Source organism: Mucilaginibacter gossypiicola, from assembly GCF_900110105.1.
Lineage (GTDB): Bacteria > Bacteroidota > Bacteroidia > Sphingobacteriales > Sphingobacteriaceae > Mucilaginibacter > Mucilaginibacter gossypiicola.
Genome location: NZ_FOCL01000003.1, coordinates 115343 through 171759, shown reverse-complemented (window position 1 = coordinate 171759; position 56417 = coordinate 115343). Strand labels below are relative to the sequence as shown.

Annotated in this window: 61 protein-coding genes (2 of these 61 running past the window's edge); 30 read left to right on the top strand and 31 right to left on the bottom strand. The window is 41.3% G+C overall.

Annotated features, from left to right (window positions below; all coding sequences use genetic code 11):
- From BMX50_RS10520 to BMX50_RS10505, 4 genes are all read right to left on the bottom strand, one after another.
- On the bottom strand, positions 1-127 hold the beginning of the coding sequence (locus BMX50_RS10520; RefSeq protein ID WP_091210485.1) for an Atu2307/SP_0267 family LLM class monooxygenase. Its footprint begins 911 nt before the window's first position; only the first 127 of its 1038 coding nucleotides appear in the window; it begins with the start codon at positions 125-127; the stop codon falls past the left edge of the window.
- A gap of 3 nt (positions 128-130) precedes the next feature.
- Positions 131-2458, bottom strand: coding sequence for a family 20 glycosylhydrolase (locus tag BMX50_RS10515; RefSeq protein ID WP_167667863.1), 2328 nt, complete (start codon positions 2456-2458; stop codon positions 131-133).
- An 89-nt stretch (positions 2459-2547) separates the two neighbouring features.
- Positions 2548-4458 (bottom strand): AAA domain-containing protein, encoded by a 1911-nt coding sequence (locus tag BMX50_RS10510; RefSeq protein ID WP_091211085.1) that lies wholly within the window; start codon positions 4456-4458, stop codon positions 2548-2550.
- A 98-nt stretch (positions 4459-4556) separates the two neighbouring features.
- The gene (locus BMX50_RS10505) at positions 4557-5195 is read right to left on the bottom strand and encodes a response regulator (protein ID WP_091210484.1); all 639 of its coding nucleotides are present in this window, start codon (positions 5193-5195) and stop codon (positions 4557-4559) included.
- 429 nt (positions 5196-5624) lie between these two features.
- On the opposite strand from BMX50_RS10505, the gene BMX50_RS10500 reads away from it, so the two are divergent.
- Entirely contained in the window at positions 5625-6158 is a 534-nt protein-coding gene (locus BMX50_RS10500; protein WP_091210483.1) for a DUF4142 domain-containing protein, read from the top strand.
- Here the strand turns inward: BMX50_RS10500 and BMX50_RS10495 are convergent.
- Together BMX50_RS10495 and BMX50_RS10490 are read right to left on the bottom strand one after the other, a co-directional pair.
- The gene (locus tag BMX50_RS10495) at positions 6150-7352 is read right to left on the bottom strand and encodes a DUF763 domain-containing protein (protein WP_091210482.1); all 1203 of its coding nucleotides are present in this window, start codon (positions 7350-7352) and stop codon (positions 6150-6152) included. The genes BMX50_RS10500 and BMX50_RS10495 overlap by 9 nt on opposite strands.
- A gap of 155 nt (positions 7353-7507) precedes the next feature.
- Positions 7508-9418 carry an AMP-dependent synthetase/ligase gene (locus tag BMX50_RS10490; RefSeq protein WP_091210481.1) on the bottom strand — a complete coding sequence of 637 codons (1911 nt, stop codon included), beginning with the start codon at positions 9416-9418 and terminating at the stop codon, positions 7508-7510.
- A 147-nt stretch (positions 9419-9565) separates the two neighbouring features.
- On the opposite strand from BMX50_RS10490, the gene BMX50_RS10485 reads away from it, so the two are divergent.
- Both BMX50_RS10485 and BMX50_RS10480 read left to right on the top strand, forming a co-directional pair.
- Positions 9566-10162 (top strand): short chain dehydrogenase, encoded by a 597-nt coding sequence (locus tag BMX50_RS10485; protein ID WP_091210480.1) that lies wholly within the window; start codon positions 9566-9568, stop codon positions 10160-10162.
- A gap of 270 nt (positions 10163-10432) precedes the next feature.
- Positions 10433-11263, top strand: a complete 831-nt coding sequence (locus BMX50_RS10480; RefSeq protein WP_091210479.1) for a nuclear transport factor 2 family protein — start codon at positions 10433-10435, stop codon at positions 11261-11263.
- Between the two features lie 123 nt (positions 11264-11386).
- Here the strand turns inward: BMX50_RS10480 and BMX50_RS10475 are convergent, their stop codons facing one another.
- From BMX50_RS10475 to BMX50_RS10465, 3 genes are all read right to left on the bottom strand, one after another.
- Positions 11387-11713 carry a HesB/IscA family protein gene (locus BMX50_RS10475; protein ID WP_090526181.1) on the bottom strand — a complete coding sequence of 109 codons (327 nt, stop codon included), beginning with the start codon at positions 11711-11713 and terminating at the stop codon, positions 11387-11389.
- Positions 11714-11845: 132 nt separating this feature from the next.
- Positions 11846-12259, bottom strand: coding sequence for a Fe-S cluster assembly scaffold IscU (gene iscU / locus BMX50_RS10470; protein ID WP_076378185.1), 414 nt, complete (start codon positions 12257-12259; stop codon positions 11846-11848).
- Positions 12260-12368: 109 nt separating this feature from the next.
- Positions 12369-13580 (bottom strand): IscS subfamily cysteine desulfurase, encoded by a 1212-nt coding sequence (locus tag BMX50_RS10465; RefSeq protein ID WP_091210478.1) that lies wholly within the window; start codon positions 13578-13580, stop codon positions 12369-12371.
- Between the two features lie 110 nt (positions 13581-13690).
- Between BMX50_RS10465 and mce the strand changes: the two genes are divergently transcribed.
- The 6 genes from mce to prmA all read left to right on the top strand — a co-directional run bounded on the left by mce (position 13691) and on the right by prmA (position 18252).
- A complete protein-coding gene (mce, locus tag BMX50_RS10460) occupies positions 13691-14095 on the top strand; it encodes a methylmalonyl-CoA epimerase (RefSeq protein ID WP_091210477.1) in 405 nt (134 codons plus the stop codon).
- Positions 14096-14371: 276 nt separating this feature from the next.
- Positions 14372-14620: a type B 50S ribosomal protein L31 gene (locus BMX50_RS10455; protein WP_090524811.1), complete on the top strand. Its 249-nt coding sequence runs from the start codon at positions 14372-14374 to the stop codon at positions 14618-14620.
- A gap of 64 nt (positions 14621-14684) precedes the next feature.
- Positions 14685-15869, top strand: coding sequence for a GlmU family protein (locus BMX50_RS10450; protein ID WP_091210476.1), 1185 nt, complete (start codon positions 14685-14687; stop codon positions 15867-15869).
- 122 nt (positions 15870-15991) lie between these two features.
- Positions 15992-16756, top strand: coding sequence for a triose-phosphate isomerase (gene tpiA, locus BMX50_RS10445; RefSeq protein WP_091210475.1), 765 nt, complete (start codon positions 15992-15994; stop codon positions 16754-16756).
- A gap of 133 nt (positions 16757-16889) precedes the next feature.
- Entirely contained in the window at positions 16890-17360 is a 471-nt protein-coding gene (locus tag BMX50_RS10440) for a hypothetical protein (protein ID WP_091210474.1), read from the top strand.
- A 55-nt stretch (positions 17361-17415) separates the two neighbouring features.
- The gene (gene prmA, locus BMX50_RS10435) at positions 17416-18252 is read left to right on the top strand and encodes a 50S ribosomal protein L11 methyltransferase (RefSeq protein WP_091211084.1); all 837 of its coding nucleotides are present in this window, start codon (positions 17416-17418) and stop codon (positions 18250-18252) included.
- A gap of 114 nt (positions 18253-18366) precedes the next feature.
- Here prmA and BMX50_RS10430 read toward each other — a convergent pair whose 3' ends face one another.
- Together BMX50_RS10430 and BMX50_RS10425 are read right to left on the bottom strand one after the other, a co-directional pair.
- On the bottom strand, positions 18367-19008 hold the full coding sequence (locus BMX50_RS10430) for an NAD(P)-dependent oxidoreductase (protein ID WP_091210473.1): 642 nt from the start codon (positions 19006-19008) through the stop codon (positions 18367-18369).
- A gap of 55 nt (positions 19009-19063) precedes the next feature.
- Positions 19064-19471: an Rrf2 family transcriptional regulator gene (locus tag BMX50_RS10425; RefSeq protein ID WP_091210472.1), complete on the bottom strand. Its 408-nt coding sequence runs from the start codon at positions 19469-19471 to the stop codon at positions 19064-19066.
- A 309-nt stretch (positions 19472-19780) separates the two neighbouring features.
- Here BMX50_RS10425 and BMX50_RS10420 point away from each other — a divergent pair, with 309 nt between their 5' ends.
- Positions 19781-20122, top strand: coding sequence for a helix-turn-helix domain-containing protein (locus tag BMX50_RS10420; protein WP_090524822.1), 342 nt, complete (start codon positions 19781-19783; stop codon positions 20120-20122).
- Positions 20123-20147: 25 nt separating this feature from the next.
- Here the strand turns inward: BMX50_RS10420 and BMX50_RS10415 are convergent, their stop codons facing one another.
- From BMX50_RS10415 to BMX50_RS10390, 6 genes are all read right to left on the bottom strand, one after another.
- On the bottom strand, positions 20148-21269 hold the full coding sequence (locus BMX50_RS10415) for an N-acetyltransferase (RefSeq protein WP_091210471.1): 1122 nt from the start codon (positions 21267-21269) through the stop codon (positions 20148-20150).
- An 81-nt stretch (positions 21270-21350) separates the two neighbouring features.
- Entirely contained in the window at positions 21351-21545 is a 195-nt protein-coding gene (locus BMX50_RS10410; RefSeq protein WP_091210470.1) for a hypothetical protein, read from the bottom strand.
- Positions 21546-21688: 143 nt separating this feature from the next.
- On the bottom strand, positions 21689-22240 hold the full coding sequence (scpB, locus tag BMX50_RS10405; protein WP_091210469.1) for an SMC-Scp complex subunit ScpB: 552 nt from the start codon (positions 22238-22240) through the stop codon (positions 21689-21691).
- A gap of 74 nt (positions 22241-22314) precedes the next feature.
- Positions 22315-23439 (bottom strand): cyclic dehypoxanthinyl futalosine synthase, encoded by a 1125-nt coding sequence (gene mqnC / locus BMX50_RS10400; protein WP_091210468.1) that lies wholly within the window; start codon positions 23437-23439, stop codon positions 22315-22317.
- 165 nt (positions 23440-23604) lie between these two features.
- Positions 23605-25107, bottom strand: a complete 1503-nt coding sequence (locus BMX50_RS10395; protein ID WP_091210467.1) for an ATP-binding cassette domain-containing protein — start codon at positions 25105-25107, stop codon at positions 23605-23607.
- A 90-nt stretch (positions 25108-25197) separates the two neighbouring features.
- The gene (locus BMX50_RS10390) at positions 25198-25422 is read right to left on the bottom strand and encodes a hypothetical protein (protein ID WP_091210466.1); all 225 of its coding nucleotides are present in this window, start codon (positions 25420-25422) and stop codon (positions 25198-25200) included.
- 409 nt (positions 25423-25831) lie between these two features.
- Between BMX50_RS10390 and BMX50_RS10385 the strand changes: the two genes are divergently transcribed.
- The gene (locus BMX50_RS10385) at positions 25832-25999 is read left to right on the top strand and encodes a phosphatidate cytidylyltransferase (protein WP_091210465.1); all 168 of its coding nucleotides are present in this window, start codon (positions 25832-25834) and stop codon (positions 25997-25999) included.
- 82 nt (positions 26000-26081) lie between these two features.
- Positions 26082-26537 carry a PA2169 family four-helix-bundle protein gene (locus BMX50_RS10380; RefSeq protein WP_091210464.1) on the top strand — a complete coding sequence of 152 codons (456 nt, stop codon included), beginning with the start codon at positions 26082-26084 and terminating at the stop codon, positions 26535-26537.
- 70 nt (positions 26538-26607) lie between these two features.
- On the opposite strand, the gene BMX50_RS10375 is transcribed toward BMX50_RS10380, so the two are convergent.
- From BMX50_RS10375 to BMX50_RS10365, 3 genes are all read right to left on the bottom strand, one after another.
- Positions 26608-27057: a hypothetical protein gene (locus tag BMX50_RS10375; RefSeq protein ID WP_091210463.1), complete on the bottom strand. Its 450-nt coding sequence runs from the start codon at positions 27055-27057 to the stop codon at positions 26608-26610.
- Between the two features lie 109 nt (positions 27058-27166).
- Complete coding sequence (locus tag BMX50_RS10370) at positions 27167-27376, bottom strand: hypothetical protein (protein ID WP_091211083.1); 210 nt, start codon at positions 27374-27376, stop codon at positions 27167-27169.
- A 178-nt stretch (positions 27377-27554) separates the two neighbouring features.
- Positions 27555-27761 (bottom strand): hypothetical protein, encoded by a 207-nt coding sequence (locus BMX50_RS10365; RefSeq protein WP_091210462.1) that lies wholly within the window; start codon positions 27759-27761, stop codon positions 27555-27557.
- A gap of 331 nt (positions 27762-28092) precedes the next feature.
- On the opposite strand from BMX50_RS10365, the gene BMX50_RS10360 reads away from it, so the two are divergent.
- Positions 28093-28662: an RNA polymerase sigma factor gene (locus tag BMX50_RS10360; RefSeq protein WP_091210461.1), complete on the top strand. Its 570-nt coding sequence runs from the start codon at positions 28093-28095 to the stop codon at positions 28660-28662.
- 13 nt (positions 28663-28675) lie between these two features.
- On the top strand, positions 28676-29776 hold the full coding sequence (locus tag BMX50_RS10355) for a S1C family serine protease (RefSeq protein WP_091210460.1): 1101 nt from the start codon (positions 28676-28678) through the stop codon (positions 29774-29776).
- 169 nt (positions 29777-29945) lie between these two features.
- On the opposite strand, the gene BMX50_RS10350 is transcribed toward BMX50_RS10355, so the two are convergent.
- From BMX50_RS10350 to pdxH, 4 genes are all read right to left on the bottom strand, one after another.
- Positions 29946-31142: an NADH-quinone oxidoreductase subunit D gene (locus tag BMX50_RS10350; RefSeq protein ID WP_394332308.1), complete on the bottom strand. Its 1197-nt coding sequence runs from the start codon at positions 31140-31142 to the stop codon at positions 29946-29948.
- A 131-nt stretch (positions 31143-31273) separates the two neighbouring features.
- Entirely contained in the window at positions 31274-32122 is an 849-nt protein-coding gene (locus BMX50_RS10345) for a cupin-like domain-containing protein (RefSeq protein ID WP_091210459.1), read from the bottom strand.
- Positions 32123-32245: 123 nt separating this feature from the next.
- Positions 32246-32743: an NADH-quinone oxidoreductase subunit C gene (locus BMX50_RS10340; RefSeq protein ID WP_091210458.1), complete on the bottom strand. Its 498-nt coding sequence runs from the start codon at positions 32741-32743 to the stop codon at positions 32246-32248.
- On the bottom strand, positions 32740-33387 hold the full coding sequence (pdxH, locus tag BMX50_RS10335; protein ID WP_091210457.1) for a pyridoxamine 5'-phosphate oxidase: 648 nt from the start codon (positions 33385-33387) through the stop codon (positions 32740-32742). Before pdxH ends, BMX50_RS10340 begins: the two co-directional genes overlap by 4 nt.
- Before the next feature lie 108 nt (positions 33388-33495).
- Between pdxH and BMX50_RS10330 the strand changes: the two genes are divergently transcribed.
- Complete coding sequence (locus tag BMX50_RS10330; RefSeq protein ID WP_091210456.1) at positions 33496-34059, top strand: YqgE/AlgH family protein; 564 nt, start codon at positions 33496-33498, stop codon at positions 34057-34059.
- 133 nt (positions 34060-34192) lie between these two features.
- Here BMX50_RS10330 and purE read toward each other — a convergent pair whose 3' ends face one another.
- The 3 genes from purE to BMX50_RS10315 form a co-directional block, all read right to left on the bottom strand.
- On the bottom strand, positions 34193-34690 hold the full coding sequence (gene purE, locus BMX50_RS10325) for a 5-(carboxyamino)imidazole ribonucleotide mutase (RefSeq protein ID WP_091210455.1): 498 nt from the start codon (positions 34688-34690) through the stop codon (positions 34193-34195).
- A gap of 114 nt (positions 34691-34804) precedes the next feature.
- On the bottom strand, positions 34805-35944 hold the full coding sequence (locus BMX50_RS10320; RefSeq protein ID WP_091210454.1) for a 5-(carboxyamino)imidazole ribonucleotide synthase: 1140 nt from the start codon (positions 35942-35944) through the stop codon (positions 34805-34807).
- A gap of 66 nt (positions 35945-36010) precedes the next feature.
- Positions 36011-36400 (bottom strand): hypothetical protein, encoded by a 390-nt coding sequence (locus BMX50_RS10315; protein WP_091210453.1) that lies wholly within the window; start codon positions 36398-36400, stop codon positions 36011-36013.
- A 197-nt stretch (positions 36401-36597) separates the two neighbouring features.
- Between BMX50_RS10315 and BMX50_RS10310 the strand changes: the two genes are divergently transcribed.
- Positions 36598-37479: a glycosyltransferase family protein gene (locus tag BMX50_RS10310; RefSeq protein WP_091210452.1), complete on the top strand. Its 882-nt coding sequence runs from the start codon at positions 36598-36600 to the stop codon at positions 37477-37479.
- 713 nt (positions 37480-38192) lie between these two features.
- Here BMX50_RS10310 and BMX50_RS10305 read toward each other — a convergent pair.
- Positions 38193-39407, bottom strand: coding sequence for a BaiN/RdsA family NAD(P)/FAD-dependent oxidoreductase (locus tag BMX50_RS10305; RefSeq protein WP_091210451.1), 1215 nt, complete (start codon positions 39405-39407; stop codon positions 38193-38195).
- Between BMX50_RS10305 and BMX50_RS10300 the strand changes: the two genes are divergently transcribed.
- Genes BMX50_RS10300 through BMX50_RS10280 form a run of 5 tightly spaced genes read left to right on the top strand, consistent with a single transcriptional unit; the run spans position 39406 to position 42223 of the window.
- Positions 39406-40017 (top strand): NADH-quinone oxidoreductase subunit A, encoded by a 612-nt coding sequence (locus tag BMX50_RS10300; RefSeq protein WP_091210450.1) that lies wholly within the window; start codon positions 39406-39408, stop codon positions 40015-40017. The genes BMX50_RS10305 and BMX50_RS10300 overlap by 2 nt on opposite strands.
- A complete protein-coding gene (locus tag BMX50_RS10295; RefSeq protein WP_091210449.1) occupies positions 40010-40492 on the top strand; it encodes an NADH-quinone oxidoreductase subunit B in 483 nt (160 codons plus the stop codon). The genes BMX50_RS10300 and BMX50_RS10295 overlap by 8 nt, the downstream gene beginning before the upstream one ends.
- A gap of 10 nt (positions 40493-40502) precedes the next feature.
- Positions 40503-40778, top strand: a complete 276-nt coding sequence (locus BMX50_RS10290; RefSeq protein WP_091210448.1) for a MafI family immunity protein — start codon at positions 40503-40505, stop codon at positions 40776-40778.
- Positions 40779-40814: 36 nt separating this feature from the next.
- Positions 40815-41267 (top strand): DoxX family protein, encoded by a 453-nt coding sequence (locus BMX50_RS10285; RefSeq protein ID WP_091210447.1) that lies wholly within the window; start codon positions 40815-40817, stop codon positions 41265-41267.
- Between the two features lie 47 nt (positions 41268-41314).
- On the top strand, positions 41315-42223 hold the full coding sequence (locus BMX50_RS10280; protein WP_091210446.1) for an alpha/beta hydrolase: 909 nt from the start codon (positions 41315-41317) through the stop codon (positions 42221-42223).
- Here the strand turns inward: BMX50_RS10280 and BMX50_RS10275 are convergent.
- Entirely contained in the window at positions 42196-42834 is a 639-nt protein-coding gene (locus BMX50_RS10275) for a hypothetical protein (protein ID WP_091210445.1), read from the bottom strand. The genes BMX50_RS10280 and BMX50_RS10275 overlap by 28 nt on opposite strands.
- A 100-nt stretch (positions 42835-42934) precedes the next feature.
- Here BMX50_RS10275 and BMX50_RS10270 point away from each other — a divergent pair, with 100 nt between their 5' ends.
- Together BMX50_RS10270 and BMX50_RS10265 are read left to right on the top strand one after the other, a co-directional pair.
- Positions 42935-43420, top strand: coding sequence for a hypothetical protein (locus tag BMX50_RS10270; RefSeq protein ID WP_091210444.1), 486 nt, complete (start codon positions 42935-42937; stop codon positions 43418-43420).
- A 2-nt stretch (positions 43421-43422) separates the two neighbouring features.
- Positions 43423-43971, top strand: coding sequence for a GNAT family N-acetyltransferase (locus BMX50_RS10265; RefSeq protein ID WP_091210443.1), 549 nt, complete (start codon positions 43423-43425; stop codon positions 43969-43971).
- A gap of 65 nt (positions 43972-44036) precedes the next feature.
- On the opposite strand, the gene BMX50_RS10260 is transcribed toward BMX50_RS10265, so the two are convergent.
- Positions 44037-44621 (bottom strand): fasciclin domain-containing protein, encoded by a 585-nt coding sequence (locus BMX50_RS10260; protein WP_167667860.1) that lies wholly within the window; start codon positions 44619-44621, stop codon positions 44037-44039.
- Positions 44622-44974: 353 nt separating this feature from the next.
- Positions 44975-45658, bottom strand: a complete 684-nt coding sequence (locus tag BMX50_RS10255) for a hypothetical protein (protein ID WP_091210441.1) — start codon at positions 45656-45658, stop codon at positions 44975-44977.
- A gap of 49 nt (positions 45659-45707) precedes the next feature.
- Here BMX50_RS10255 and BMX50_RS10250 point away from each other — a divergent pair, with 49 nt between their 5' ends.
- From BMX50_RS10250 to BMX50_RS10220, 7 genes are all read left to right on the top strand, one after another.
- Positions 45708-46721 carry a threonine aldolase family protein gene (locus BMX50_RS10250; RefSeq protein ID WP_091210440.1) on the top strand — a complete coding sequence of 338 codons (1014 nt, stop codon included), beginning with the start codon at positions 45708-45710 and terminating at the stop codon, positions 46719-46721.
- 111 nt (positions 46722-46832) lie between these two features.
- A complete protein-coding gene (locus BMX50_RS10245) occupies positions 46833-47384 on the top strand; it encodes a pyridoxamine 5'-phosphate oxidase family protein (RefSeq protein WP_091210439.1) in 552 nt (183 codons plus the stop codon).
- 173 nt (positions 47385-47557) lie between these two features.
- Entirely contained in the window at positions 47558-48160 is a 603-nt protein-coding gene (locus BMX50_RS10240) for an RNA polymerase sigma factor (RefSeq protein ID WP_091210438.1), read from the top strand.
- 92 nt (positions 48161-48252) lie between these two features.
- On the top strand, positions 48253-49443 hold the full coding sequence (locus BMX50_RS10235; protein ID WP_091210437.1) for a FecR family protein: 1191 nt from the start codon (positions 48253-48255) through the stop codon (positions 49441-49443).
- Positions 49444-49720: 277 nt separating this feature from the next.
- Entirely contained in the window at positions 49721-53122 is a 3402-nt protein-coding gene (locus tag BMX50_RS10230; protein ID WP_091210436.1) for a TonB-dependent receptor, read from the top strand.
- A gap of 25 nt (positions 53123-53147) precedes the next feature.
- On the top strand, positions 53148-54650 hold the full coding sequence (locus BMX50_RS10225; RefSeq protein ID WP_091211081.1) for a RagB/SusD family nutrient uptake outer membrane protein: 1503 nt from the start codon (positions 53148-53150) through the stop codon (positions 54648-54650).
- A gap of 102 nt (positions 54651-54752) precedes the next feature.
- Positions 54753-56417 carry the 5' portion of a GH92 family glycosyl hydrolase gene (locus tag BMX50_RS10220; RefSeq protein WP_091210435.1) on the top strand. Its footprint extends 618 nt past the window's final position, so only the first 1665 of its 2283 coding nucleotides appear in the window; it begins with the start codon at positions 54753-54755; its stop codon lies beyond the right edge, outside the window.

The window sequence follows — 56417 nt, the reverse complement described above, 5'->3', positions numbered from 1 at the left end:
CCAGGCCTACCTCATCGGCCAGTTTTACTTCTTCCAATAATTCCTGAACCCGTTTGTGGGCATTTACAGCGTTGCCGCTCTTGCCATCGGGATGCACCTCGCCAAAAGTGCTTATACCTAACTCCATGTATTAATAATAAAGGTCGGCTGCAGCAAGCTCTTTCTTTTCAAAATTTCCGGGTGCGGTAACATAAACTTTAAGCGGTGCTACACGTGGCCTGTACCTGCCGGTAGGGGGCGGAGGTGCGTTATATATGTACTTTACCTTTATCTGATGAAAACCTTTTGCCAGCGGCAGCGCATATTCAGCTTCTGTTAATTGTACGCCATCAATAAATAACTGACTGGCGACATAATTTGCAAGGGTAAAGTTATAAGTACCATCGGCTAATATATTCACGTAACCGTCATAAACCACGCCAAAATTAGGGTTGTCCTTTTTCAAAGCTTCTGCATCCAGTTTATTGCTGATGGCCGAATCTTGCGGTGCAGCGTAGCTAAGCTGATCGGGTGATGTGAATGTGTTTTTTGCCCACTTGTATTTAAGCCCCTGCTGATTGGCGGTGTAGTTTACAGCCGGGATGAGTGCTTTGTTATACATCAGGGTACGTGTTGCAATACTTCTGCGACCAGATGGTGTGATTACCCTTGTCCTTAGTTCCCTTTTTTCGTTTTGCGGGATGGAAAAAGTGATTGGTCCGTCATACTGAAGGTCAGTATCCAATGGGTCGCGACCGTTGAGCGTATAATAGATTTTAGCACCCGGTACAACCGATTTTAAGGTATATACAAAATGAGGGCCAACAACCATTGTATCAATTGTGGTTAATGCAGTTGGTACACGGTAGTTATAGTTCATGGCATCTAATCTTGCAAAATGCTTAGCCAACCGTACTTCAGAAAAATTGGTGTAGTCTTTATTGGCGGGTTGGGTCCATGCCACTTCCGATAAAGCGAAGACTCTCGGCATGATCTGGTATTGCAATTTTGCAACGGTCGGTACATATTCCGTCCAAAGGTTACCCTGGGTGCCTATTATATATTTCTGTTCGTCGGGAGTCAATTGCTTTGAAACCGGATCGTAATTGTAAGTTTCCTCTAAAGTGGCGTAACGGCCAAATGATACCGGCTCTTGTGGTGAGCTGCTTTGGTAATGATCAAAGTAATTGCCGGTAGTTTGAGGCGTCATGATCACGTTATGCTTTTGATGGGCAGCGTTAATACCACCTTCCTCGCCCTGCCAGCTCATCACCGTAGCGTTAGGAGCAAGGCCGCCTTCCAGGATTTCATCCCAGCCTATAATGCTGCGGCCTTTCGAATTGATGAATTTCTCTATCCTCGAGATAAAATAGCTTTGCAGTTCTTTTTCATCTTTCAGTCCCTTTTCCTTCATTAAAGCCTGGCAAAATGCCGATTGCTTCCATGGTTCTTTACCTGCTTCATCACCACCAATGTGAATATACTTGCTCGGGAACAAATCCATTACTTCAATAAGCACATCCTGTAAAAAGGTAAAAGTTTGCTCGGTAGGGCAGTACAGGTTATTGATATCCCGTGGTGCTTTTTGACCAGCAACGGTATCGCATTTAAATTCGGGATAGGCACGCAATGCAGCTTCGGAATGGGCAGGCATTTCGATTTCGGGGATTACGTTAATATACCTGTCTGCCGCAAATTTTACTACATCTTTAATTTGTTCCTGGGTGTAAAAACCACCATAACTAAGCGAATCGGGCCAATCACGATTGCTGCCAAACATGGTTTGCTGGCGGAAAGCACCCACCTGGGTAAGCTTAGGATACTTTTTGATCTCGATACGCCACCCCTGGCCGTCAACCAAATGCCAGTGAAAGGTATTCAGTTTATAAGACGCGATAAGCTCTATAACTTTTTTTACCTGCGGAATGGTAAAGAAATGGCGGGAAACATCCAGCATCATCCCCCTATACCCAAAGCGGGGCGAATCCTCAATTACCGCGCATGGTAATTTGTAAGTGGCTGTATTTTCAACCGGGAAAAGTTGTAGTAAAGTTTGAATGCCGTAAAACAGGCCTGCATCTTTGCCAACAATAATGATATTGCGTGGCGTGATGGTGAGTTTATAGCCTTCATTCGGTAATTTATTCGCCCCTTTTGAAGTCAGGATCAGGCCTTTGCTTTTTGCCGCCTTGAGTTTTGAATTATATTTGGCTATTTTAATATTCAGGTGCCGGTTCTCCTGCAGATATTCTTTCAGCCATAAAACAGCTTTATCTTTTGGGTTGTCTGCTTTAATGGATGTAAGCGGAGTAAAAGTAAACGTACCGCTGCCTTTGGTAATTGAGGCTGGAGCGGGAATAATTCCCAAATGCGGGTCGTCGGTATTGGTTTGGGCCGATGCTTTGCCGGTTTGGGTTAAAGAAATAAAGAAGCTTATGAAAGCAATGAGCTTGGTTAGCTGATACGGTTTAAAAATCATGGCAGCGCTGGTTATAAGGCTAAAAGATAAATTTAACCATTATCCCAAGCTGTAATAATATTAAAGCTTATGTAACAAACAATTGACGTTTAATCGTATCCTGCGTAATCCCATGCGCTTTGATAACCGTTTAGTTGTTCGGTATAACTGATCATATCTGCATAAAAAGGAGCATACGCAAGTGTTGAACTGTCACCAATCATCACCAGCTTTTTGCGGGCGCGGGTCATGGCTACGTTCATGCGGCGAATATCATTGAGGAAGCCAATTTCTCCTTCAGTATTGCTTCGGGTTAAACTAATGTAAACAACATCGCGTTCCTGCCCCTGGAAGCTATCAATAGTGTTAACGGCAATTTTATCAGCATACACCATCAACTCAGGCGAATCCGACAATAACTGGTTTAAAATCCTGATCTGTTCTTTATAAGGAGATATGACAGCTATAGTTGGGAAGTTTTCAGCTGAATAATGTTCTTTAAGTTCACCAACCAGTTTGTGAAGGTGTTTGAAGAGGAATGCCGCTTCTTCAGGGTTTGCCGTACTTGTACCTTCCTGTTTTTCGTCAAAGCCACAACCTGCCGTGTCTACAAAGCTAAGCGGAATATCTCCCGGAAATAATAGCCGGTTCGCTACCGATTCATTAGCCTTCAACCTGTTGTCATAAAACTCTTTTGATGAAAAGTCCATAATAGCCTCATTCATCCGGTATTGTTCCTCGAGCAAAACAACTGCTTCGGGATACAAGGCAGCGCATTTTTCAAGCAGTGTAGTGCTCAGTCCGTCCTTTGCCGCCTGTTGTGATTTAATGGTAGGGGGGAGCTGCAAGTGGTCGCCTGCAAGGATTACTTTTTTTGCTTTCGATATTGGGATCCAACAAGCAGGTTCAAGGGCCTGCCCGGCTTCGTCAATAACTACGGTATGAAACTTTAAGTCGCGGATGGTGTAATGATTTGCTCCTACAAGTGTAGCTGTGATGATCTGCGCCTTGCCGATCAGGTCTTCAGCAATAAATTGCTCGGTTTTATCTACTTCTTTAATAAGCTGATGTGCTGCATCAAAAAGCGCCTTACGCTGGTCGCGCTCAGCTTTGCCAAAATTGCGCTTGTATTTGTGCGCCATATTTTTGTATTCAGAAGCCTGCTTTTTAAGCTTTTTGATCTCCTTCATATCATTATGGGCACTTATCCTGCTATCTAAAGTTAAAGCCATTAACTTTTCAGATACCCTTGCCGGGTTACCTATACGCAGCACATTTAAGCCTTCGTTATTCAGCTTTTCACTCAGTAGGTCGACGGCTGTATTGCTTGGCGCCACTACCAGGATCTGTTGCTTATTTTGCTTTATGAGTGTTTTAATAGCTTGTACAAGTGTAGTTGTTTTGCCTGTACCCGGAGGGCCGTGTACTATGGCCAGTTCCTGCGCTTCTATTATTTTTTGAACAGCTTGGCGTTGTGAATCATTTAAGCCTTGAAGCGGATAATGAATTGTTTCGGGAATGAAAGCAGGCGCACTTTGGCCGGTTAGTACACGGGTAAGGTGACCGTCTTTATTATCGTCGATAAGTTTAGCAGCCAGTTTGAGCGCCTTCTGCATTTCATCATAGCTATTATCATCAAACAGCAGGTCGATGCCGAGTTTCCCATTCCGGCTCCAATCGGGCAATTCTTCGGTGTTCAACGTTAATTTTAGCCGGTTACCACCCTGGTAGGATACCGTACCATTTATACGATCGGTTTTAGGATCATGATTTGAAAACAATGCTGCCGAAGCCCCAAACCTGAATTGGTGACTAAGGTCCTGGTGCGAAGGTCGTTCAATTTCAACAGTTAAATAATCGCCCCGGCCTATTTCTGTACCTTTTATGGCTATAGGGTACCAGGTTAGGCCTGCTGCCCGGCGTTCGGCAGTTGATGATGTTTCGGTTAGTTTGAGGTATGCCCGACGGTCTTCATCCTGCTCAATTTGTAACAGGTTGAGCAGTTTTTTAAAATAGTCCATTTGGCAAAGGTAAAGTTTCATCATGGCTTTTTCAGACCAGACAAAACACAAAAGGAAGCCCGAAGGCTTCCTTATATCTTAGCTGCTAAATTTAATTGCTACCAGTTTGATGCCGGTTTTAGTTCAAGGCCGGTTGCATTCTTTGAAACTTCTTCGTTGATCTTGCTTAAAAAGTGCCTGGTTAATGGTTTTGAAATAAAGCTTTTAACAAAAGGGTATGCTTTAATTCGTTTATGATCAGATGGGTCAACAGAGTTTGAGATAATATAAATAGAGACCGACTTTGCAAGCGAACGATGAATGTTATTGAACAAATCTAAAAACTCCCAACCATCCATTAGCGGCATATCCAAATCAAGGAAAATAATATTAGGTATTTCCGAATGTTTATTGCGGTTGCTGTATAACTTATTATATACCGGTTCAGGGTTCATATAAAAGCTTGCGTTTAACCAATTATCTTTTAAAATGATTTTAACTGTTTCGTGAAAAATGATATCATCATCAATAATAGCTACCGAATGCTGTTGATCGTCTTTAATAAGATTGAGGATATCTTTTTTTATTTCTATAAGTAATGGAGATAAAAGTTCTGCACCGCATTCAATACAATTTAATGTACGCGACAATGCTACTTCAAGAGGCACTTGTATTGATAAACAGGTGGTATCGTTATATATAGAGGCAGCACAATCTTTATTGAAGCAATAACATGTGATTTTTTCGGCGTTTACCATAGTGCAAAGGTTTCGTTTAGTTTGTTCATTTTAATTTGCCTCAACATTGATGCCCTTTTGTTTGTTTGTAAGAAAATATTTACAAAATTTTGTATTTATCTAAAAGTTCAACATGTTTTATTGATGTTAACTTTTTGTTTATCAGTTTTTTAAGTTTACTGACGAGGGAGGAGCCAAATATTAAATTTAGCAAAGCATATTTGTTCTATGCGGCAATTTTAAATTTAATGAAAAATCATTAAAGATACAAGTGTGGGTTTTACACTTCAGGTGTATGTTTAAAATAACAATTAGGTTTTTTTATGAGATTAAGGCGAAAAGGTGTTATTAATCAGTTGTTTGTGGGGTTGCGGATTTTGAGCGTTTTGAAAATAGATATGAAAACTATTGTTGCTTTTTTTTGTTAAATTAGATCATTAAACTATTAGCATGAGCCGATTAACAAGCGTTTTATTTTGCATGTTTTTTTTATCGATGTTACAGGCCTGCCAAAGTAACCGGCAAGCTAATAATTACAATAAAGCGCAGATAGATGATAATGGTCTGCTGTTTCTGAAAAGCGGCGAAGAATCAACCCTTGCATCGGTAAAGGCTTCTGGTTTGGCCATAGCAAATTCAAAAAATCAGCGGGTTATTCAGTTTGCCAAACTAATGATTGATGACCACACCATGTTGGCTGATGACTTCAAGAAACTCAAAACTGATAACCTGATTGCAGATTCGGCTATAATAAGTCCCATCCATCAGCAAATGATCAGCGATTTGGACGTGAAGAAAGCAGGAGCGTTTGATAAGGCATATATACAAATGGTTATCAATGACCATACCGATCAGATAGCTTTGTATAAAATAGTAGGGCAAGATAAGAAAAACACCTCCCTGGCCGATTTTGCGAATAAAATGTTGCCCGGTTTGCAGGCGCATTTAGATACTGCAAAGTTCATTAGTACTACTTTAAAATAATTTAAGCTGTTGCTCACCAGGCGGCTTTGCTCTGCCAAAAACTGTACGGCCCGCGTATTTCCACGAGTCGTTACGCTCCTTTTCAATAACTTTATCGAAGTTGGCATTGGGCGTAAAGTCTTTTTCGGCGTTTTCGGCTATTTGGGAGAGGCGTTTGATAGCCTCGTTTTTATCACTGTTGCCCATTTTTGCCTTATAAATAGCCGTTTGAAGGGTGCTTAAAGTTTCATCATAAACTTTGGTTGGAACGGGGAACGGAGCGCCATCCTTGCCGCCATGTGCAAAGGAAAACCTGGCCGGGTCCTTAAACCGTGAAGGGGTGCCATGGATTACTTCGCTTACTAAGGCCAGCGACTGTAAAGTGCGGGGCCCTAAGCCTTGCAATAGCAACAGGTCTTCAAAATCTTTTGGTTGTTTTTCATGAGCCAGCCAAAGTACCGCGCCAAGTCGTTTCAGATCTACATCTTTCGCATATACCTCATGATGATTGGGCATCACCAGTTTGCTGATCTCGTTGATCATGATACCTGGATTTTCGGAAGCTATCTGCATAACGCCGTTGCGTGAGCCATCTGCTTCCTTATCTGTCATGTTAAGGATATAACCGTTGTTTTTTCCGTAGATAAACGTATGTGGATCATCCACAAAAGAACTTAGCTGCTCCGAATGCCAGTGGTAACGACGGGCGGTGCTGCTGGCATCGCTCATGCCTTGTTGCACTACAGCCCATTTGCCGGTATCGCTCAAAATAAAATTATGGGTATAAAGCTGGAAGCCATCCTGAATAGCAGTATTATCAACCTTAGCGCTTAGTTTACTGCATTTTACCAGGTAATTACCATCGAGCCCGGTGGCCTCGCCTACTTTTAAAAGCTCGGCCGGGGTTTGTTTGGAGTGTTTGCCTTTTCCCCCGCAAATGTAAATACCTAATTCACGGCTGTGTGGGTTAATAGATTTTTTCAAAGCGCCCATTACGGAGGTTGTTATGCCTGAGGAGTGCCAATCCATCCCCATAACAGCGCCCAGGCTCTGAAACCAAAAGGGATCGCTTAACCGGCGAAGTACTTCATCCTTACCATAATCCATCACAATGGTTTCTACTACCGCAAGACCAAGCTTAGCCATTCGTTCGGCAAGCCATTGTGGTACATAGCCGTAATGTAAAGGTAAGTCAGCACTGCCGGATCGCTTCATGCTAACAAAGTTAGTAAAAAAAACAGAACCTTGATGCGCTTGATTAAAGGATTTCCAGATGATATGAATTTGAACCTGGATTAATAAATTACCTGATGAACTGACTTTATCTATCAAGAAATCATTGAATCCTAAAAATCATGGTTCTGTTCTGTTTAGTCTTCCTCCGTTTCCCCGGCATACAACTCATCAATATCGGTGGCGTATTTTTTCTCGATGACTTTGCGTTTGGCTTTCATGGTAGGGGTGATCTCGCCGTCATCCATGCTGAAAGGGTTACGTTTTACCTTAAATGATTTGATACGTTCAAACTTGGCCAGTTCATTGCTGTATTTGCGGATGTCGGCACCAATCCAGTCAACTATTTCTTTATCATCAATGAATACTTCGGGGCGTTCAAAGAAATCATTTTGAAGGTTAAATGTTTCCTGCAGGGTTTCGCGGGCGGGCACTATGATAGCTGCAATGTATTCACGCTTATCGCCCACTAAAAATACCTGCTCAATTTTAGGGCTTTTGAGGTAAGTATTCTCAACCGGGGTTGGGTAAATGTTTTTACCGTAAGCGTTTACCAGCATATTCTTCAGGCGATCTGTAATCTGGAGGTTGCCGCGGAAGAAACGACCGATATCGCCGGTATGAAACCAGCCATGTGAATCAATAACGGTGGCTGTTTCTTCGGGCTTGTTCCAGTAGCCTTTCATTACACAATGCCCGCGAACAATGATCTCACCTTCTTCAGTAAGGGTATCTTCTTTAAAGTTATCGTGTGTTTGTATACTGTAGATATGTTTGGTATCCACATTTTGGATAGCCACTTCAATACCGGGAATGATACGGCCAACGGTACCATAAATTACCCTGTGACGTTCTGTAACGGCCATTACCGGCGATGTTTCGGTTAAGCCAAAGCCTTCTAAAATTACAATGCCGAGGTCACCAAAAAATTCGCCGATATTTTTAGGTAGCGCACCACCGCCAGATACCATAAATTTAAGTTGTCCGCCAGTTTTTTCCTTTATTTTGCTGAATACCAGTTTTTCGGCAATACCGTGCTGCGCTTTTAAAACAACATTTGGAGACTTACCGGCTTCCTGTACGAGGCGCACCTTTTTGCCAATTTCAAAAGCCCACAAAAATATTTTGGTTTTAAGTCCGCCTGCCGATGTGCCGCTTTTGATAGCCCTGTCATGGATGCGTTCAAGTAACCGGGGTACACAGCATAGTATAGTAGGCTTAACCTCGGCCATGTTTTTGGCCAGCAGTTCAAGGCTTTGGGCAAAGGCTATTTGTGATCCCTGGTAAATGGCTATATGGTAAATGGTGCGTTCAAATACATGCGATAGCGGCAGGAACGACAAAAAACGGTCTGTTTTTTCAACAAACGGGATTTGGATTAAACTATTGATGGTGTTCTGTGTAAGGTTATGATGTGTTAACACAACCCCTTTAGGTACACCGGTAGTACCCGAAGTGTAAATGAGGCATGAAGTATCAGTTGTTAAGATGGCTTCACGGGCAGCGTTAATAGCATGACTATATTGCTCGACTAACTTACGCCCCTCGGCTATTACCTGGTCAAAGCCAATTACACCTGCATTTAAACTTACCTTATCACTGAATTTTTCAAAATCATCAAACGCAGGTATGAGGCGGATCAGTTCCGGGCAGTTGTTTGCTACTTTTAAAACTTTTCTGAACAGGAAAGGGTTACCGCAAATGATGGTACGTGCCCCTGAATCATTCAGGATATATTCGATTTCGTTTTCTGTAAGGGTTGGATATATGGAAGTATTAACCGCACCAATCTGTTGCAGGGCCTGATCGTAATAAACGTAGTTTGGGCCGTTTTCTATGATAAGGGAAAGCCTGTCGCCTTTCCTGATACCTATGTGCAGAAACCAGGCTGAGATAGCATCTATTTTCTCTAAGGCTTCACCATAGCTTATCTCCACCCAGGTATCTTTAACTTTATGAAGGAGAAAGGTATGTTCTAAAGGATGGATTTTGGCAACGGTATTGCGAATGAAACTCGGAACAGTTGAAAGCTCGGTATTTTTACTCATTTATATAATTGGATATTGGAAACAAATCTAAATCTATTTTTATAAAATCAAGCATTGACACAGGTATTTGACAAACTGAGCGTGTTTTACTTTTTGATGATACCGATTTACATTAACACTTGTTAACTTGTACAAAAAACATATACTATGAAGATAATTATCATTGGCGCTTCGGGTACTATTGGCAAAAAGGTTACTGAAGTGCTTCAAGGCAAGCACGAAATTATTACTGCGGGTTCAAAAAGTGGTGATTTTCAATTGGACATCACTTCGCCCGAATCAATTGAGGCGTTTTATGAAAAGGTTGGGGCGTTTGACGCGTTAGTAAGCACTACCGGTTCCGGGCATTTTGGCCCGCTTGCAAGTACAACGCCTGCCGATTTTAAAAAAGGAATTGAAAGCAAACTGCTTGGACAGGTAAACTTAGTGCTGATAGGCCAGCACCATATTAATCCTAAAGGTTCATTTACGCTTACGTCGGGTATTCTTTCTGAGGATCCCGTTGTAAACGGAGTAAATCTTGGAGCCATTAACGGCGGATTAAACTCATTTGTAATAAGTGCAGCCATTGAACTGGAAAATGGCGTACGGATCAACGCGGTAAGCCCGGGTGTTGTTGAAGATTCGCCGGGTTTCTTTGAGTATTTTCCTGGCCATGAGCCTGTTGCTATGGATAAAGTAGCCAATGCTTACGTTAAAAGTGTGCTTGGAGCAATTACAGGGCAGGTGATTAAGGTGTTTTGACAGAACCCAACCACATGTCATTGCGAGGAACGAAGCAATCGCACGGAAGTATAACCGCTCTGTATAGCATGCGATTGCCACGCTGCGCTCGCAATGACATTTTTCTTTTTTCCAAACTTTCCCTATCTTCACTTCATAATTATTATATCCACATATAAAACAAGGGTCGCCTAAGGCCCGGCCTGTTGATACGGGTTCGGTAACACACTGCTTTTGCGGTAGTGTTTTGTATTGTCCGAAAATTTCTAATTAAATTTTATTTAACAAGTAATGAAAATTACTCCAATATTGGCATTGGGCGTATGTTGCATTTTAATATGCAATGCCCTGGTCGCAAAATCGCATACTTATATGGATACCATAACTAACAAGCAAAAAGTGCTTTCATTTTATAAACAAATAGTGGGACAACGTAAAACCGAGCTGATCCCCGAATTTATAATTGAAGATTATAGGCAGCATAACCCTACGGTTAAACAGGGGAGGGCAGGTATAACCGAGATGGTCAATTACCTGAAGACTTTACCGCTACCATCCGAAGGTGCAAAATCGCCGATCATTAGAGCGATACAAGAAGGCGACTTCGTAGTAACCCATCTTGATATTCAGTTTATGGGCAAGCGTATGGCTGTGATTGATCTGTTTAAATTAAAGGATGGTATGTTAACCGAGCATTGGGATGCTATACAGCCTTTGCCGGATGAAAGCGGGAAAGAGACAACATCAACTAATGGTACTGCTGAAATTGATCATCATACTTCTGCTGAAAATAGCAAATTGATTGTTGACCAGTTTTACAAAGCAATCTTAAACAAACAATCTGCTAATCAGTTTATTGATGCTGCGTACATTGAGCATGATGCTGCTGCAGCAGCACCCGGTGTGGGATTGGCAGGCTACCTTGGCGAGCCTGAGCGAGCTGTTAAAATTCACAGGATTATTGCCGAAGGTGATTTTGTTGCAGTTCAATCGCAGTTTAGCAGGAGCGGAAAAACGTTTGTGTTTAATGAGATATTCAGGGTGGCTGGGCGTAAAATTGCAGAGCACTGGAGTGTGGAACAGGCTATACCTGATGGTGTTAAGCCGGAGGATATGTTTTAAATAGTTCAGCTGAAAGCTGAAGCCATGCTTAACCACGGGCTGGAAGCCCGCGGCAGCATTGCAGTTTTAATAAAACAAAAAGAGGCGCTCATCGCGCCTCTTTTTATATTTTAAGGTTGAATATTATACCGAAAAACTTTCGCCGCAACCGCAGGTACGGCTGGCGTTAGGGTTGTGGAAATTGAAGCCTTTGCCGTTAAGGCCGTCAGAAAAATCAAGCTCAGTACCGGCAAGGTACAGGAATGATTTCATGTCGAGCGCCATGCGTACGCCCTGGTCTTCAAAAAACTGATCGCCTTTTTTCTCTTCGTTATCAAAATCAAGATTGTATGATAAACCAGAGCAACCACCGCCCTGAACAGACACACGCAGAAAATAAGAGGCATCAAGCCCTGCATCCTGCATCAGGTGTTCTATTTTGCTTTTTGCTTTATCAGTTACAGTTACCATTTTTTAAAAGAGTCAAGATTATTAGATTCAAGAGTCAGGATTCTTCGCCGGCCTCTTGCGCACCACACTATTAAAACTTAAGATACCGGAAAGAAATCTAATTTTCTTGCCTCCTGCATCTCAAATTCTTTCTTAGTGGTGTACTTTTTCGCTTTCAATTGGCGCTAAGCCGTTTTTAACGCGGAAATCATTGATTGCTGCTTTGATAGCGTCTTCGGCTAATACCGAGCAGTGAATTTTTACCGGTGGAAGGGCAAGCTCTTCAACGATGTCCATGTTGTCGATTTTCATAGCATCATCAATGCTTTTGCCTTTAAGCCACTCTGTAGCCAATGATGAAGAAGCGATTGCCGAACCGCAACCGAAAGTTTTAAATTTTGCATCGGTGATAACATTGTTATCATCAACCTGAATTTGCAGGCGCATTACGTCGCCGCACTCAGGTGCACCAACTAAACCGGTGCCTACTTTGTGGCTGCTTTTATCCAAAGTGCCCACATTGCGGGGGTTAGTGTAGTGATCGATTACTTTATCTGAATATGCCATTTTTTTAAAGTTCTAAGTAGTAAGTTATAAGTTCTGAGTCTTTGAAACTCTTATATATCAAATCGTAAATGGAAAATTCGAAATCAAAAATCCCAAATCCGAAATCAAATTAATGTTCTGCCCACTCAATTGAGTTAAGGTCGATACCTTCTTTAAACATTTCCCATAGTGGTGAAAGATCACGCAGGTGGGTAACCGCTTTCTTGGTTACTTCAACAGCGTAATCAACTTCCTCTTCGGTAGTAAAGCGGCCTAAGCCAAAACGGATAGAAGAGTGTGCCAGGTCATCAGACAGGCCTAAGCTTTTCAATACGTATGATGGCTCTAACGAGGCAGAAGTACAAGCTGAACCTGATGACACAGCCAGATCTTTCATCGCCATCATCAAACCTTCGCCTTCAACATATTTAAATGAAATGTTAGCAACATGTGGTAAGCGGTGTTCAACGTTGCCATTCACATAACTTTCTTCCAATACAGTTAAAGCTGATTGCAGTTTATCACGTAAAGCCGAAAGGCGTTTTGCTTCGCTTTCCATTTCCTGGCCGCAAAGTTCGCAGGCTTTACCTAAACCAACAATACCCGGTACATTAAGGGTGCCTGAACGCATACCGCGCTCATGACCGCCACCGTCCATTTGAGCGGTAACTTTAACCCTTGGTCCTTTACGGCGTACGTATAACGCGCCAACACCTTTAGGACCGTATATTTTGTGAGCTGATAATGCTAATAAGTCAATACCGTCGGCATTTACATCAACCGGGATCTTACCAACTGCCTGAACAGCATCGGTCATAAATAATGCACCGTGTTTGTGGGCGATAGCCGAAATCTCTTTAATTGGCTGGATAACACCTATCTCGTTGTTGCCATACATGATAGATACCAGGATGGTTTCAGGGGTCATCGCTGCTTCAAGCTGAGCCAAATCAACCAGACCATCTTCTTTAACAGGCAAGTAAGTTACCTTGCCACCAAGTTTTTCAACGTGTTTGCAGGCATCCAGTACCGCTTTGTGTTCTGTAACGGTAGTTATGATGTGGTTACCTTTGTCTTTGTACATTTCAAATACCCCTTTAATAGCAAGGTTATCTGATTCTGTAGCACCAGAGGTAAAGATGATCTCTTTTTCAGATGCGCCTATCAATTTGGCAACCTGTTCGCGTGCGTAATCAACCGCCTCCTCTGCAACCCAGCCAAACGCATGGTTACGGCTTGCCGCATTACCAAATTTTTCGTTAAAATATGGTAACATAGCCTCCAGTACCCTTGGGTCCATCGGTGTTGTTGCATTGTTATCTAAATAAATTGGGATATTCATAGTCCTTTTGAAATATATTAACAAAACAAAGATACGCAAGTTTTTATTGAAATTCAGCTAAAATCCTTCGCAAATAACCAAAGCTGACCAATAATTTACAATATTTGGACATGAACAAAGTGGAGCACATTGGCATTGCGGTTAACAGTGTTAAGTTAGCAGGGGAAATCTACTCCAAATTGCTGAATACACCTGTATATAAAACCGAAACTGTGGAGAGCGAACATGTGGTTACGGCTTTTCTGCAAAGCGGGCCAAATAAAATTGAATTGCTTGAGTCGCTGAATGATGATAGCGCTATAGCTAAGTTTATAGCAAAAAAAGGCGAGGGGATTCATCATATAGCTTTTGAGGTAGATGATATTAATGCTGAAATGCAGCGGTTAAAGGCTGAGGGCTTTGTTTTGCTGAATGATAAGCCTAAACAAGGGGCCGACAATAAGCTGGTGTGCTTTGTGCATCCCAAAAGTGCTAATGGGGTGTTGATAGAATTATGCCAGGAGGTGAGTGTCTGAACTCGAATTTTTTGAATTTTGAGAATTTTTTGAATTTGCTCAGTATTCTGCCCATTCCCTTGATTCAATAAATTCGAGTTCAGACAAAAGGATAGAGAATGTTTAATTGTCTAATATCCAGTTTTATAAATATAATTTTTTATCCGCCTATGAACCATGGGCTATCATTCATAAACAATAATAAACTATTTTTAATTTGCTTTTCCAGTTTTCACTTTTATTATTACATTTGCACCTCTTTTAAGTAAAGTACAGAAGGTAAGTTTATATAATATAATGAAAAAAGATCTGCATCCATCAAACTATAGGTTAGTTGTATTTAAAGATATGTCAAACGACTACTCTTTTATCACTAAATCTTGCATCGATACCCGCGAAACCGTTAAATGGGAAGATGGTAACGAATATCCATTGGTTAAATTAGAGATTTCTCATACTTCGCACCCGTTCTACACCGGTAAAATGAAACTGGTTGATACTGCAGGTCGTATCGATAAATTCCGCTCACGTTACAACAAAAAGTAATTTTTGTTTAAACAATATTTACAAGTCCCGGCTTTGCAGTCGGGACTTTTTTTATTTTTGCGCCATGGCAATTATCCTTTTTGACGATAACGCACACCTGTCGCTGCTGCCCCTTACCTTTACCAGGCCTGTAGCCGATCTTCGCATCGGTATTTTCACCATAGCCGAAAAATGGGGAAAGCATTTAAACAGCGCTTATTCCTTTCATACGCTCGATTACTTAAAAATAAAGTTTCCGGCAAATATCGAAGCCGATAATGTTTTTATTAATGGTGCCGTATGTCCTGATGAAAACCTGGTTGAAGCGATTGATAAGCTGCAAATTGGGCAGGCGTTAAAATACAACGAGCAGCTAATTGCTGTCAGGCTCAATGCCACAGATGCAGAAAGCTTTAATGCCGGTGCCGATTTTACCGATGCGGTAAACTATCCTAACCTTTTTGTATCGATCAAATATCCCGAAGATATTTTCAGGAAGAATGATATTGAACTTCGTAAGGATTTTCAGCTGCTTACCAAAGGGCGCACCAGTGCAGCCATCAGCTCAACTAACGTTGTTATTGGCGGCGATTTTTTTGCAGAAGAAGGGGCTGTTGCCGAGTGCTCTACATTTAACACCACCAACGGGCCTATTTATCTTTCGGCTAATACCGAAGTTTGGGAAGGTACCCATATCCGCGGACCGTTTGCTATTTGCGAACACTCGCAGGTAAAAATGGGTGCTAAAATTTATGGAGCCACAACCATTGGCCCGTATTGCCGTGTTGGCGGCGAGATAAATAATTCGGTGATCTGGGGATATTCGTCTAAAGGTCATGAGGGCTATCTTGGCAACTCGGTTTTAGGCGAATGGTGTAATATCGGCGCTGATACAAACAATTCCAATCTGAAAAATAACTATGCTGAGGTGAAACTTTGGGATTATAGCACACAGCGCTTACGTAAAACGGGCTTGCAATTTTGCGGTTTAATCATGGCCGATCATGCCAAAAGCGGCATCAATACCATGTTTAATACAGGGACTGTAGTAGGCGTGGGTGCCAATGTTTTTGGCGCCGGCTTTCCAAGTCATTTCGTTCCCGACTTTTCATGGGGAGGCGCGCAGGGCTTTGAAGTTTATTTGATGAATAAAATGTTTGAAACCGCGCAGAAAGTTTTTGACCGCCGCGAACACCGTGATTTTGACGAAACAGAGCAAAATATATTAACAACCATATTTAAACTGACGGAGGAGTATCGTCAGTTTTAAATTCGGTGATTGGTTTATTGGGTTGATTAAGTGAGTAGTTGGAAACTCATTACATCATTTGGTCCCCGTTAATAGCCATTCACTTAATCAACTAATCAACCACTCACTAAAAAAATAAAATCATGAGAAAGAAAATCGTTGCCGGAAACTGGAAAATGAACCTTGATTACAATGAAGGTTTAGCTTTATTTTCAGAGATCATCAACATGGTAAAAGATGAGGCTACCGGCACGCAGGAAGCAGTGATCTGCAGTCCGTTCATCCACATTCACAGCCTGGTACAATTATCAAAAGGTTATAGCAAAATAGCTGTTGGCGCACAAAATGCCCACCAGGAAGAAAAAGGCGCTTACACAGGTGAGATCTCTGCTAAGATGATCAAATCTACAGGTGCTGCTTATGTGATCCTTGGCCACTCAGAGCGTCGCCAATACTTTGGCGAAACCAATGCCTTGCTTGCCAAAAAAACTGATACTGCTTTGAAGAATGATCTTCGCCCTATTTTCTGCATTGGCGAAACTTTGCAGGAGCGTGAAGCCAATAAACATTTTGACGTGATCAAAACTCAGCTGGTTGAAGGTATCTTCCACCTTGATGCCGAACAATTTGCAAAATTGGTTATCGCTTACGAGCCGGTTTGGGCTATTGGTACTGGTGTAACTGCTACATCTGCACAGGCACAGGAAATCCACGAGTTTATCCGTAAAGAGATAGCTGCTAAATACAGCCAGGAAGTTGCCGATGCTACTACTATTTTATATGGCGGCAGCTGTAACCCAAGCAATGCTGCTGAGTTATTTGCGCAGGCAGATATTGACGGTGGCCTTATCGGCGGTGCTTCCCTGAAATCCCGCGATTTTACAGATATCGTTAAAACATTTAATTAATACCTGATATGAGACATGAGATTTGAGTATTGAGACAATCTCAAGCTTAATTCCAAACATAATGAGCGTATGTGATGTTTATTGAAAAATAAAATCTCATATCTCAAATCTCACGTCTCAAATCTAAAAAAGCATGAAGCTTTTAAAAGTTCTTTTACCGGTTTTGATTGACTTTGGTGTTTTTTGGGCAGTGGTGTACTTCAATATGCCCAATCACCCTATGCGTATTGGAGAAATTGGTAATGGTAACCTGTATAGCCTCATGGCCTACTTCAGCCTTTTTTGGGGCTTATTGCTTGCCGATGGAATCCTCACTCAATACCTGATAATTATACCACTTTGGAATTGGGTTAAACATAAAGGCGCTTCGGGGCGCTTTATTGCCGGAGCCTGCATTGCCCTTGTTTGTATATTATTTGCCGGAGCCCTAAGCTATATTATATGGTTGCCCGAAGATGGGTATACTCCCTTGTTTAGTTTTTGGTGGTATATGACCGAAATACAAGCTGTTTACTGGATTGTTAACTTTGTTGTACTGTATTTACTCGACAGAAAAAGAGTAAGCAACGACAGCGAACCGCTTGAACCTGAAGTTGCTGGTTAAAATCACTTTACTTGTTGGCGGAAATTCCGTTGAATTTAATGGCAAAAAAATTAAAATGAATTACTACGAACTATTTTTTACTACCATAACAACCGAAGATTACCAGCAGGACCTGCTCATTAATGCTTTGGGTGAGATTGGTTTTGATACTTTTGAAGAGCTTGAACTTGGCTTTAAAGCTTACATTCCCGAAGATATTTTTGACCAGCAGGCGCTTGATGAGCAATTATTGCCTTATAAAGATTTGTTTACATTTAGTTATGAGGTAAATCTTATTCCGCAAAAAAACTGGAACGAAGTATGGGAAAGTAATTTTGAACCTATAAAAATAGGTGATAAGATTTATGTAAGGGCCACCTTTCATGAAACGAAGCCCGAGTTTGATTATGAGATTGTTATAGATCCGAAGATGGCATTTGGTACCGGGCATCACCAAACCACTGCTATGATGCTGGCCCTGATGCTCGAAAATGAGTTTGCCGGCAAAAAAGTGCTTGATATGGGTTGTGGCACAGGTATCCTTGCTATTATGGCCGCCAAGCTGGGTGCTGATGATATTACAGCCATTGATTACGACCAGGTTTGTTATGAAAGTACCATCGAAAATTCGGCATTGAATAATGTAGGTAACATCAAGCCGCTTTGTGGTTCAAAAGAAGTTATCCCAGACGAGCAATACGATACAATCCTGGCTAATATCAATCGTAACATTCTACTCGACCAGATGCAGCGCTACGCCGAAGTGTTAAAAACAGATGGTGAAATCTATTTCAGCGGTTTTTACGAATCACCTGATCTGGATATCATTACCGATGAGGCCCGCAAATACGGTCTCAAATATATTTCCCATAAAAAAGATAAGGAATGGGTGGCTGCTAAGTTTATAAAATAGGAGTCTCAAAGTTTATGTCATTGCGAGGGGGAACGACGAAGCAATCGCATGCTATACAGAGTCGCTCTGCATAGTATGCGATTGCCACGCTTCGCTCGCAATGACATATAATTATTAATACCCCACAGTAAACCTTCTCTTTACAAACTGGTTGTTTTCCAGTTCGTCCAATATAGCAACCGCTAAATCTTCAACAGAAATTTCGTGTTCGTGCTTATCATTAAATACCGGTTCATCGGTGCCTGTACGGTATACGCCTGTGCGGGTTCCGGGGTGGAGATTAATGGCTGGGCTTAGGAATGTCCAATTTAATTCTTCTTCTTTTTTGATGATGTTTAAGTAATCGCGGGCTGCCGTAGCACCCGCTTTCCATTCGGCCGGGAATTGAGGACTATCAACCAGTTGTACGCCAGGAGCTATGTAAAGGCTTCCTGCGCCACCCACAACCAATAAACGTTTTACGCCGGCTTGTTTAGTTGCCTGCTGTATAGCTTCAGAGCCTTTAATAAAGTCATTATACAAATCCGGATTTGTCCAGCCGGCATTAAATGAATTTACTACAGCGTCATGGCCTTTCAAAGCTTCCGTTAATTCATCAACATTATATACGTCGGCAGTTTTGAGTGCTAATCTGGAGTTTTCAATGTCTGTTTTCGGGTTACGGGCAATGGCAGTTACTTCATATCCGCGTTGTAAAGCCTCGGCTAATACTGCTTTTCCTACAAAGCCTGTGGCTCCTATTAGTGCTAATTTCATGATGTTTTGTTTTTTATATTGTAATTAAATTTGTTACAGTTTGTTTTAAATTTTTTTAATCGAATTGATTTACAAAATCAAAAATGGTTATAGTGCTTAGTTTTTTGATAATGGCTGCTTCTACATCATCGGCCAAATGATCAAGATGTGCTCCAATTTGCTTGCCGACAGGGCAGGCGGGGTTAGGCTTGTTTTTAGCCTGGCCCAGTGCAGGAGGCAATTTTACGGCCTTATAAACATCGGCAAGGGTGATTTTTTGCGGCGGAAGAGCCAGGCTGTAGCCGCCGGTTTTGCCTTCTTTACTTTCAATGAGTCCGCAGGCGCGTAATTTGCGCATTTCTTTGCGTACCAGAACAGGGTTTACATTCATACTGCCGGCCACATAGTCGGATGATAATAGTTCGCCCGGCTGCTTGCAAAGCAGGGTTAATACGTGGGTTGCTATTTGAAATTGTCCGTTCATTTATCTGTAATAAAAAATATTACAGTACAAAAATGAAATATAAATTTTAAAAAGAAGAATTTTTTACGCTTTTTTGCGCACTAAATTACAATGGGATGAAAATTCCGCGCCTAAATTATTCGGAAAATACCATGTTACAGGTATGTTTTATAACGATTAATTTGCTTTAATTTAAAGGATTTGCCAATCGCAATAATTAACTACACTTATAAATAAAATTTTACGCAAATTAGTTGATAATTAGCGTGATAATAAATATTATTGTAAAGTAATTAACTTTTGCGAAACCTACACTATTAATTTAACCAAATGAAAACTCTCGGAAAAAAAATCAGATTATTGCGTCATCAAAAGGGGTGGAGTCAGGAGGACGTTGCAAAGAGATTAGATATTTCAATTCCTGCTTTCTCAAAGATTGAGACTGGGATTACGGATATAAACCTGTCAAGACTTGAACAGATAGCTAATTTGTTTGAAATGTCTGTAGTTCAGTTGCTTACTTTTAATGATACCGAGCAGGATCAGAAGTTTGTAAACGAACTGGAAACTGTTAACAAACGGTTAATGGACCGCGAAACTGAAGTAATTGATTTGCAGAAAAAAGTAATTGAACTATTTGAAGAACTTAGACATTCAAAAGTAACCGCATAATTTTTAAGGCCCGGTTTGTGCCGGGCTAATTAAAAATATAACGCATTGTTAAATGCTTTTTGCCAAATGTAGCACCAACTGCTTCATGAATGGCTATCATTTTGTCGTTAAAATCGCCTACCCACGATAATTCAAGTTCGTCATAGCGTTTTAAGGGCAATACATATTCTTTTAATTTTATAAACATTGCCGATTCGAGGCCATGTTTTTGATATTTCTGTTTGGTGCCCATTACAATAGCCCGCATACGCGACACACCTTTCCATCGATAATATAAAAATTTGAGTTTACCTATCAGGTTGAGCTTGCCGTTTAACGGTTTAAGCATTTGGTTGGCATCGGGTAAAATGATCATGAATGAGGCAGGCTCATCATCAACATAAGCAAACCAAATTAAGTTGGGGTCCATTAGGGGCTTCATTTTTTCAAAGCTTTCCATAATGGTGCTGTATGTGATGGGAACAAAGTTTTCGAAGTCTTTCCAGCCGTCATTATAAACCTCAATAAAATCGGCTGCAAATTTTTCTATTTTTTTGATCTCAAAATGCCTGAAATCGTATCCTGGTTTTTTGGCCACCCAATTGGCTATTTTGGTAAACCGCTCGGGGAAGGGCTTATGCGCATCAACATGATTAGTGATCTGTGCATACTGGGTTTTGAAACCATACTCATCAAAAAAGGCCTGGTAATACGGATGGTTATAATTCATGCCATAAGAGGGAGGTGTAAAGCCCTCAACCAGCAAGCCCCAAAAGTTATCATTTTCGCCAAAATTTATAGGGCCATCCATGGCTTGCATGCCGTTTTCTTTAAGCCAGGTTTTAGCAGTATCAAATAACAGGAAAGCTGCTTGCTTATTATTTATACACTCAAAAAAGCCCATACCGCCCGTAGGCTGTTCGTAATTATATGCCTTTTTTTCGTTAATGAAGGCAGCAACACGACCAATCAGTTGGCCGTTATCATCGGTCAGAATCCAGCGGGTACATTTTCCATGCTGGTGGAAATTGTTTTTTGCGGGATTGAATACAGCTTCGATATCATTATCAAGCGGGCAAACCCAATTTTGATCGTCTTTATAAATGATGCGGGCCACATCCAAAAATGATTTTTTTGATGTTTTGTCCTGTATTTCAGTTACTTTCATGTGTTTTGTTGCCGGTAGATAATAAAAAAAGCATCCAGAGGCATAGTCTGAATGCTTTACAAAATACTATATTTCTAAATATTAATAATCGTCTTCGTCGTCGTCATCAAATGACTCATAGCCTCCTCTGCCCAGATCATCATCTAAAGGGCCGTCAAAGTCATCATCATCGTCATCGTACTTCTTCGTTGCTTTTGTTGGCTCCAGATCATCATCCTCCGCATCGTTATCAGAGTCTTGGACCTTTTTGGTGTTCGGTTTCTTTGGCGCTCCCATTGTAATGGATTTTATAAATTAAACTTCGTCAATAATAATAATTAAAATCAGATAAAGAAAAGCGTTTTTTCAAATCTGTTATCCCTATCGATTCAATAGTAAAAATAACTAAAATTGATTTTTTTTGAAAACAGAAATTAAAATTATTCTGATTGTTCGCCTATAGTGGCGTTGTTGTTTGTAAAATCCTTAAGTTGAGGTAATTCCTCAATACTGTTGATCCCAAAATAGTCCATAAACAAATTACTTGTACCATAAAGAATAGGTTTTCCGATCCCTTCCGATTTACCTACTATAGCTATTAGCTCTTTTTCGAGTAGCTTTTGGATCGAATAATCGCAGTTTACACCCCTGATCTGCTCAATATCGGGCTTAGTTACCGGTTGTTTATAGGCGATAATGGCCAGAGTTTCCAAAGCAGCCTGGCTCAGCTTTTTCTTTGAGCGTTGCAGTTGCAATAGGTTAATAACGGCATGGTATTCCTTTTTGGTAAGAAACTGATACCCATTCCCAATCTTCACCAGCTCGATGGCTAAGCTATGGTGCTGATATTTTTCATGGATCCTGCTTATAGCATCGGTTACCTCCTCATTAGTGAAGTCGCGCTCAAAGGCAGCCTGCAGGCAGTACATGATCTCTTCCAACCGGATTGCCTGCTCTGATGCAAAAATTAGGGCCTCTATGTATTGTTCCATTTTTAGTTAGTGGCAGTTGCAGTTTTTAGTTGCAGCTATTTTGTTTTACTGCAACTGCAACTGCTACTAAGGACTTAATAATTTATGATTTGCTCTTCAATTTCAACGGGGATGTCGCGCCACTCGTATCGCTGGGTACGAAGCTGAGGCTCAAAGCCTGCTTCTTTTATTGACTCCTGGATGCCTCTGGCCGTAAACCTGTGTGGGGCACCTGCAGCAGATACAACATTTTCTTCAATCATGATTGATCCAAAATCGTTGGCACCTGCATGCAAACAAATTTGAGCAACCTGTTTACCAACGGTAAGCCATGAAGCCTGGATGTTTTTAACGTTGGGCAGCATAATGCGGCTCAGTGCAATCATGCGGATATATTCATCGCCGGTTACATTATTGGTGATGCCGCGTACTTTGCGCAATAGGGTTCCATCGTCCTGGAAAGGCCATGGAATAAATGCTATGAAACCGTAGTGACCTTCTGGCTTTTCGGCCTGTACCTCGCGGATCCAAACCAAATGCTCAAAGCGTTCTTCAATAGTTTCGATGTGGCCAAACATCATTGTAGCTGAAGTTGGTAAATTAAGCTGATGAGCTGCACGCATTACATCAAGCCATTCTTTACCACCACATTTACCTTTTGATATCAGGCGGCGCACACGATCGTTCAGGATTTCGGCGCCGGCACCGGGTAATGAATCCAAACCGGCTTCTTTCATGGCCCTTAACACCTCAATATGTGGCATGCCTTCTAATTTGGCAACATGCGCAATTTCGGGCGGACCTAATGAATGCAGTTTTAGCTTAGGGTAAAGCTGTTTCAGTTCGCGGAAGAGATCGGTATAAAATTTAAGTCCCAGATCGGGGTGGTGGCCGCCCTGTAACAGCAGCTGGTCGCCACCGTAACGGAAGGTTTCTTCAATTTTCTTTTTATAAGTTTCGATGTCAGTTATATAACTTTCTTCGTGACCCGGGCGACGGAAAAAATTACAGAACTTACAATTGGCTATACAAACATTGGTAGTATTAACATTACGGTCAATTTGCCAGGTTACTTTGCCATGCGGAACCTGTATTTTACGAAGTTCGTTGGCAGTGTACATCAACTCGGCAGTTGAGGCATTGTTATACAGGTAAACGCCTTCTTCAAGCGTTAAAAAATCAAACCGCAACGCGCGCTGCAACAGATCGGCTGTATTCATATCAGGCAAATATACGCAAGTTGATAATTTGATTTCAGCGGCTGTTAAATAATTGACAAAAAAGATAGAAAGGAAGAAGCCGAAAACTCAAGGCCTAAAGCCAAAAGCTTATTATTCCATTGGCTGTCAGCTTTAAGCTTTTTGCTTTTAGCATTAGGCTTCTGATTAAGAAACCACTTTCCCCTTATCCAACCTTAAAACTTTATCAACACTGTTAGGTATTTCATGCTGATAGTGGGTAACATAGATAAGGGTAACATTACCAAGGCTGCAAATGGTATCAACCAAATTTTTAAAATGGAGTTGCTGATGATCGTCCATTCCCTGGCAGGGTTCATCGAAAATTAATAACGCAGGATTTTTGATGAGCGCGCGTGCCAGCAGGCAGAGGCGTTGTGCACTTGCCGGGATGTTTTTGAGTAGCACCCGGGCATACTTTGCAATCTCTAAGGCTTTCATCCATCTTAAAGCTATTTCGGCGCGTTCTTTATTGCTGGGTCTGAAAAGGCCAAGGGTGTCGTAATAGCCGGACTCAATTACCTGTAAGCAGCTGTTATCGGTAGGAAAGTACTGGTGCAATTCTGGCGATACGAAACCAATTTTCTTTTTAATATCCCAGATACTTTCGCCGGTACCGCGTTTTTTATCAAATAAAACAATGTTGTTAGCGTAGGCTTGCGGGTTATCGCCGTTAATCAAACTTAACAACGTTGATTTACCTGCCCCGTTTGGTCCAAGCAAAGCCCAATGCTCTCCGGGATTTATCTGCCAGTTTACATTATCCAGAATTACTTTATCACCATATTTAATATGCACCTCATCCATTTTTACAATGACGTTGTAGGTAGCAGGGTTTTTATCAATATTAAGTAATGCGCTTAGTTCACTGCTATCAATGGTGTCGGTAGTATCTGTTTGAAATAATTCGGGCTTAAAATCCTGTGTTGTGCTTTCATGAATAATAACTCCTTTGCTTAATACAGCAACATGAGTAATAACAGCGGGGATTTCATGAATTGAGGTAGCCATGATAACATTAATACCCGAAGCTGTAATTTGCTCAATAATGCTATTAAATTCTTCACGGGTTTTTACATCCAGCCCGGTTAGCGGGCTGTCAAGCATAAGCAATAGTGGGTTTTTAAGCAATGCAGCAGCCAGCATCAGGCGTTTGGTTTCGCCGTTTGATAGTTTGATGATCTGCTTGCTAAGTAGTGTTTCAAGTCTTAATAAGGAAACCACTTTTTCAGATGTCCAGGATGAATTGTCATGCGAAAATCGGGGCACAGTATTGAGATAGTCTGTAACTGTAAGTGCGTCTTCCGAATCGGATGAATTATAGCGCTGTTGGTAATAAAAGTCTGTAGTATTTGAAAGATTACGGAAATGGTGCTTGGGTTCAACCAGTGCTATCAGTTTATGCGGAGTGGCAATGTCATTCGCGTTAAAAAATTTGGCGTAGTCATGCCAGAAATGATAATCTATTTCGCCGCCTGTAATATTAAAGCGCCCTGCTATAGTTTGTAGCAGAGCGCTCTTTCCAGATCCGCTTTCGCCGATGAGGGCCCAGCTTTCGCCTTTATTTATATTAAAGTTTAAGCCGGTAAATAATGTTGTATTTAAAAAACGTACAGTTGCTTTATTTATTGATAGAAGTGCATTTGTCATAGCTTAGCAAGTAGAGTAGCGTGTAAATGTACTCATCTGGGTTAAAGCCATGAAATTTTTTGCAGATTTACTATTCTGCTTCCTGATGTGTTAAGCGATGCGTTTTAACGTTTCGGTTGTGGTTGGTATTTCGTTTGCCGTTTTATTGAGCCTGTTCCAGGTAGCAAAATCAACGATAAGGGATTTTACCGAATTTTTGCAGGCTTTGTTAGGGCAGGTAAGTACCCAGTATTTTTTATGTTGTTCAACATGGGGCCTTCTGCCGCATTTAATGCAGTTTTTACATTGAATGTTTGGTTGTACCTGTATTATCATAATCGGTGAAAAAAAAGTGTTAACAAATAAATTTTAATTATAACAGTAACATCACCCAACTGTCGGATTAGGTGTAACTTATAACCTTCAATAAACTTTTGATAATCTTATAATGGTTTATAATGTTGCTATATTAACACATGCTGTTAGCATTTGTTTTTCAGGCTACTGTTATTTATAAAAATATTTTTAAGGATAAAGTGCAGTTTTGTAACCATAGTCTATTTTTAACAATGACGCAGTAATTGTATATATCTGTATACAGTAATCATTTTAAAATACCCATCTGCAGTCAAGATTTAACCCGATTAGTTTAATATCAAAAAAGGCTTGATTATTGCATTCCTGTTGCCATAATAATGACCTGGAATAAACCAATCATTAAACTTTATCTATTTAAATATTTATCATGAAAAACTTACATTTTTTACTTTTGGGATTTGTGTTGCTAACATTAAGCAGTTGTTCTGTCATCACCGGAATATTTAAAGCAGGCGCTATCACCGGCATCATAGCCGTTGTTGTGGTAATTGCTGTTATCATCTGGATCATCTCACTTTTTCGCAGCAAAAGTTAATTTCATTTTGGGATATTAATTATACAATTAATTAAACAATTTAATTTTTAATGGGTTTGTTATTGTATAAAAACATCTAATCATGGAAAATACACAAGCAACCGTACAAATTTTAAATGATCTGATACAGATCAACAATGACAGGATTGAAGGCTATCAACGTGCTTCAAAAGATTTACAAGATGGCGACACAGAGCTAAAATCGCTTTTCACAAGACTTATAGGTCAGAGCCAGGGTTATAAACTTGCTTTGGGTACCGAGGTTAGTGCTTTTGGAAAAGATATTGAAACCGGCACTACTACCAGCGGTAAAATACACAGGGCTTGGCTTGATGTGAAGGCCGCTTTTACCGGGCATGATACCCACAATGTATTAGAAGAATGCGAATTTGGTGAGGATGCTATTTTAAAGGCATATCGCACAGCACTCGAAGACGAAAATTTGCCGGCGTATCTCCGTGAAACCATCAGTCAGCAGGAAAGTGAATTGCTTGATGCTCATGACGAGATCAAAACCCTGCGTGATGCTGTGCATTAAATTATTTTGTTAAAAATTTAACAGAGGGGCAGTTTTATAACTGCTCCTTTTTTGTTTTTAATAATAGGGTTTAGTTTGGTTGTTGAGGTATGATGCTGATCTCTTTAACCTGCCAGCTGTTTTTCTCAGCCCAGTCGCCATCTGTATATAACATTTTAACTTCCCAGGCTGATTGTTCCATTTTGCCGCTATCGTTTTCAATCTTTACTGTGGATTGAACCTGGTAGCTATTGGTTGTTGTATCAATGATATATTTAAAACCAGCGTCAGGGAAAACTGCTTTCTCCGGTTGTTTCAATTTTTCTTTAACCAATTGTTTTGATATAGTAAAAGCTTCTTTGGCGTTTGGCTTGTGGTTAAGATGAACTACGCTGTTTTTGCTTATACCCATTACTACGATAATAAATGTTATTGCAAAAACGAGGGCAAAAAGAGTACCTGTACGTATGTGCGGGTGTTGGTGCCAACCAATGTTTTTACGCTCATCGGCACTAAGCGTTTTCCATTCAGAATATTTCATATTTTATTGCTTATCACATTAAGCAATACGAACAGAAATTGTTTGAAAAGTATCAGGCAAAAAAAATGCCCCGGAAAACCAGGGCATTTTTTTAACATAAAAAGTTAAATTACTTTTTAGTAGTGTCTTTTTTAGTAGTGTCAGCAGCAGCAGCTTTAGTAGTATCAGCTTTAGCAGAATCAGCTTTAGTAGTATCAGCAGCCATTTTAGAAGTGTCAGCTTTAGTTGAATCAGCAGAAGAAGCTGAAGAAGAACCTTTACAAGCAGCGAAAGAAACAGCGATAGCTAAAGCTAAAAAGCCTAATTTGAAATTTTTCATGTTTAATTTTTTAAATAAGTGATTTAATAGTTTACACCTTAATACCAGAAATAAAAAAAGGTAACCCATAATTTTAAAAAAAAATTACAAGTCACCTTTTTTATTGATGGATAACTAAAAAATCAATAGAAAAAGATTAAAAATGATATTTAACTGCTTTCTATTTTATCAGAAATAATTATTTCTTGGTGGTGTCTTTTTTAGTAGTATCAGCAGCAGCTTTAGTAGTATCTGCAGAAACTTTAGTTGAATCGGTAACAACTTTAGTTGAATCAACTACAGTTTTAGTAGTATCGCCTTCAGTTTTTTTAGCGTCGCCGCCACAAGCTGAAAAAGAAGCTGCAAGAACTAAAGCTACGAAACCTAATTTGAATGAATTTTTCATTTTTTGAAGTTTTAAAATGTTAATTTTTTGTGATCGTTTGATGATTAATACAATTTATTAAAAAAGGTAACCCATGAAAATTTAACTAATTGTAAATTCTTAGGATTATTAGTTTAATGTGCCCTGTTTCTGCAAGCGGTTTTTTTATTGCAGATTTGCCGGCATAGTTTTTAACATTGGGTTACCTTGTTTAGCTGCCGGTATTAAACGTAAACTAATGCGGCATACAATTGTTACAGGCAATGAAATGTAATGCCAATGTTATTAATTTATTTTAGTTTGATTTTTTTTGATAATAGTGGGTTACAATTTGACCTAAATAGTATTAAGAGTGAATAAAGACTTAAAAGCTTCGGCTCCAACAGATAGTGAAATAGTTCTTGGGATACTGAATAACTCGGAGGTAGTGCTTAAAAGGCTCTATACAACCTATTTTCCGATGATATTGCAGTTGATCATTAACAACAATGGTGATGAGGATGATGCCAAGGATATTTACCAGGAAGCCATTATAGTTCTTTACAATAAGATTAAAGGCGGGGATTTTGAGCTTAACAGTAAGCTTAAAACGTATATATATTCGGTTTGCAGGCGGCTTTGGCTTAAAAGGTTAAGCCAGATGAACCGGTACGGTGGTGATATCAGGGATTTTGAAGAACACCTGCCCGTTGAGGAAGAGATTGACAACCATAGTGAGCGGGATATTCAGTTTGGTAAAATGGAGAGTGCACTCCAATTATTAGGCGAACCCTGTAAAACCATTATGGAGGACTTTTATATTAAAAACAGATCGATGCAGGAGATCTGTGAACGTTTTGGTTATACCAATGCGGATAATGCCAAAACGCAAAAGTACAAGTGCCTGCAAAGGCTGAAGAAATTATTTTTTCAGCAAAAATAAAGGAGATCAAGAGATGAGTGATAACCAACTTACGGAGTTTATTGAACGGTACCTCGACGGTAGCATGACCGCCGAAGAACGCGTTCAATTTGAGCTGCTCCGCAAAAATGATGCGGCTGTTGAAAGTAAAGTTACTGAGCATATTAAGTTTATAGGCCTGCTTAAACAATATGGCGAACGCCTTGAGCTCGAAAATCGCTTAAACGTTATTCATGCTGAAATTGATGTTCATGCACTGAAAGAAGAAGTGATGATCCACCCGGTTTGGATTGTACGTATGTGGCGTAATCACCACTCAAAAATATCGGTTGCGGCTTCGGTGATGATATTTGCCGTGTTGAGTATATTGATTGTTACGGGCAAATTAAGTAACGATAGATCGAAGTACGAGGAATTAAGCCAGAAAATCAATTCGTTAAAAACCGAGGTTGGACATATTGGAGCAGGAGGTCATCCATCAATAGTGAAACCTAAAACGGTGAAGACACCTCCGGCCAATTTCAGAGGAACTGGTTTTGCCTTAACATCAAATGGTTATTTGGTTACCGATTATCACGTGATTAAAAACGCAGATTCGGTTTATGTGCAGAACGCAGCTGGCGAATCGTTTCACGCTAAGGTAATTTATACTGAGCCACAATATGACCTGGCTATATTGCAGATCAACGATTCGACTTTTAAGAATCTCGGCCCTGTACCTTATAACTTGAAAAAAGCTGAAAGTGATTTGGGTGAGAATGTTTATACCTGGGGATATCCCGGCGATAATGTAGTATTTAGCGCGGGCTCGTTGTCATCTGCGGCCGGCTACTCAAACGATACTACGGAATACCAGGTATCGCTACCTGTAAACCCAGGTAACAGTGGTGGCCCTTTGCTTGATGAAAAAGGTAATGTTATAGGCATTATTACCGCAAGGCAAACACAAATGGCAGGTGCCTCGTTTGCAAAGAAATCAGCATATCTGCTGAAAACTATCCAGAATATTCCAACAGATTCATTATCGAAGACGCTGAACCTGAATAATAAAAATATGCTTGCCGGTTTAAGCCGCAAGCAGCAGCTTAAAAAGCTTAAAAACTATGTTTTCATGGTTAAAGTATATAACCAGTGATCAATAGCCCACTCAATAAAAATTAATATATTAAAATGAGAAGAGACGCCGTGAGGCGTCTCTTTTTTTGTGTGTCTGAACTCGAATTTATGGAATTAGATAATGGACAGAATGTAGGAAAAATTCAATAAATTCCTTTAATTCCATAAATTCGAGTTCAGACAACTTGTTACCTATCCACCTCACCCAATACAAAGTCGATAGAGCCTACTATAGCTATCAGGTCGGCAATTAATACGCCTTTTGATAGTTCGGGTAATACCGAAAGATTATTAAAGCTTGGTCCGCGGGATTTTACGCGGGTTGGGATCTCTGATTTACCGTCGGTCATAAAATAGAAGCCAAGTTCGCCTTTAGCGCCTTCGCAGCGTACATAGTAATCCTGAGCTTTGGGAATAGTTTTGCGCGGCATTTTTGCACGGGGATCAAAATCTGGCGTGCGTTTCAGTTCTTTTTGCAAACGGTCAAGGCATTGCTCAACAATCCTTAATGATTGCTCAATCTCATCAACACGTACCTTATACCTGTCCCAGCAGTCGCCAACTTTACCCATCAGGCCTTTACCAATAGGTATCTCAAAATCAATTTCGGGGTAGGCCGAATAGTTATCAATACGGCGCAAATCCCATTTTAAGCCCGATGCACGTAGCATCGGCCCTGAACAGCCATAGTTAATAGCCACGTCAAGTGGTAAAACGCCCACATTGGCGGTGCGCGAAATAAATACCTGGTTATCGGTAAGCAACTGGTTAAGTTCAACCATTTTAGGTTTAAAGTATTCTACGAAATCGCGGCAGCGTTCCTCAAAACCAACCGGAAGGTCATAAAACAAACCGCCAACCCAAATATAGTTATATAACATGCGCGAGCCCGAAGCCCATTCCAACATGCCCATAATATGCTCCCTGTCCCTGAAACACCATAGGAAAGGGGTAAATGCACCTATATCAATACCATAAGTTCCAATAGCTATCAGGTGTGATGCTATGCGGTTTAATTCACAAACCAGTACGCGGATATATTCTACACGTTTAGGGATATCCTTATCAATACCCATCATACGCTCCACGCCCATTACAAAGGCGTGGCTGTTATTCATGGAAGCCAGGTAATCAAGCCTATCAGTAAAAGGAATAGTTTGCTGGTAGGTTAACGATTCGGCATGTTTATCAAAGCAGCGGTGCAGGTAACCGATATGGGGGATCACTTCTTTTACTATCTCGCCGTCGGTAATTAACTCCAGACGTAAAACACCATGGGTTGAGGGGTGCTGCGGACCAACATTAAGGATCATATCCTCAACGCTGGCGTCGGCTATCTTTTTATTGTACCTGAGTAGGGCTTCTTCGTATTTGGGATTCGTAATGACCAATTTTATATTCCGTTAAATTAGTATCCGGCCGCATTGTTTGAGATACACGGCCGAATATCAAAAATCAGCTTTTTTTTTCATTTATCAGGTTATTTCTCCTGTAAAAATGAAGTAAAACAAAGCGGTTATTTAACTGTCGATCTGTCGGTCATTTTGCTGAGCTGGGTTGCTACCCATGCATAGCTGTACATAGCCAGAGCTTTTGCTTTGCTATCGCGGCTTTTGAAGGTCCAAACGTCCTTCATAAATTCTTTGTGGTTTTTGTTGTTGAGCGTATCAAAAGCAACCGATATAGTAGGGGTTAATGAATACGCCGAATGCCAGGTGCCAAAAGGTATAAACAATGTTTCGCCCGGGCCCACGACAAAATGTATAGGGGTCGCGTCTTTAAACTTCGGATATTTCTCATAATCCGGCTCAAAAATATTCAACTCTGAACGCCACGGATCATCTGGTCGCGGGTAAAGCAGGTCTTCCTGTCCGCGGGGGAATACAGTAAAGCGTTTTTCGCCGTAAAGCTGTGTGATCCATGCATTAAGGTGATAATAATCAATATGCATATAAGGGAACCTGCCACCCGGGCCGCCAACAAACATTTCAATTGCGCCGCCCCATTTACCTATGTTGAACATTTTGTTACGCAGCCAGTTTGGAGATGCATAATTCAGATCAAGCGGATCCAAAAGCGGCATCAACTCGGGTAGTGTAGAAGGGATATCGAAAATCATAGGATAGGGGGCCGGCTTATCTTCAGTGCTGGCCTCAACCATGTCCATAACCTGTTTCATGGTATAAGTAGTACCACGTACATCGGTTTTACGGTCGGGATAATTTTCACGAAACCAATCGGGGGTGAAGAGGCCGTTAGCCTTCCAAACCTTGGCTGCCTTGGTAAAAACTACCGGGATGCCGGGTTTATAATGCTCCTCAATAAATTCCTCGTAAGTGATGTTATCTCTCCTTATAATATCCATGGTTTAATAAATAGGGTTATACAATCTTAATAAAAAGATTTAATTAAACTATGGATATTATACGGGATATGATTTAAATAGTTAAGCCCTGCGGCTCAAAAATATAAGCATCGGTACAGGATATTAATCTATCCTGATCCCCTTATAAAATTCGGCGTTCCGGTAGCCTTTCCTTAAAGGGAAACCGTCCCAGTCGTCGGGCAATAAGATTCGGCGAAGATCGGGGTGGTCTTCAAAATAAATACCTAATAAATCATAGGCTTCGCGCTCATGCCAATCGGCCGTGCGGTAAACGGAGGTTATACTTTTAAATTCGGGTAGTTCAGAGCTTTCTTTTTGGTGCGGCTTGCTTATTTTTAAAGTAAGCTGGGTTTTGTATGGGATAGACGCCAAATGATAAACCACCCCAAAACGGTTTGCCTCATCATTATAATGCACCCCGCTCAGGCTCGACAGGAAATCGAAATAAGTTTTAGGATTGTTGCGCAACTCCAGGCATACAGCTGTAATATCATCCGGGTTAATGAGCAGGGCGGGTTGCAGACCGCTGGTCTCTTCGCCGGTAATTACAGCATCACCAAATTTTTCGGTGAGCAATTGTTTAATATCATTAAAACTCATGGCGCAAGGCGTACTTTTTTCCAGGTTTTTTTATCAGTTTTTTTATACAGGATGCGGTCGTGCATACGGCTTGGTCTTCCCTGCCAAAACTCAACCAGTTGCGGGTTTAAGATGTAGCCACCCCAATATGATGGTTTAGGAACTTCTTTATCGGCATATTCTGCTTCCAGTTCGTTCCATTTTTGCTCCAGCAATTCCCTGCTTTCAATTTCCTGGCTTTGAGGCGATACTACAGCTCCAACCTGGCTGCCTTTAGGGCGCGAATGGAAATATTTTTCAGACTCTTCCTTGCTTACTTTTTCGATAGTACCTTCAATACGTACCTGCCGCTCAAGGCCTCCCCAAAAAAAGGTTAATGCACCCTGAGGGTTCTTGGCTATCTCTTTGCCTTTGCGGCTTAAGTAGTTGGTAAAGAAGATAAAACCGCCTGTATGGAAGCCTTTTAAAAGTACAATGCGCGCCGAAGGCTTGCCGTTTATGGTGGCTGTTGAAAGCGTCATGGCATTGGGTTCATGCAATTTTGCCTCCAAAGCTTCGTTAAACCATTGTTCAAACTGTTTAATAGGATCACCTTTAGTGCTGTTTTCTGATAGGGTAGATGCACTGTAATCCTGCCTTAAATTTTGTATTTCCTGCTGATTCATTTTAATGCAAACTTACAAATTAATTAAGCCGTATATAATGATGTAAATCATTATTCATAATTGAACATATTTTTACTATGCTTGTTATGTATTTAAACGCTAAACTTTATGCTTAGTCCAATAGCGGCCGCGGCAGGCCATTTACTTATTTCGGAACCTTTTATGATGGATCCGAATTTTAAGAGATCGGTAATAATTTTAACAGAATACTCTGAGGAAGGTGCTATGGGCTTTATTCTGAACCATCAAAGCGAATATTTATTGGGCGATGTGCTGCCCGATGTTTCGTACTCCGAAATGCCTGTTTATGAAGGTGGCCCTGTCGCCAAAAATACTTTGCATTTTATACATTGTGCCCCCGATAAAATAGAGGGCGGTATTGAAATAGCCGATGGGCTTTACTGGGGCGGCGATTTTGAACAGGTGAAATATCTGGTATCCAATTACCAGTTAAGTACCGAAGAAATTAAATTTTTTGCCGGATACTCCGGTTGGACGCCAAAACAACTTGATGAAGAAATAAAAGAAGACAGCTGGATAGTGACCAACAAGTTTGATGTAGAAACATTGTTTACCCTTGACGAACAAAATCTATGGCGACAGGTAGTGATCAGCCTTGGTCAGCGCTACGCCCACATTGCCAATTTTCCCGAAAATCCGGCTTTGAATTAGTGTGAGAGATTAGAGGTTGGAGATTAGTGATTAGACTATGATATTTAGAAATGAGAAAAGGCCGTAGTAAACTATGGCCTTTTCTCATTCAATTTGTATAAGCTTGAGCTAACTAATCTCTAACCTCCAATCTCTAATCACTATCCTCCATTTCCCTTGCCGACTCTTCAACTTTCTTTTTAAGATTTTCTTTAAAGTCGATGAGGTTTTTCACCAGGTATTCATCTGCTGTTGAAAGGATCTGGGCTGCAAGGATACCGGCGTTTTTGGCGGCATTTAAAGCTACTGTTGCTACAGGGATACCATTTGGCATTTGTAATATGGATAGGATAGAGTCCCAGCCATCGATAGAATTGCTTGATTTTACAGGTACGCCAATCACCGGCAAGTGCGTTAATGACGCTACCATGCCCGGTAAGTGTGCTGCACCGCCGGCACCGGCGATGATTACTTTTATGCCACGATCAGCAGCGGCACGGGCATAGCTGAACATACGATCAGGCGTACGATGGGCCGATACCACGGTTATTTCATATTCAACGCCTAATTCGGCTAAAACATCAGCAGCATCCTGCATTACATTCAGATCGGATTTGCTGCCCATTATAATGGCGACTTTTGTAGTACTCATGGTTGTATTTTATAAGCGTCATTGCGAGGTATGAAGCGATCCCCGGTTAGCAGGTTCGCCCTGTATAGTTCGCGATTGCTTCGTGCCTCGCAATGACGCGTGGTTATCTCTGTATTAGCTTATTACTTTTAATGTTTTCTGTACAAACCGTGCTTTTTCAATCGCCTTCTCCCTGTCAGCATCTACGATAGTAACATGACCCATTTTACGGAATGGCTTGGTTAAAGCTTTGCCGTAAAGATGAATATACACTCCCGGTACTTTTAAAATCTTCTCGATCCCTTGGTATATTGCAGGGCCTTCATAACCGGCTTCGCCTAAAACGTTTACCATAATAGCATTATTGAGGCATGCCGTATCGCCCAATGGCTGATTAAATATCGCCCTTAGATGCTGCTCAAACTGCGATACCACGTTGCCCTCAATGGTTTGGTGACCGCTGTTATGCGGGCGTGGGGCCAACTCATTAACCAGGATGCGGCCTTGTTTATCCAAAAACATTTCCACTGCCAGCAAGCCCACAATTTTAAGGCTATCGGCAATCTTTTTGGCAATCTGCTCTGCTTTTTGCTGTATGGCGAACGGGAGGGTAGAAGGGGCGATCAAAAACTCTACCAAATTGGCTTTAGGGTTAAACTCCATTTCAACCATCGGGAAGGTACTGATCTCGCCGTTTTCATTACGGGCTACAATTACCGCAATTTCTTTTTCAAAATCTATCCATTGCTCAATAAGGCTTGGCTCTTTAAAAGCGCCGGCAAGGTAACTTTCGTCAATTACTTTATATACGCCTTTACCATCGTACCCATCTTTACGCAATTTTTGGATATAAGGGAACGGTATTAAACTTTGCTGAAGCTGCTGTGGCGATGATATGATCTGGAAATCGGCTGTTGGGATATCATTTTCCTTGAAAAACTGTTTCTGCAAGCCCTTATCCTGGATCAGACGGATAATGCGCGACTGCGGATAAACCAGTACGCCTTCTTTTTCCAATTGTTCGAGGGCATCAACATTTACCTTTTCTATTTCAATAGTAAGCAGGTCGACAGTTTTGCCGAAGTTATATACTGTTTCATAATCGCCCAATGAGCCTACAGTAAACTCATCACAAAGTTTACGGCATGGCGCTTCGCGGTCGGGATCAAGAATTTTAACAGTAACGTTATAGTTTATGGCCTGCTGTATCAGCATGCGGCCTAATTGTCCGCCGCCTAAGATGCCAAGTTTTAAATCTCCGTAAAATGCTTTCATATTTTGCAACTGCAAGTTTAGCCTAAATCTTTCAAAAAGCCTATAAATGCTTTAAACTACAATGGTTCAACGGCGTTTTTTGGTCATCAGGTAATAAAAAACGCTGTGCACTATAACAAATGTAATTGCGGTGATAAAGTAAACCGCTTTGTTTTCGGGGCTTAACTGCAGCCTGAAAGCGGTAATTGTGAACACAATTGATCCCGCATAGTAAAGTACGAGCCGTATCGAGAGATTATTGTAATAAGCCGGGTTTGCTAAAAAAAGCATAGGTAATGTCATTACAAGAATGATGATGTTCAAAAAGGCTACACCTTCGGATAATGATGGCAATATTGCTTTCAGATCTTCACCTACACCTTTGTGCTGAAGTGCGTAATATATACAGCTTGCTACTATAGATATGATTACCGAAAAAAGAAAAGTTTTAAAAAGTTGCCTGGCGAGTGCCTTCATAGTGATATTTATTGATATGGGTTACTGCTAATTAAGCAGTACATTATTAATGTGCAAAATAACACATCCGCAGGCAAAATGCGTTAATCCCAATGTCACAAATTGATAGTACTCATTGAACGATGCCCTAATCTTGCATCTGCAAGTCTTGATTCTATCTGCAAATCTTGATTCTCTTATCTATCTTTACGCCGCTTATGAAAGTATCCGGTTTTACCTTTATCAGAAACGCTGTACGTAACGATTATCCTATTGTTGAGGCCATTACTTCAATATTACCACTTTGCGATGAGTTTATTGTTGTAGTAGGTAACTCAGATGACGGTACCCGGCAATTGATTGAGGGCATTAACTCGCCGATCATTAAAATTATTGACTCTGTTTGGGACGAGTCATTACGGGAAGGTGGAAGGGTATTTGCAGTGGAGACTGATAAAGCTTTCGCCGCCATATCGCCCGATGCCGATTGGTGTTTTTATATCCAGGGAGATGAAGCTGTGCATGAAAAGTATCACCCACTCATTAAAAGGGAAATGCAGGAAGCTTTAAATAAACCCAATATTGAAGGTTTACTGTTTAAGTACCTGCATTTTTATGGCTCATATGATTACTATGGGCATTCAAGACGCTGGTACCGCCGCGAGATCCGTTTGTTGAAGAATATCAAAGGGATCCATTCCTATCGCGATGCTCAAGGGTTCAGGCTTGATGATCGCAAGATAAATGTTAAGCTTATTGATGCCTATATCTATCATTATGGCTGGGCAAAGCCTCCCCAGGGTTTAACCCACAAGGTGCGTAACTTTAATAAGTTTTATCACGACGAAACCTGGTTTGCTGAACACCTGCCCGAAACTTATGAATTTGATTATGGTAATGCAGATCGCCTGATCCGGTTTACGGGCACACATCCGGCACCGATGCAAAAACGCATAGCAGCCACAAACTGGAATATCGATTTCGACTCCAAAAAGCTAAGGGCCGGTATGGATTTCCGCCGCAAGGCACTGCAAAAAATTGAAGACCTTACAGGCTGGCGCGTTGGTGAGTATAGGAATTACAAGATAGTGGAGCGGTAGGTAATTAAACGCTATTCAAAATATAACTATCCATGCGGCCACCCGGCTTTAGCCGGGTGGCATGAAAGATCGGTATTTGCACCCGTAATTTTGGTGGCATTGTTTTGTCACTTCCATTTATAATCGATGAAATCAATTTCAAAAAAATCCAAAAAAGCTTAAAAATAGGGCGAAATAAAGAAGGTGTTTTAGCCGGCCTTGGAAATAGAGAGTTTTACTCTTTAAAGTTTTAGTTATTGATAGTCAGGTATTTAACAGTGTTTCGTGTGAAAGATTATATATTTGATAATCAGTGTGTTTCATTTTTAAGGTGTTTCGCGTTTCCACTCTCAAAAAATGGAACAGTCTTCTTTTTACAAAAAATAACGCCAGGACTTTTTTCGATTTTTTCGGAATCAAAAAATTGGGACACCCGATTTGTTACAATTGAGGAGAGGATTTAATTGGAAGATTTTTAATTCCCTCCTTGGGGAGGGGTGCGGCAGAGTTGTGTAGTGGCAGGGAGGGGTTTATGCACCATTTTAAACGAATAGCCCTATCGGTGAAACCCCTCCCTGCACCCTCCCAGGGGAGGGAATCGCACAATGCCATGCTTTTCTATTTCTTCCGAACAACTGTGAGTCGAGGCGCGCGACGACAAATAGACGATAGAGGGAGGGTTAGCTGGTTGACAATAGCATCAACGAAATCAGCGTAATCAAAAAAATCAACGGTCATATGTTCTGCGCGATAACAAAGCCGCTTGCCCAGGCCCATTGAAAGTTATAACCCCCAAGCCACCCGGTAACATCCACGCACTCACCGCCAAAAAATAATCCGGGTACCTTCTTAGCTTCCAGTGTTTTGGACGATAGCTCATCGGTAGCTACGCCGCCGCGCATTACTTCGGCCTTGTCATAACCTTTATCGCCGGCAGGTTTAACTTTAAACTCATGGATGAGTGCGCTAATACTTTCTATTTCAGCTTTAGTGAGCGACGCCATGTTTTTTTCAGAAGGGAGCTTATCACTTAAAGCCTCGGCAAACTTGCGGGTATATAAGGATGCTATGTAGGCCAGCAACATTTTTTTACCGTTGGTTTCTTTTTCCTGTTGAATAAGGTCGGCAATGTTTTGATTGGGGAGCAGATCGATATTGATGGTTTCGCCGGGTTTCCAGTAGGAGGAGATCTGTAATATGGCAGGCCCGCTGAGGCCCCAGTGGGTAAACAGGATATTTTCTTCAAAACTCGCCTTGTCGTTCCAAACACGACAAAAAATGCTGTTGCCTGATAATTGCTCGTACCATGGCTGGTCTTTGCCGGTAATGGTGAGCGGTACCAGGGCAGGGGCCGTATCGGTAACTTTTAAACCGAAATTTCGTGCAGTACGCAAACCAAAATCGGTAGCGCCCATTTTGGGGATGGGTAAACCGCCTGCAGCCATTACCACGCTGGTGGCGCTTATATATTCCTGCTTGCCATTAACTTCAGCGCGTACTGTAAAGCCATCGTCAGTTTTTTCAATAATTTTGACCTCGGCATTAACCCAGATCTCCTGTCCAAGATCGTCGCACAGATTAGTAAAAACTTCAACTACATCCTTTGCTTTATCGCTTACCGGGAAAAGCTGGCCGAGCGTTTTTTCCTTGCCGGTGATGCCATAAGTTTCAAAAAAGCTGATGGTGTCATCAACTGTCCACTGCGAAAAGGCTGATTTACAGAAATGTGGGTTCTGCGAAATAAACTGCTGATCGGTAGCATAAAGATTGGTATAGTTACAACGCCCTCCGCCACTGATCAGGATCTTGGCGCCAACCCGGTCGTTTTTTTCAAGTACCAGTACCCGCTTGCCTAAAAGGCCTGCTTGTACGGCACACATGAGGCCGCATGCGCCCCCACCAATTATTATAGCGTCAAAATCTGTTTGTTTTACTAAATTTGTACTCATGACGGATGTTTCGCAAATATCAGAATTTGGAAAGATACTCATCTTTATTATTACGGGGATAATAATGGTGTGTGTGATATTTTTTATCAACAGACTTTTAGCGCCCAATAATCCCAATGCCGAGAAGCTAAGCTCGTACGAATGTGGCGAAGAACCAACCGGTAATGCCTGGTTGCCCTTTAATCCGCGTTTTTATGTTATAGCACTGGTTTTCCTGCTGTTTGATGTGGAGATGGTATTTATTTTTCCATGGGCAACGGTGTTTGGCAGCCATGAAATTGCGGCGCAGGATACACGCTGGGGCTGGCTTTCACTTGCCGAGATGTTTGTGTTTTTGGGCATCCTGATTATCGGTTTAATATACGTTTGGCGTAAAGGCGACCTGGACTGGATAAAACCAACCCCGGTTGTACCGCATACCGATGTGCATATCCCCTCATCGCTTTATGAACAATTAAACCAGGAACAAGGCCGCTTTACGGTAAAGGCTTTTAATGTTGATACGGTAATAACAACTGCAGCAACTGCCGCTGCTACTGCCACTCCGTCAACAGAGCCTGCCCGCAAACCTATGTTTAAACCAACCTTTAAAAAGCCTGCAAATGAGTAACGATATAACAAGCGAGAATGGTGGTGTAGTGATAACCAAAATGAACGATCTGCTCAATTGGGCTCGTTTATCATCTTTATGGCCGCTCAGCTTTGGCATAGCCTGCTGCGCCATTGAAATGATGGGTTCTATGGCTTCTACCTATGATCTCGACCGCTTTGGTGTTTTCCCACGTCCGTCTGCCCGTCAGGCCGATGTGATCATTATTGCAGGTACGGTTACTTTTAAAATGGCCGAACGCATTAAGCGACTGTACGAGCAAATGCCCGATCCTAAATACGTGATCTCGATGGGGTCATGCTCCAACTGCGGCGGCCCGTACTGGCAGCATGGTTACCACGTTGTAAAAGGCGTTGACAGGGTAATTCCGGTTGATGTGTATGTACAGGGTTGCCCGCCGCGCCCCGAAGCGCTCATAGGAGCTATTTTAGAATTACAGAAGAAGATTGAAGGGGAGCAGTTGATAAAGACTTAATAGCACTGTTATGTTTGGCTGGCGAAAAGAAAGAAAAATAAAAAGCCGGATATTGACACTGATAAATTTGGCTGAGCAGTTAGGTTTAAATGAAAGGGATATAACTAACGCCAAAGAGTATCTTGAATATAACGAATTGGGGTTAAGCTTTGACTGTGTGATAACCCAAATCCATGAATATGATGTTGCGATAAACAAAGCGTTTTATTCCCTTGTAACTGATATTGCAAACGAGTTAAAATTACCAACTGATGAATATGATTTTTTGCTTCCTTTAATAAATTAGGAGGTACCTTAATTTTAATATCCTTATTTAATCCTTATGAAAGTCCTGCTCGTTCTCATCATAAGTTTTATGCTTACGATTGTTATTTCGCGTCTCTTTGTTGATGAATGGAATATCATACTAAGTGGCAACATAGCCATGATGCTGATGCTTTGGTTTGCATCATTAGGGCATTTTATGTTTACCAAAGGCATGGTCATGATGATGCCTGCATTTATTCCATTTAAAGGCGCTTTGGTTTACTTAACCGGAGTGATGGAAATTATACTTGGGCCGTTACTTATCATCAATTCCACAAGGCATATTGCAGGGATCATTTTACTTATCATGTTTGTAGTAATGCTGCCTGTTAATATCAATGCTGCTATTAAGCGTGTAAATTTTGAAAAGGCTACTTATGATGGTAGCGGCACAAGCTATCTGTGGTTTCGTATTCCTTTACAATTGTGGTTTATAGCCTGGGTATTGTATTTTTCGGTAGGGATTTAGTTGTCGAGTTTTACAGATATACGTTATCTTTAAGCAATTAACCAATTATGAAAAAGATAACCAATACCTTGCTGGTCGTCCTGATCAGTGCTTTATCTGTATCAATCCATGCACAAACATCGAGCCCCAAACAACCATTTTTCCCAAAGGGTACTATATTGTACGGAGATATAAACTATGCAGGTGATACTTTAAAAAAGCACCTGCTGGATATCTACCTGCCGCCAACGGCAAAAGATAGTTACCCGGTTATTATCTGGATCCATGGTGGCGCCTGGATGCTGAACGATAAGTATGCTGATATGGGGTATATGCAGAAAACAGTTCAGGGTTTTATTGACAACGGTTATGCAGTTGCTTCAATTGATTACCGCTGGAGCACTACCGCTCCATTTCCGGCACAGATCCAGGATTGTAACCAAGCCATTGAGTTTCTGTATCAAAACGCTTCAAAATATAAGCTTAACAGGGATAAGTTTGGGGTGATTGGCTTTTCGGCCGGAGGGCATTTGGCATCGTTACTGACTTTATCCAATAACAATAATGTTAAGGAGTTTTATCCCAACGGAAACAAGCCCCATTTTAAAATAAAACTGGCGCTTGATTTTTACGGGCCGTCAAATTTCCTGTCACTTAAAGGTACGGATGTTAACGATCCTAAAAGTCCGGTTAACCTGCTCCTTGGCGCTTATGCAATTGATAGGCCCGATCTGGCTAATATAGCCAGCCCGGTTACCTATGTTGATAAAAACGATCCGCCATTTCTCATTGTTCAGGGCGAAAAGGACGAATCGGTCAATTACACGCAATCGGTTTTGCTAAGTTCATACCTTAAACTTGCGGGAGTTAAAAATGAACTTATCATTGTACCTAATGCACCTCACTACGGGGTAATGTTTGATGCTGAAGATATCAGGAAAAGGGTGTTTTATTTTATGGATGAATATCTGAAGTAGTTTTCGTTTCCGGTAGCCTGGTGCTCTTTTACAAGTGTTTTTAAAAGGGATTGCAAGACAAGTGCGTTCCAATCGTGCATGAAATTGTAGCTTTTTTGCTGGCTTTTATTTTTTTTGTTATAAACCATGAAATAGTTAACATAATTGCTGAGGCCTATTTCGGTATATGGCAATAAACCTTTATTATCCCAACTAATGCCATTGCCCTGAAATGTTATTCCAAAACACTCAAAGTTTTCACCGTTTTTATGCCGGTTATAATAGCTAAGATAATGATGCACGAAATAATGGTTCCATAGGTTATTCACTATATCCCTCCAGGCCTTTCTGTAAACCTTTTTACGGAACCCATAGTAGCTGCTGAATTTTATGACGATGGTTTTTTGATGTTCGGTTTTAATCTCAATAAAGTAATGGCGGCCAATAGTGAATGCATAACCTGTAATAAATTTCATTCCGTACCTGAAAGCTGCGAGTTCATTAGAATAAATAAACAGAGGGGTTTCGTTGTGCGAGCTTTCAACAGCTACACCTTCTTTGCTTATCACAATTTTCCTGTAAAGGTCACTACCAAATAGTTTAGGTATTTCGATATTGAAAGCATCGTGCATGTAGCTAAAATAAGCAATGTCATGTTATCGGCTGCATAAAAAGTTCATTACAGAAGGCGCTTTTTAAACAATAACTTTATGTTTGGATAAAATTTCTGCCATGTTAAAAAAAGTAAACCCGAAGAAGAAAAGTAAACTTGTCAATATCCTGTTCGCTGGGTTTATAACGGGTACGCTCGATGGCCTTGCAGCCATGATCATGAATTATAAAGTAAATCCTGGCGTTATTTTTAAATTTATTGCCAGCGGTGCCTTCGGTCCGGCAGCTTTTGCGGGAGGGGCTGAAATTATAGTTGCCGGGGTAATTTTTCACTATGTGATTGCTTTTCTGTTCAGTGCGGTGTTCTTTCTGCTTTACCCTTTCTTTTATAATGGATTGCGCAATAAATATTTCGTAGGCATTATTTACGGCATAGCGGCATGGCTTATTATGAATTTAGGTGTAGTGCCTTTAAGCAAAATAACCATGAAGCCGGGATATCATATCCCGGTAAGCACCATTATAGTAGGGATGTTAACGCTGGTAATTTGTGTAGGCTTACCTGTTGTATTTATTGCCGACAGGGAAAATAAAAAAATCGCTTAGCTATGAATACTCCGGAAATGCCAACGCTTGTTACCGATCGCTTGAATTTACGCGGGTTACTTGAAAGTGATGCTCTGCAAATAATGGCGCTCCGATCAAATGCGGAGGTGAACAAATATCTTGACCGCCCCAGCGACACTACAATTGAGCAGGCCTTATCATTTATTAATAAGATAGGGGAAATTGTGAGCGGCGGCAACGGTTTCTACTGGGGAATAACGCTAAAGAACAAGCCCGAACTCATAGGAACCATCTGCTACTGGAACCTCAACCCTGCTGATAAAAAGGCCGAAATAGGGTATGAGCTTCACCCTGCCTACCAGGGACGGGGCTATATGCGGGAAGCTGTTTCTACAGTTTTGGAAGCCGGCTTTAATAAACTAGGTTTTGAGTTAGTAACCGCGTGCCCTCAACAGGCCAATAAAAGTTCGCATAGCTTATTAAAGAAGAAAGGCTTTTCGCTTACCGGAGATTTTACCGATGAGGAAACCGGAAGCAAATATTTTGAGTTTAGGTTAGTTAAAGGACATTATTTAAAAAACTTATCTTAAACGAAAAACCCGGCCTGTAAAGCCGGGTTTTTCATGGATTTAAAATTAAACAAAGTATTTTGTGATTAAGGTGTCATGATACCATTAACGCCGTGTATAACACCGTTACTCGCTTCGGTGTCAAACGACGTCACCAATACTGCGGCGCCCTTGGCATCCACGATCTGCAGGTTGCTTTTATCGTTTACAGATAAATGCAATGTTTGTCCGTCGATGGTTTTCAGGTCGGCTTTACCTTTACCTGCACCTAAGGCCTTAATGATATCGGCTTTAGTGTATTTACCAGCAACTACGTGGTATTTCAGTATCGGGGCAAATTTAGCCGGATCTTTCATCAGGGCATCAAATTGTGCTTTGGGCAATTTGCTAAAAGCAACATCATTTGGTGCAAATATGGTGAACGGGCCTGGTGCCTGCAAAGTAGGCTCAAGCTGAGCTGATTTTATTGCAAGCGCCATGGGCGCGTAATTTGTCGAAGTTGCCATCACGCCAACTACATCATTTGATGCGGCAGCGGTTGAAGTGGCAGCAGGAGCAGCAGTTGTTTTAGCAGTGTCCTTTTTGGTCGTATCCTGAGTCTGAGCCATCGTCTGGGTGGAGAAAAATCCGATAGCTAACGAAGCAACGGCTATTAAAACTGACTTTTTCATGTTCATCTTTCTTTCTGTTTTTGTTAGTGAATTAAAATGTAATGAGTAGTCGTTTATGTCGATATAATTAATTAAAAGTTATTTATTTGGTTAATTACTATAGTTTAATAACTTGTAATTACACTAAATGGTTTTTAATTAATTAACATTTGTGGGTAAACGCGTGACGTTCAGGGAAGAAAAAAGAGGAGTGGACGCGTTTTGCGGCGCGTTTTAAAACCTAAGGCGAGGTTAAACTGCGAAAAAAGAAAAGGTTTTACGTTAGGAATGGTAGCGGATACCAGAGAGGGGCGGGAGAGAACCCAGACTTACGAAGTTTCAAAAACTTCGTAAGTCTTTAAGGTATTAATTTTCTACTGTCTTGCTTTTTGCAGCTCATCAAATTTAGCAATGAGCTTATCAATACTCTTAAGGTTAAATTTATGTTCATGGATTTGATCAACCAGGTCCGGTTCATCGCCCATGATATCACTCATGATATCTTCAAAGTTTTCGTCGGTAAGGCGTTTCATGCCGGCGGTGGTTTCGCCATAATAGTATGTTGTTTTTAAGCTGCCACCCCGACCGCCGCCGCCGCCAAGGTTAATACCTATGCCGCCACCAATTCCCCCGCCATAACCGCCGGTGCCGTAGCCTGCTGCTATCCCGGGTGTAATGCCGAAGCCGCTGCCACCGCCGCCTTTGCCTCCTTTAGCCATAAATAGCTTCACGGGCTCGTCAAGCACTACTTTTACGAAATCGGTTTCTTCTTTGGCCCATGATTCGTTTGCAGGGGCGTGTGCCACAACAAAACTATCCTGTCCAACAACAAACGATCTTAAATCGCTGGCGCTTAATTTATATGGATTAGTCTTTTCGTTGTCCTTAAACTCTATAAAACCTTCACCTTTAATAGGCCCTTTTCCCGAAGGATTGGTGCGGATCAGCCCGGTTTCGCGGTTGCCCTTTATATCGGTAAAGCTACCTTGTTGCCATTTTTGCGATTTTGCTGATACAAAACACAGCATGAAAAATAAAATGATTAAAATTGAGCGCATAACATGTTCAGAATACTGATACAAAGAACGCAAAATTTATAAATTTAATATGACGACTGTTGATTTACGAAGCGATACTGTGACCAAGCCAACTCCCGGTATGCTGGAGGCTATGTGGAGCGCCAAAGTAGGAGATGATGTTTTTAGCGAGGACGAAACGATCAATGCCCTTGAAGCTAAAGCCGCCGCGATGTTTGGTATGGAATCGGCTATATTTTGCCCATCAGGCACCATGACCAACCAGATAGCTATCAAATGTTTTACACAACCGCTTGATGAACTCATTGCCGACCAAACTGCGCATGTTTACAGGTATGAGGGTGGGGGCATTGCCTTTAATTCGGCGGTGTCAACCAGGTTGCTGGATGGTTATCGCGGTATCCTTACAGCCGAAATGATAGCGCCCGAGATCAATGCCGAAAATATCCATTATCCGCATACCAGTTTGGTGGTTTTGGAAAACACAGTTAATAAAGGCGGTGGAAGTTGTTATACGCTTGAAAACATCAAACCTATTGCCAGCCTGTGCCGGGAGAAAGGTTTAAAACTTCACCTTGATGGTGCCCGTATCTTTAACGCGCTCACCCACACCGGCGATGCTACGGTTGAGTATGGAAAATACTTTAATGGTATTTCGGTTTGCCTGTCAAAAGGATTGGGCGCACCCGTAGGCTCGGTTTTATTAGCTGATAAAGAAACCATCAAATATGCACGCCGTATCCGTAAGGTATTGGGTGGCGGTATGCGCCAGGCAGGCTTTTTGGCTGCTGCAGGCATCTACGCGCTTGACCATCATGTTGAACGATTGAAAATAGATCATGCACATGCCCGTATTTTGGGCGAAGAACTCAGTTTGTTATCATGGGTAAGCAATGTGGTTCCGGTTGAAACCAATATCGTATTGTTTGATACTGTTGAGCCGGCCGCCGCTGTACTTGCTAAACTTGCTGAAAAGGGTATTAAGGCAAGTGATACCGGTAAAAATCGTATCCGCTTTGTAACACACCTTGATGTACATGCCGAGCAGGTGGAGTATACGATAGGGGCATTGAAGGACTTATAATGTAGAGCCTGGGCCAAAATACCGGAGATGATTTTGGCCCAGGCTATTTATTTTCGTAATGCTAAAACGATTGTGCTTATATTTGAGTACCGTTAATCAAAACCTTTTATTATGGGTAAGTTTTTTAATGAGATACTTGAACATCACAAGGATTTTATTGCTCATCAAAAAATCTTTTTTGTGGCTACTGCTCCGCTAACATCCAGTGGGCATGTAAATCTTTCGCCAAAAGATAACGCGAGTTTTCGCATTCTTTCCAACAACCGCGTGGCTTATATGGATATTATAGGGAGCGGAAACGAAACTGCCGCCCACCTGCTCGAAAACGGGCGCATCACTTTTATGTTCTGTGCCTTTGACGGGCCTCCTAATATCCTGCGTCTGTACGGTAAGGGTTATAGTATTTTGCCTGATGCCGGTAACGATGAGTGGAACACGCTTTCCCGGTATTTCGACATTCACATGGCTACACGGCAAATTATAGTAGGCGATATAGACATGGTGCAAACCTCATGCGGGTTCAGCGTACCACTTTATGAATATTTGGGCGAACGTGATTATGCTATTAAATGGGCGGAAAAGAAAGGCGAGCAAGGATTGGCCAATTATAAACAGGAGAAAAACAGGATTAGTTTGGATGGTTTACCAACGCCATTATATTGATAACCATTTATTTAATACATACTTAATAGTTAAAACAACTTTAAGGAATAGAGGTGTTGAATATTTTATTCAAACATTTCAATTGCTTTAAAGTTATACGATGGTTTCATCGATATAATTATATGTTGCAAATACTGTGATTTTTATAATATTTGTAGCACCAACATTAACCTATGTTTGAATTTACTCAATCAGATGAGAAGGAGCTGCTTTTGCAGGTTGCCGAAGGCAATGAATTTGCTTTTCGCAGGTTATTTGCGGCTTATCATCAGCGTTTAGGTGTTCATATCCTACGCATTACCCAGTCTGTTGAATTGGCGGAGGAGGTGGTTCAAGATGTTTTTATGAAGATCTGGATGACCCGCGAGACCCTTGCCAACGTTGATAATTTCAAAGCATATCTGTTTGTGCTCTCCAAAAATCATGCTTTAAACTGTTTGCGCAAAGTTTCAAGAGAGCAGCTACAGCTTAAAAGGTTGGAAGAAACCAATATTGTACCTTTTACTACCGAAGCACAGGTATCTGATCATTATTATAACCTGATTGATGAAGCGATAGACAAGCTGCCTCCACAGCAGCAAAAGATTTACCTGATGAGCAGGCACAGTCGTTTAAAATACCATGAAATTGCCGATGAACTGGAACTATCCCGTGAAACGGTAAAGAAATACCTGCAAATAGCCACCGCTTCCATAAAAGAATATGTACATGAGCACCGCGAAGCTATAGCGCTTATAATGGCGCTGGTACATTTTTTTCATTTTTTTAAAAAGTAATACCCCCTTTTTTAATCCTGCGGGTGTCATGTATATGAGATTTGCCCCAACTCACTGTAGCCAATTATACAGTTATACCGAAAAACGACACTATGAGCGAACTTTACGTTAGGCTGAATTATCTGTTTAATAAGTACTATAACGGCACTGCCTCGGAGGGTGAGCGCGATGAACTTTTCGAAATCATCGACTCATCTGCAACGGACGCCGAGCTTGCCTCGCTCATACACCAGGCATGGGACAGCCTTGATGACGATGGTCCGCTTTTCGATAAGTCAAAAAGCGATGAGATGCTCGCCCAGATTTTAAGGACTAATACCGAGCCAACTGTTGTTACCCCGGCGAAAAACAATTTACCGTGGAGAAGGTTAGGTGTTGCAGCTTCATTATTATTCCTTGTAGGTTTTGGCGCGTACATTTACAGCAATCAAAAAAAGCAGGTTGTTACAAAAAAGAGCATTGCCAAAATCCATCCTAAAAATGATGCTCTGCCGGGCGGTAACAAAGCAATTTTAACGCTGGCTAACGGCAAAACCATTACACTTGATAGTGCGCAAAACGGCCTGCTTGCACAACAGGGAGCCACTAAAATCAACAAAACCCGCAACGGTCAGCTGGTATATGAAGCAGGTATCAATGCTGACGCTCCGGTTATAAATACCATCTCAACTCCACGCGGCGGGCAATATCAGTTGATTTTGCCGGATGGGAGCAAGGTTTGTCTGAATTCAGAATCATCATTAACTTTTCCAACCAAATTTACCGGAAAAACACGCGAGGTCACCATTACCGGCGAAGCTTACTTTGAGGTTTCTAAAAATCCGAACATGCCTTTCAGGGTTAAATCCGACAACACAACAGTTGAGGTTTTAGGAACACATTTTAATGTCATGGCCTACAATGACGAGGCCGAAATGAAAACCACATTATTAGAAGGATCAGTAAAAATAAGCAATGGCACTGCAACAGGCATTTTAAAACCCGGACAACAGGCTGTACTCAATAAAGCGGGTAAGTTGAAAGTACTTAACGATGTTGATGTTGATGATGAAATAGCCTGGAAAGACGGCATTTTTCAATTCAGGGACGCGGGGATAGATGCCATTATGAGGCAGGCTGCCCGCTGGTATGATGTTGATGTAGCCTATGAAGGCAAAATACCGCAGCGTGAATTTACAGGCCGGATATCCCGAAATGTAAAAGCATCCGAATTAATGAACATGCTTGGCTATGCCGGGGTGAAATATAAAATTGAAGATAAGCGCATCACCATCCAACAATAGCATAATTATTATACCTACTATATTAAGCAACCAATTGTTAACAATTTAAACAACCCTATGATGGAAGAAATACCTAAGATAAGTTAGTCCGACCCCTTGGGCCCAAAATGGTAAAACGGTTTATCATGTGTTTAAACACGTGTGTTAAAACCCCAAAAGCCAGCATATAAAAAAACCGGGAAGTATTCGCAGTACTTTCCCGGCGTAAATATCTGGGTCCCAAAAATCTACAATCGATGAATTGAAAGTTAATGTTTAACCCAAACTCTACAAACTTATGAATTTTAATTCTAAGGCCACGCCTTTGGCATGGCCTCAATTACGCAAATTTATATTGGCCATGAAGCTAACTGCCTTTATTATACTTGCGGCCCTTACCAATGTATGTGCCAAAAGTTATAGCCAGATAGTTACTTTGCACCAAAAAAACACTACCGTTGAAAAAGTACTCCGCTCAATTGAAAAACAAACAGGCTATCATTTCATGTATGACAAGCAGGATGTTTCAAAAGCAGGAGCAATCAACATTGAAGTTGCAAACGTATCTATAGAAAATGCGCTTGATCAGTGCTTTAAAGATCAGCCGCTTACGTACAAAATTTTTGATCAAACCATTGTTGTAAAAAAGAAGGATGAACCTGTTGTATCGCAGGTAGCTGTTGCTCCAATTAAAGTGACGGGTACGGTAAGCGATGCTAAAGGCCCTATTCCTGGTGTTACCGTTAAGGTAAAAGGCACAAATATTGGTTTACAAACCGATGTTAACGGTAAATACACCATTAATGCGCCCGATGCAAATGGCACACTGGTTTTTACATTTATTGGTTATACAACCAAAGAAGTACCTATCGGCGGCAGAAGCCAGATAGACGTTGTTTTGGCCGAAGAGCCAAAAGCGTTGAGCGAGGTAGTTGTGGTTGGTTACGGTACTGCTAAAAAGGTTGATCTTACCGGCTCTGTAGGTAGTGTTGGCGCAAAGCAATTACAGGAGCGCCCGCAAACCAATCTTGAACAGGAATTGTCAGGTAAAATTGCCGGTGTAAACGTTTCAAGTAATTCAGGTGCACCTGGTGGCGCCACTAAGATCAGGATTCGTGGTTACAGCTCTATTAATACCAATACCGATCCGTTATATGTTGTGGATGGTGTGGTTTGGACAGAAGGTGGTAATGCTATCAATCCTAACGATATTGAAACTATCGACGTACTGAAAGATGCATCTTCAACCGCTATTTATGGTACACGCGGTGCAAATGGTGTAATTTTGGTTACCACAAAGCGTGGTAAAAAAGGCGGTACCATTTCATATGATGCCTACATGGCCGTAAACCATATGTTTAAGGAAATACCTGTGCTTAACTCAAAAGAGTTTATGCAGGTTGAAGATATTTCTTACGCCAATATCAAAAAGTATGACCCTACCGGCTGGGCTGCAGGTGATTATACCGATCGTAACCCGGTAACACAAAGAACTGCGCTGATAGGTAAACTGTTTGACCAAAACCTGAACCCGTTGTATGACGTTGACTGGCAAAAAGCTACAACCCGTACATCTGTAAGTCAAAATCATAACGTTTCATTCACCGGCGGTGCCGAAAATGTAAACTATGGTTTGTTCCTGAACTATGCCGACGACGAAGGTATTATCATTAACAGCTATCTGAAACGTTATAACGTACGTTTAACTTTTGACAATCAAATAAAACCATGGGTTAAAGTTGGCGCTACTTTAAATTATAACTACCAGGATGGCCGTAACCAGGATCAGGGTACTGGCGGTAATAACATTCCGCGTATGTTGATTGAGATGGTTCCTTTTATTCCGATTAGATACCCTGACGGAACTTATGGCAAACGTACCGATTATCCAAACCTTGAAGGCGGTGATAACCCGGTAGCCCGGGCAAACGAAATTCAATCACTTACCCGTAACCGTATATTTAGCGGTAATGGTTATTTGAATTTAAACATTATTCCTGGTCTGGAATTCCGCAGCGTTTTAGGCGTAACAACATCAGCCAATTATAACCCTGCATCCCAAAGCGGCCTTGTTGGCGGCCCGGTTGCAGGACAAAGCTATAGCTCGGCTTCAATAGAGGAGTTTAACAGAACGTTTTGGCAATGGCAAAACTATTTCACTTATAACAAAACCTTTAATAAAGTACACAGTATAAACCTGGTTGTAGGTGCCGAACGTCAAAATTTTCAGCAGCTTCGTTTAAAAGGATCAACCGGTACATTGTCTGACGACTTTTACGAGTATTATAACCTTTCTGCTGGTATCGTACCAGACAAGCCTGAGTCTGGTTATGATGCATGGCAGATGCAATCGTTTTTTGGTAGGTTAAACTATAATTACAACGAGAAATACCTGTTAACTTTAACAGGCCGCGAAGACGGTTCGTCACGTTTCGGTACTAATAAAAAATATGGTTTCTTCCCGTCTGCAGCGTTTGCATGGCGTGCATCACAGGAAGATTTCCTGAAGGATAATAAAACTATATCCGATTTGAAATTCAGGTTGAGTTATGGTTTAACCGGTAACTCTGAAATTGGCGAGTACCGTTCACTGGCAAATATCGGAACAGTTGGTTATGCTTTCGGCGGTAACAGTGCAGTAGGTACTACTCAAACTTCAATTGGTAACGAAGATCTGCAATGGGAAAAAACGGCCGAGTATGACTTAGGTTTCTCATTGGGCTTATTTAACAACCGCTTAAATATTGAAGCGGATGCTTACCTGAAAAAAACAAAAGCATTGTTATTAAATGCACCATTGCCTGAAACAAGCGGTTTTAACGCGGTTTATAAAAATATCGGCCGTTTACAAAATAAAGGGTTAGAGTTTACCATAAACGCAACTCCAATAAAAACTCAGGACTTTACCTGGAATTCGACCTTCAATATTTCATTCCTAAAAAACAAGATCCTTCAATTAGGTGCATCTAACGATGATATCTTTCTTGATCCAACCTTCCTGTCGCAATTTAACCTGATGCGCGTTGGTCTGCCGGCCGGTAGTTTTTATGGATACAAGGTGCTTGGAACCTGGGGAACTGCTGAAGCAACGGAAGCTGCTAAATATGGTTTATTACCGGGCGACCTGAAAATACAGGATACCAATGGCGATGGCAAAGTGAGTGCTGCTGATAAAGTGATTCTTGGTAAATCAATACCTGATGGCTACGGTACTTTCAGCAACAACTTCCGTTACAAAAACATCGATTTAGGTGTTGATCTGCAGTTTAACTACGGCAACCAGATCATGAACCTTACCCGTCACTCTGGTCAGGACCGTACAGGTCAGGCAAACAGTTACGCAACTGTATTGAACGCCTGGACGCCAACTAACCAAAACACCAGCATAGCCGAAGACAGGCCAGCCTACGTACGTTACCAAACTGAAATTTATTCAACCAAAGTTGAGAGCGGTAACTTTATTCGTGGCAGAGCTGTAACACTTGGCTATACCTTTAATGACAATATTCTTAAAAAGTTAAAATTAAGCCGTTTAAGGGTGTATGCGCAGGCGCAAAACCTGTTCCTGATAACCAAATATACCGGTTATGATCCTGAGGTATCCACCTACAATGCCTCAAGTAACTTTACACAGGGTATCCAGTTTTATGATTATCCGAAGCCTCGTACCTTCCTGTTAGGTGTTAATGTTAGTCTATAATTAAACAATGTTAAAATATCATACTATGAAATTTAACTTTAAAAAATACAGGGTAGGTGGTCTTTTGCTTATCCTTGCGGCTACCGTAAACAGCGGTTGCAAAAAATATCTTGATGAACAAGCCAAAACAGACTTCGTTAAGAATAATTATTTCACCAGCTCAAACCAGGCGCAAACCTTTGTAAATGGTTTGTATAACATCATGTATTTTTTCCAGAACGGTGATGCTTACGGTGAAAGCCCGTTCATTACAATGGAGTTATTTGCTGGTCATGCTACTTCATTAGGGCAAAGTGTTAATAATGGTAACGTGATCCACCAACGTACTGATGCTGTTAACCCCGGTTTTGAAACCGTATGGTCAAATTGCTATAAGGGTATTGCCAATGCAAATCTTGCCATCGAAAAGATCCCTGGCATATCTCCTATGGATGATGGGTTAAAAAAGAAACTAATAGGAGAGGCATATTTTTTCAGGGCGTTTTACTATTACCATCTGGTGCGTTTATATGGCGATGTTCCGCTGATTATCACTTCACAAACGGTTAGCAGCCCTGATCTATACCCTTCACGTACACCTGTAGCCGACGTTTACAAACAAATCATCAGCGATTTACAGGCCGCTGAAGCCTCAGGTATGCCAAATACAGATGCAACTGGCCGTGTTTCTTTGGGTGCGGTAAAAACTTTATTAGCCAGCGTTTACTTAACAACTGCCGGCTTCCCGCTAAAGCAAACCGAAAATTATGCTAAAGCGGCATCTGAAATTCAGCCGGTTTTAGGTTGGTATTCGTTGTTTAACGATTATGCATATTTGCATGATAATGCGCATAAAAATCAACAGGAGCTAATTTTCCAGATCAACTACCTGGTAGGTACTAAAACCAACGCTATTCCTCAGTTAACTATTCCGTTTAACTTGTTAGTTGGTGCATACGGCGACCACCTGGGTGCAATGATCCCTACCAACCAGTTTGTGGCAAGTTATGAGGCCGGCGACCTTCGCACTGAGGAGCGCCAGTTTTATTTCTCAAGCTATCCGCAATACGGTAGCCCAAACAACATCATTCAATTTGGTGAGCACGCGCTCTATAAATATTTCCAGGTTGAAAGCGCTGCACAAAGTGGCAACAGCGATGAGAACTGGACTTTATTGCGTTTACCGGAAGCTCAGTTAATTTACGCTGAGGCGTCAAACGAGGTGAATGGCCCCACTGCCGATGCTTATGCGGCCGTAAACGCTATCCGTACGCGCGCCAAACTGGCTGCTTTAAGCGGCTTAACTAAAGATACCTTTCGTCAGGCTATCTGGAAAGAGCGGTACCATGAGCTTGCTTACGAAAATAAGGCGTACTTTGATATGCAGCGTACCCACATGGCCTACCTGCCACAGTCAAATACTTTTGCCGATCCTACTGCTTCACAAACAGAGCAGGGGGTAACCTTTAAAGCACAATATTACCTGTGGCCAATACCGCAGCGTGAAATAAGCACTAACAGTAAATTGACCCAAAATCCGGGTTGGTAATTGTATATTGCAAATAATAAATATAAAAGACTGGCCATATCAAGCCAGTCTTTTATATTTACGACTGGTAAAACGTTTCACCAATATTAATTACATTAAACAATGAAAAAAGCCCTTGCACTTATCACATCCGTGTTGTTGGCATCGGGTACTTTTGCTCAGCAGGTAAATAAAGTTACCGACCCTGTTGAATACATCAATACGTTGATGGGTACCGATTCGCACTACGACCTTTCAAATGGTAACACTTATCCTGCTATTGCCCTGCCCTGGGGGATGAACTTCTGGACGCCGCAAACAGGTGTTATGGGCGATGGGTGGGCGTACACTTATGATGCGCACAAAATCCGCGGGTTTAAACAAACCCACCAACCATCACCATGGATGAACGACTATGGGCAGTTTGCCATTATGCCGGTTACCAAACACGCGGTAGTAGGGCAAAATAAAAGGGCCAGCTGGTTCTCGCACAAAGCCGAAACTGCTAAACCTTACTATTACAGCGTTTACCTGGCCGATCATGATGTAACTACCGAAATTACCCCGACCGAGCGCTCGGCGCAGTTCAGGTTTACTTATCCTAAAACAGATAGCTCTTTTATTGTTATTGACGCGCTGAACAAAGGCTCATATGTAAAGATCATGCCCGATCAAAAGAAGATTGTAGGCTACTCAACCAAATATGCACGCGGCCCGCTTAAAAACTTTAAAAATTACTTTGTTATTTACGTAGATAAGCCGATCACCTATGCACATACCTTTAGCGATACCACGCAAACTGATGGCCTGGAATTACAAGCCGAACATGCAAGTGCACTAATAGGTTTTAAAACCCTGCAAGGCGAAAAAGTTCATCTGCGTGTAGCGTCGTCATTCATCAGCATTGAACAAGCGGAACTTAATTTAGAGCGCGAACAGGGTAAAGATAGTTTTGACGTAACCTGCCAAAAGGCAAAAGCCGTTTGGAACAAAACCCTGAACCACCTACAGGTTGAAGGTGGCTCTGTTGATCAGATGCGTACCTTTTACTCTTGCTTTTACCGTATGGTGTTTTTCCCGAATAAATTGTATGAGATAGATAAGGATAATAAGATTGTTCACTACAGTGCATCAACCGGTAAAGTGTTCCCGGGCTATAAATTTGCGGGCACCGGCTTTTGGGATACCTTCAGGGCTTTATATCCATTCCTGAACCTGGTTTATCCATCTATCAATAAAGAAATGCAGGAAGGGCTCATCAACGACTACAAAGAAGGTGGTTGGTTGCCTGAATGGTCAAGCCCAGGCTATTCGGCAGTTATGATCGGTAATAACTCTGCTTCGGTAGTTTCTGAGGCTTATTTAAAAGGTTTGCGCGGCTATGATATCAATATCTTATGGGATGCTTTGGTGCATGGCGCTAACAATGCCGGTCCGCAGGCTACAGGCAGAGAAGGAGTGGAGTACTATAATAAATTAGGTTATGTACCTTACGATGTTAAAATTAATGAAAACGCTGCCCGCACATTAGAATACGCTTATGATGATTTTGCGATTTATAAATTAGGCAAAGCGCTGGGCAAGCCCGAATCGGAGATTGGCATTTATAAAAAACGGGCCATGAACTATAAAAACTTGTTCGATCCGGAAACCAAACTGATGCGCGGTAAAAACCAGGACGGTACATTTGAAAAACCTTTCAGTCCGTTTAAATGGGGTGATGCCTTTACCGAAGGTAATAGCTGGCATTATAGCTGGAGCGTTTTCCAGGATATGCAAGGTTTGGTT

Excerpts from the sequence above, each read along its gene's own strand:
- BMX50_RS10270 (WP_091210444.1), top strand. The coding sequence starts at position 42,935 with ATGTTAAAAAAAGTAAACCCGAAGAAGAAAAGTAAACTTGTCAATATC.
- scpB (WP_091210469.1), bottom strand. The coding sequence starts at position 22,240 with ATGGAACAATACATAGAGGCCCTAATTTTTGCATCAGAGCAGGCAATC.
- BMX50_RS10290 (WP_091210448.1), top strand. The coding sequence starts at position 40,503 with ATGTTTGGCTGGCGAAAAGAAAGAAAAATAAAAAGCCGGATATTGACA.
- BMX50_RS10455 (WP_090524811.1), top strand. The coding sequence starts at position 14,372 with ATGAAAAAAGATCTGCATCCATCAAACTATAGGTTAGTTGTATTTAAA.
- BMX50_RS10330 (WP_091210456.1), top strand. The coding sequence starts at position 33,496 with ATGCTTAGTCCAATAGCGGCCGCGGCAGGCCATTTACTTATTTCGGAA.
- BMX50_RS10310 (WP_091210452.1), top strand. The coding sequence starts at position 36,598 with ATGAAAGTATCCGGTTTTACCTTTATCAGAAACGCTGTACGTAACGAT.
- BMX50_RS10245 (WP_091210439.1), top strand. The coding sequence starts at position 46,833 with ATGGGTAAGTTTTTTAATGAGATACTTGAACATCACAAGGATTTTATT.
- BMX50_RS10375 (WP_091210463.1), bottom strand. The coding sequence starts at position 27,057 with ATGAAATATTCTGAATGGAAAACGCTTAGTGCCGATGAGCGTAAAAAC.
- BMX50_RS10495 (WP_091210482.1), bottom strand. The coding sequence starts at position 7,352 with ATGAAGCGATCCGGCAGTGCTGACTTACCTTTACATTACGGCTATGTA.
- BMX50_RS10485 (WP_091210480.1), top strand. The coding sequence starts at position 9,566 with ATGAAGATAATTATCATTGGCGCTTCGGGTACTATTGGCAAAAAGGTT.
- BMX50_RS10410 (WP_091210470.1), bottom strand. The coding sequence starts at position 21,545 with ATGGGAGCGCCAAAGAAACCGAACACCAAAAAGGTCCAAGACTCTGAT.
- BMX50_RS10345 (WP_091210459.1), bottom strand. The coding sequence starts at position 32,122 with ATGGATATTATAAGGAGAGATAACATCACTTACGAGGAATTTATTGAG.
- BMX50_RS10225 (WP_091211081.1), top strand. The coding sequence starts at position 53,148 with ATGAAATTTAACTTTAAAAAATACAGGGTAGGTGGTCTTTTGCTTATC.
- BMX50_RS10250 (WP_091210440.1), top strand. The coding sequence starts at position 45,708 with ATGACGACTGTTGATTTACGAAGCGATACTGTGACCAAGCCAACTCCC.
- BMX50_RS10300 (WP_091210450.1), top strand. The coding sequence starts at position 39,406 with ATGACGGATGTTTCGCAAATATCAGAATTTGGAAAGATACTCATCTTT.
- BMX50_RS10465 (WP_091210478.1), bottom strand. The coding sequence starts at position 13,580 with ATGAATATCCCAATTTATTTAGATAACAATGCAACAACACCGATGGAC.
- BMX50_RS10420 (WP_090524822.1), top strand. The coding sequence starts at position 19,781 with ATGAAAACTCTCGGAAAAAAAATCAGATTATTGCGTCATCAAAAGGGG.
- BMX50_RS10280 (WP_091210446.1), top strand. The coding sequence starts at position 41,315 with ATGAAAAAGATAACCAATACCTTGCTGGTCGTCCTGATCAGTGCTTTA.
- BMX50_RS10320 (WP_091210454.1), bottom strand. The coding sequence starts at position 35,944 with ATGAAAGCATTTTACGGAGATTTAAAACTTGGCATCTTAGGCGGCGGA.
- BMX50_RS10355 (WP_091210460.1), top strand. The coding sequence starts at position 28,676 with ATGAGTGATAACCAACTTACGGAGTTTATTGAACGGTACCTCGACGGT.
- BMX50_RS10515 (WP_167667863.1), bottom strand. The coding sequence starts at position 2,458 with ATGATTTTTAAACCGTATCAGCTAACCAAGCTCATTGCTTTCATAAGC.
- BMX50_RS10340 (WP_091210458.1), bottom strand. The coding sequence starts at position 32,743 with ATGAGTTTTAATGATATTAAACAATTGCTCACCGAAAAATTTGGTGAT.
- BMX50_RS10505 (WP_091210484.1), bottom strand. The coding sequence starts at position 5,195 with ATGGTAAACGCCGAAAAAATCACATGTTATTGCTTCAATAAAGATTGT.
- BMX50_RS10475 (WP_090526181.1), bottom strand. The coding sequence starts at position 11,713 with ATGGTAACTGTAACTGATAAAGCAAAAAGCAAAATAGAACACCTGATG.
- BMX50_RS10430 (WP_091210473.1), bottom strand. The coding sequence starts at position 19,008 with ATGAAATTAGCACTAATAGGAGCCACAGGCTTTGTAGGAAAAGCAGTA.
- BMX50_RS10390 (WP_091210466.1), bottom strand. The coding sequence starts at position 25,422 with ATGATAATACAGGTACAACCAAACATTCAATGTAAAAACTGCATTAAA.
- BMX50_RS10315 (WP_091210453.1), bottom strand. The coding sequence starts at position 36,400 with ATGAAGGCACTCGCCAGGCAACTTTTTAAAACTTTTCTTTTTTCGGTA.
- mqnC (WP_091210468.1), bottom strand. The coding sequence starts at position 23,439 with ATGAATACAGCCGATCTGTTGCAGCGCGCGTTGCGGTTTGATTTTTTA.
- tpiA (WP_091210475.1), top strand. The coding sequence starts at position 15,992 with ATGAGAAAGAAAATCGTTGCCGGAAACTGGAAAATGAACCTTGATTAC.
- BMX50_RS10240 (WP_091210438.1), top strand. The coding sequence starts at position 47,558 with ATGTTTGAATTTACTCAATCAGATGAGAAGGAGCTGCTTTTGCAGGTT.
- BMX50_RS10370 (WP_091211083.1), bottom strand. The coding sequence starts at position 27,376 with ATGAAAAATTTCAAATTAGGCTTTTTAGCTTTAGCTATCGCTGTTTCT.
- BMX50_RS10415 (WP_091210471.1), bottom strand. The coding sequence starts at position 21,269 with ATGAAAGTAACTGAAATACAGGACAAAACATCAAAAAAATCATTTTTG.
- purE (WP_091210455.1), bottom strand. The coding sequence starts at position 34,690 with ATGAGTACTACAAAAGTCGCCATTATAATGGGCAGCAAATCCGATCTG.
- BMX50_RS10265 (WP_091210443.1), top strand. The coding sequence starts at position 43,423 with ATGAATACTCCGGAAATGCCAACGCTTGTTACCGATCGCTTGAATTTA.
- BMX50_RS10260 (WP_167667860.1), bottom strand. The coding sequence starts at position 44,621 with ATGAAAAAGTCAGTTTTAATAGCCGTTGCTTCGTTAGCTATCGGATTT.
- BMX50_RS10510 (WP_091211085.1), bottom strand. The coding sequence starts at position 4,458 with ATGGACTATTTTAAAAAACTGCTCAACCTGTTACAAATTGAGCAGGAT.
- BMX50_RS10385 (WP_091210465.1), top strand. The coding sequence starts at position 25,832 with ATGAAAAACTTACATTTTTTACTTTTGGGATTTGTGTTGCTAACATTA.
- BMX50_RS10450 (WP_091210476.1), top strand. The coding sequence starts at position 14,685 with ATGGCAATTATCCTTTTTGACGATAACGCACACCTGTCGCTGCTGCCC.
- BMX50_RS10395 (WP_091210467.1), bottom strand. The coding sequence starts at position 25,107 with ATGACAAATGCACTTCTATCAATAAATAAAGCAACTGTACGTTTTTTA.
- BMX50_RS10285 (WP_091210447.1), top strand. The coding sequence starts at position 40,815 with ATGAAAGTCCTGCTCGTTCTCATCATAAGTTTTATGCTTACGATTGTT.
- mce (WP_091210477.1), top strand. The coding sequence starts at position 13,691 with ATGAACAAAGTGGAGCACATTGGCATTGCGGTTAACAGTGTTAAGTTA.
- prmA (WP_091211084.1), top strand. The coding sequence starts at position 17,416 with ATGAATTACTACGAACTATTTTTTACTACCATAACAACCGAAGATTAC.
- BMX50_RS10480 (WP_091210479.1), top strand. The coding sequence starts at position 10,433 with ATGAAAATTACTCCAATATTGGCATTGGGCGTATGTTGCATTTTAATA.
- BMX50_RS10295 (WP_091210449.1), top strand. The coding sequence starts at position 40,010 with ATGAGTAACGATATAACAAGCGAGAATGGTGGTGTAGTGATAACCAAA.
- BMX50_RS10490 (WP_091210481.1), bottom strand. The coding sequence starts at position 9,418 with ATGAGTAAAAATACCGAGCTTTCAACTGTTCCGAGTTTCATTCGCAAT.
- pdxH (WP_091210457.1), bottom strand. The coding sequence starts at position 33,387 with ATGAATCAGCAGGAAATACAAAATTTAAGGCAGGATTACAGTGCATCT.
- BMX50_RS10275 (WP_091210445.1), bottom strand. The coding sequence starts at position 42,834 with ATGCACGATGCTTTCAATATCGAAATACCTAAACTATTTGGTAGTGAC.
- BMX50_RS10380 (WP_091210464.1), top strand. The coding sequence starts at position 26,082 with ATGGAAAATACACAAGCAACCGTACAAATTTTAAATGATCTGATACAG.
- BMX50_RS10440 (WP_091210474.1), top strand. The coding sequence starts at position 16,890 with ATGAAGCTTTTAAAAGTTCTTTTACCGGTTTTGATTGACTTTGGTGTT.
- BMX50_RS10500 (WP_091210483.1), top strand. The coding sequence starts at position 5,625 with ATGAGCCGATTAACAAGCGTTTTATTTTGCATGTTTTTTTTATCGATG.
- BMX50_RS10230 (WP_091210436.1), top strand. The coding sequence starts at position 49,721 with ATGAATTTTAATTCTAAGGCCACGCCTTTGGCATGGCCTCAATTACGC.
- BMX50_RS10255 (WP_091210441.1), bottom strand. The coding sequence starts at position 45,658 with ATGCGCTCAATTTTAATCATTTTATTTTTCATGCTGTGTTTTGTATCA.
- BMX50_RS10365 (WP_091210462.1), bottom strand. The coding sequence starts at position 27,761 with ATGAAAAATTCATTCAAATTAGGTTTCGTAGCTTTAGTTCTTGCAGCT.
- iscU (WP_076378185.1), bottom strand. The coding sequence starts at position 12,259 with ATGGCATATTCAGATAAAGTAATCGATCACTACACTAACCCCCGCAAT.
- BMX50_RS10305 (WP_091210451.1), bottom strand. The coding sequence starts at position 39,407 with ATGAGTACAAATTTAGTAAAACAAACAGATTTTGACGCTATAATAATT.
- BMX50_RS10235 (WP_091210437.1), top strand. The coding sequence starts at position 48,253 with ATGAGCGAACTTTACGTTAGGCTGAATTATCTGTTTAATAAGTACTAT.
- BMX50_RS10425 (WP_091210472.1), bottom strand. The coding sequence starts at position 19,471 with ATGAACGGACAATTTCAAATAGCAACCCACGTATTAACCCTGCTTTGC.